This is a genomic window from Pseudomonas fluorescens, from assembly GCF_018614655.1.
Classification (GTDB): Bacteria; Pseudomonadota; Gammaproteobacteria; order Pseudomonadales; family Pseudomonadaceae; genus Aquipseudomonas; species Aquipseudomonas fluorescens_BX.
The window spans coordinates 1-57,671 of record NZ_JAGGOG010000001.1 but is presented as its reverse complement, the minus strand read 5'-3'; the positions used below and the strand labels follow the sequence as shown (position 1 = coordinate 57,671).

The window sequence follows — 57,671 nt, the reverse complement described above, 5'->3', positions numbered from 1 at the left end:
CGTGCGGCAATCTGTTCGGAGAAAGCCTGGTCGTACTGGGCTTGCACCTGTTCGAGCGCGTTGGCGGTGGCGGCGCCGTCGGCCAGCAAACGGCGGCTGCGATCCTGGCTCTTCAGTAGCGTTTGCAACTGTTGCGTGCGGGTATTCAACAGCTCCCGGTTGAGCAGTACATCGAAATAGGCGCGGGCGACGCGCAGCATCAGGTCTTGTCGCGACTGTTCGGTCTGCACTTCACTGGCACTGATTAACAGCTTGCTCTGGTCATGTGCGATTACATTCTGCCAGCGCAGTAGCGGCTGGGTGAGGACCACCGCGTAGGCATTAGTGTTATTGCGATTGCGATGGTAGTCGGACGAATCCTCGGCATCGACCCAGGCCGCGCCGCCGGTGATGGACAGGTTCGGCAGCAGGTTGGCGCGGCTTTGCGGTTCTTTTTCCGCCGTAGCCAATTGTTGGGCCTGTGCGGCGGCGAACTTCATGTCATGGGCCAGCGCTTTCTGGTACAGCTGGTACAAGTCCTCTGCCGACGCCTGTGCCGGGCAGCAGGCGAGTGCCAGCCAGCAAACGGGAGTGAGCAGAGAGTTGGGTTTGAGATGCAGCCCTGGAATACGCAAGGGAGTGTGCTCCACTGAAAAATTTATCGGCTGAGGGTGCTTTTGCGCATCATCAGCACCATGGGAATACCGATGGACATGACCGCCCCCAAGATGCCGAACAGCATGCTGAACGCCAGCATTTGCGCTTGTTCATGCGTTTGCAGGTAAGGCATCAGGGCTAGCGCTTGTTGACGGCTCTCCACGCCCAGGGACAGGAACAGCGGGTTGGATTCCACGCCCCCCCAGCCGCTGGCGATGAGACTCGACTCGGTCACATGTTCGGAGAGCAGGCGATAGCGCTCCCATGAGAAGCGCGTGAGCAGCGTGGCGGCGATGGCAATGCCGACACTGCCGCCCAATTGGCGCATCAGGTTCAATACGCCCGAGGCGCCGGAGATCAGTGTCAGCGGCAGGCGGCGCATGGCCAGGTTGGTCAGTGGCACGAAGATCATGCCCAGGCCCAGACCGCGGATCACCAAGGGCCAATACAGCGTGTCGGGATTGCTGTCGAGGGTAAACTGGGTGTGCAGGTACATGGCGTAGCAGTACATGACGATGCCTGCGGTGACGAACACGCGCTCGTCGATCTTGTTTTCCTGGGACAGCTTGCCGACCAGCAACGTACTGATCGCGCTGGCCACCGCTCCCGGGAAAATCACCAACCCGCTCTGGTAGGCGCTTTGCGCCAACAACGTCTGCAGGAACAGCGGCACCATGAACAAGGTGCTGTACAGCCCGAAGCCCACGCAAAACGCGCAGATGCAACCCATCAGGAACTCGCGGTTCTTGAACAGCGCGAGGTTAACGATAGGGTTGGCCGCACGCCGTTCCCACCAGAGGAAACCCGCCAGGCTGAAGCAACTGAGCAACAGGCAGGCGACGGTCCAATTGGATTCCATCCAGTCCCAATGCTCGCCGCGCTCCAGCAGGATCTGCAGGCTACCGACCCCCAGGGCCAATAGGCAGAAACCGCTGTAATCCACGCTGCTGGGTTTTTGCTCGTTGGGCGAATCAGTGATGCACAGCCAGCACAGCAGCAAGGCCACCGCGCCGATCGGCAGGTTGATCAGGAATATCCAGTGCCATGACAAGGTGTCGATCAGGTACCCACCGACAGTCGGGCCCAAGGTGGGCCCCATCATCACCCCCACGCCGTACAACGCCATACCGCTGCTGACTTTTTCCTTGGGAAAAACGTCGTAGATGATCGCCTGGGAGATCCCCAGCAAACCGCCGCCCGCCAGGCCTTGCAGCACCCGGAACGCGACCAGTTGCCAGAGTTCGGCGGAAAATGCGCAGCCCAGGGACGCCAGCACGAACACCGCCGTGGACACGATGTAGTAAGTGCGCCGCCCGAACCATGCGGACAGCCAGCCACTGACCGGCAGAATCACTACGTTGGCCACCACGTAGCCGGTGGAGACCCAGGAGATTTCATCGACCGACGCACCGTAGGTTCCCATCAGGCTGGGAATAGCCACGTTGACAATGGTGACGTCGAGCAACTCCATCATTGACACCAGCGTGACGGTGAACGCAATCAGGTACGCCGACCTCATAACGTTTGGCTGCCAGTGTGTTGCGTGGCGACTTCGACAAAGGCACTCATGCCGGGACTCAACAACGGCTTGTAGTCATCCGGCACGCCTTTGAGGGCAATGCGCACCTGCACGCGCTGCACCACCTTGGTGAAGTTACCCGTGGCATTCTCCTGGGGCAGCAATGAGAACTTCGCCCCGGTGGCCGGCGCCACACTTTCGACGATGCCCTCAAAGGCATGCTCGGGGAACGCATCCACGGTGACCTTGGCGTTCTGGCCGACGCGCACGCGGCCGACTTGAGTCTCCTTGAAGTTGGCGGTAATCCACAGCGGCTCGGTGGCGATCAGGCTCAAGAGCTTCTGGCCGGCGACCACGAACTGGCCGGGCTCCACCTCTTTTTTCGAGACAATACTGCGCATCGGTGCGGTCTGGCGGGCGTCGTGCAGCTTGATCCTGGCTTGTTCCAGCTCGGCTTGCGCCGCCGCGATCCGATAGTCCTGCACTTTGAGCTCGGCCTTGTTAGCCAAAGTGCTTTGTGCCGCGGCCTGGGCATTACCGCGGGCTACCTCCTGGGCATGGCTCAGGGCGTCGAAACGCGCCTTGGCCAGTTCCAGGTCCTGGGTGCTCAACACCCCTTGAGCGCCCAGTCGACGGGCACGCTGGTAGTCATTGCGCGCCTGCTCAAGGTTGGCGTTCGATTGAGCCATGGCCGCCTGCGCAGCCTGGCGCATGGCAACTGCTCCGAGGATCTGGCTGTCCAGCGCACCTGGGCCACCACCGCGCCCGGCGGCGGCGAGCAATGCTTGCCATTGTGCCTCGCGCTGCTCCAACTGGTATTTGTATTCGCTGTCGCGGAGCTGAAACAACAGATCACCGCTTTGGACCATGACGTTGTCCATCACCGGCACGCTCACCACCACACCCGAAAGCTTGGCTCGCACCGGAATGATCACACCATCGAGTTCCGCATTGTCGGTGCTCACGTATGTGTTCGAATACTGCCAGCGTTGCCAGCCGAGCAGCAGCAACCCCCCGACCACGACGCCGCACAGCGTCAGTTTTATCAGCTTGCCTTTGGTCATGTGGTACTCCCTGTGTTGCGCGTCTGTGTTCAAGCGGGCTTAGAAACTGTGTTCAACCTCACGCACAGTGCGGTCCGGAATGGGCTGGGCCTTTTCCAGCAGGAACTGATGCACGCCATCCCACAGGTCAATCCGTGAGTTGATTGCGGTCTTGGCGCTTTCGACCATGTGCAGGTGTTGCTCGGGTGTGGTGACGATTTCCGCGATGATGCGCTTGGCTGCGGGGCCGTGATCGTCACCATCCATTTCGATGTGTCGCTTGAGGTAATACGTAAGCATCGGCACATCGTTTTCACTGACTGACCATTGCGAAAGCAGGCGGCCAAACATGTCGGGGATGATGTCTTCACGGCCAAAGAAGAAGTACGCCAGTACGGCTTCGGTCGAGCCGTGTTGTGCAACATCGAGGGTCTGGCACATGAACACTTTGGCGGCCAGTGGAATATCTCGGTTGTTGAGGGCCTGGGGCAGGGGGACCTTGGCTTGAATGTCGGCAAGGAAACGGCGGAACACCGTGCTGTCGGCTCCGATTTCATCCATGGCCATGAGGTACAGGTCCAGGTGGCTTATAAAGCCGCCATCAGGGTGCTCGTCGGTTTCTTCACCGACCACGATTTCATTGATCAGACGGGCAGCGGTGATATGTACCGGCGGCACCCAAGGCAACTCCACACAGGTGAGGTCGCGCTGGATGCGCTTGAGCAGTGTCATGAAATCCCATACGGCGAACACATGAAACTCCATCAGTGCGCGTACGTCTTCAACGGTGCGGATGTTCGCGAACAGCGGGTGGCCGAACAGCTGTTCGCGCTCGGTTTCAATGTGGCAATCGATATCAAAAGGCATATGTGCTCCTGCGGCCTGAAGGTTCAAGCGGGAAATCCATTGGGAAATTAAGGATGTGTGTCGTTCACCGTGTTTCCACGGTATGGGTGGTGACTGGAGGCATACCTGAAAGACCTTACGAAGTGCTTTTCCAGTAGGTGTTGCCGGTCCGCATACCACTCCGCGTCCAGCAGTTGGCGGTGCACCTTGGGTAATCTCCAACATGGAACTGCGGGGTAAAAGTGGTGTTCCAGGTGAAAATTCGAACCGGCGTGCAGCCAGGTATTGAGGCACGAGGTTCGCGAACGCGCCGGGGGCTGTTCATGGTCTGCGCTGAAAGCATGTTCCTGATAGGCATTAACCGCGGAGATCAGAAACGCCACCGCCAGGCTCAGGAAAAACCCAAGAAGCAGCCCGTTGACCCACCACATGGCCAGCCCGTAAAGCCCGAGCCAGCCGGCCTGGCAGGCGATATTGCAACGGGCCAGCCGTTGCACCTGCGCCGCGCTTAAAGGCAGCGGCGAGGGACTGCTCAGCGGCCCGAACGCCAGGCGCCAGGTAACCCGCATATAGCTCAGGGTGGCCATTAAACGCGACAGGGTGATGCGGCTCGCCAACGTGTGATAGCGCGAGAAGAGCCGGTAGTCCGGGTCCTTCTCGGTGTTGCTGTAGCGGTGGTGTTGCCAGTGGTCGACGAAGTAACCGGTCACACAGAATCCCGGCAGCAACGAACTGGCGACGATCGCCAGGTAGCAACTGTGCATAGGATCCGCGCTCAAGTTGAAGTGGAACCCTTCATGCCCGAGGATCGCTTGCAGAAACAACCCATATCCCGCCAGCACCACCAGCGGTGAGCACAACAGCACCCACGGCGTGGGCGCCGAGTTCGCCACCCATACAAACAGCGCGAGTGGCAGCAGATAAAGGCTCAAGGCGTAACTGATGATTAGCAATGATTCTCCCGGCCGGGCCTTGAACAAGGCGCGGTCGAGGCGAACCAAGGGCTTGGGGTGCAGTTGTCTGGCCATTCTCAGCCGCTTACTCGATCAGTTCAGGTTTAAGTGCCAGGTGACCGCCACGCGTGAGTGTGCGCAGGCGCAGGGCAATAAAGGCGTCGACTACGCTTGGCACGCTGCGCGCGGTGTACATCGCCAGCGTGCCCATGAAGGTCAGGCCACGGTTGCGCAAGCCATTTTTGTGGCAGGCGCGAACCAGGCCCGCGGCGGCGGCATCCAGTTTTTCTTCCAGGGACAGCAGGGTCTTGTCACCCCACTTGAAGGTCACCAGGCGCTTGACCGACAGCCCCACCCGTTGGGCCGGTAAGTGGATCGCCGTGTCGATGAACCCCGGGTACACCGTGGTCACGTCGAGGTGTCCGCGATATTGCATGCGCAGCACGTCCGAATAAGCGCTCAGTGCACGTTTGCTGGCGGCGTACGCAGCCACGTAGGGCGCATTCACCAAGGCGAACAGTGACGACACGTTGATCACTTTGCCGCGCTTTCGCAGCAGTCCCGGCAAGAACCCTGAAACCAGCTGCCAGGGCGCGAACAGGTTGATATCCACCGCGCGGGTAACCTCATCGGTGACCCCGGTTTCGCCGCGTTCCAGGGTCAGGATGCCGGCGTTATTGACCAGGATATCGATGTCGCCGAAGTCGATGTTGATGGCGTCGATCACTGCCATCAAGGCGCTGCGGTCGCCCAGGTCGACTTGATAAAACGCATCCAGCAAGCCGGGTTCTAGCGGCGCAAGGATATCCAGACCGATCACCGTGGCGCCCTGTTGCTTGAGCTTGCAGGCCGCCGCATAGCCCAGACCGCGTGCGGTGCCGGTGATCACGATGGTTTTTCCAAGCAGGTTCATGAGTTTGCTCCGGTGATGCTGAAGGTTGAGTCAGACAGGTAAGTATTGAGGTTGGTCGCCATTGAGATCTTCGCCGGGGGATGGAACTGCAAGCCGCGACAGGCCATCAATCCGGTGGAACTCTGGTTGCTGGTGATGAACGCCATTCCGCCCAACATGGCGTGGGCCTGGTCCGAGAGCTGAGTAAGCCGTTGTTCGATGCCGTAGCGCACCAGCAGCAGACGAGCCAGCACGTTTGGCAAGTCCTGTGGGTTACGTTCAATATCCAGGGCCGCGCCTTCCAGCGCACTGATCGCCAATTGCAGGTCTGCTGCCAGGTCCACGCGGTGGTGGGCGGTCCAGCGTGCGGCGTCTGTTACCGATTCGACCAAGCCTGCGCAGGCACCCACGTAGGAGGCACAAATCAACAGCTCGAACCAGATAAAACCAACGGTCTGCACGTCGCCTAGCTGGTGTGTATAGCCGGCGGAAAACAGCATGCGTTCAGGAACGAAGACTTCATTGAGGCGCACTTCGATGCTTTCGGCAGCGGCCAAGGCGCTGTTCTGCCAGAACGCGGAGCGGCTGATGCCCGGTGCATTCGCGGGAATCAACGCGACCATCAGCTCTTCGCCCTCTGGGGTTTGGCGAATGTAGCTGGCGGTGAGCAAGTCCATCGACCGCCCGAGGCAGCAGGGCTTTTTGCTGCCGCTGAGCAATACGCCCTCAGGGGTATGTGCCGCCCGCATGGCCGAGTCGAGGATGCCGGCCCCCGAATTGCCCTCGGCGAACCCCGAGGACAGCAGCAAGCGCTTTTGCGCGACGGCGGCCAATAAAAGGCCTTCGGCGCCGCCGCCGTTTTGGGTGAGCGCTAACAGGCTCGCCACGGAAAACTGGTGCATGGTGCTGGCTACCGCCAGCGAGGGTGAGCGGGCACCCAGGGCGATCTGCACATGCACCGCCTCGAGAATACTCGCACCCAGTCCACCGGCTGCGTGGCTGACCAGCAACCCTACCGGGCCGTATTCCTTGAACAGTGCGATGACTTCGCTGTGGGGCCCTTCACGGTCGGCGAGCACGATGGCCGCGAGGCGCTCGTCAAAACCTGGGGCGTACTGGTGGAGCGCGGCACGCGAGCGATTCAACAATGACAGTGACATGGCTCAGGCCTTCAAGTAGCTCGCCGGGAACAAACCGGAGATTATCGAATGAATGTTTTCGCGAATGGCTTGTTCGGCCACAGGGTCGAGCATGTCCGCGAGCATCGGCAGGCCCAGGTCAAAGCGCGATTCAAACGTAATGATCGCGTCCTTGCCGTCCGGCAGGACGTGCCAAGTGCCCGAAAAGTGATCGACATCGCCGGTCATTTGCTCGAAGTGGATTTCCCGGGTGGCGGGGTTGAACATATCGCGCTCTTGCCACTTGAGAATGCCGCTGTGGAAGTTGACTTCCCAAGAGGTGAACGACACCAACTCGCTGACTTTATTGACGGTGATATTGCGCACCGATTTGCAGAGCTCGACGTAGTTGCTGAAGTCACTGATCACGGCAAAAACTTCATCAGCGCAGGCATGGGGAATGTGCGCCTGAACATTGACTGCTTGCATGGGGGTAGTTCCGTTCAAAGGGATGGGATAGAGGTAGCGAGCGCCTGGGCGAAACCCTCGATCAACCGATTGCAATCCTGGGCGGTTAGCAACGGTGAAGGCGTGAGCCTGACGACCCTATGGTCGTTGAGTGAGTGGCACACAATGATTCGCTGCTCGATCAGGGCCATGACCATGTTCGCGGCGATCGAGGCGTCGGTGAATTCAAAGCCCAGCAGCAAGCCCGCACTGCGCAGCTTGACGCGCTCGGCCAAGCCCATTTGCTGCAACAGCGCATTGAAGCGGGCGTGCAGGTCCTGGCCCATCAGCCGGGCACGCTCCACCAGGTTTTCTTGCTCGATCACGTGTAGCGTGGCTTGCACGGCCGCCATGGCCAGCGGGTTGGCACCAAAGGTGGTTGTATGCACCGTGGGGTTGCGGTTGAAGGGGGCGTAGATCGCCGCGCTGGCAACCATGGCGCTGACCGGTACGCAGCCGCCGGACAGGCTTTTGCCGACCAGCATGATGTCGGGCACTACCTGTTCCTGGTCGCAGGCCCACCAGTGGCCGGTGCGACCCAAGCCGGACTGGATCTCATCGATAATCAGCACTGCGTCATATTGATCGCACAGCTCGCGCACGCGCCTGAGGTAGCCCGCAGGCGGCAGGATCACACCGGCTTCGGCCTGGATCGGTTCGAGGATCACACAGGCTTTGTCCGACGATGCGCGCAACTGATGTTCCAGCGCGGCGCTGTCGCCGAATGGTACGAACTCGCTTTCACTGAGCAGCCCGCTGAACGGCTCACGGTAGCTTTCGCGGCCGGTGACGGCGAGGGCGCCGAGGGTCTTGCCGTGGAAGCCGCCGAGGGTCGACAGCGTGCGGCGGCAGCCATTAAGGCGCGCGAGTTTCAAGCCGGCTTCGGTGGCTTCGGCCCCGGAGTTGCAAAAGAATACATAGTCCAGGTTGCCGGGGCAGCGCGCGGCCAGCGCTTGCGCGGCGAAGGCCTGTTGGGGGTTGAGCAATAGTTTGCTGGCCAGAGCGTTTTGCTGCAGCTGCCGGGTCACGGCTTCGACGACCACGGGGTGGCCGTGTCCGAGGAAAAACACACCGTAGCCGCCGGCATCCAGGTACTGGCGCCCTTGGCTGTCATAAATGTAGACGCCACGGCTGGATTGCTCGGTCGGTAGGTTCATCAGCGAGGCGAGGCGTGCGTAGCCCAAATTCACGTGCTGGCGCAAGTATTGGCCGATCTGTTCGACGTCGGTCGCGGGTTCGATGACAATCGGGTTCATGCCGCGTTCGCTTCTGTGGAGGGGGGCGCCGGCTGTTTGAGCATGCGCGTCAATGCACCCAACTTGGGTGCCAGGTGATTGAGCGACAACAACAACTCACGGCTGACATTGCGCGCACTGAACGCCGGCTCGCCGAGCAACTGCGGCAACGACGTGGGCAGCGGCGTGCGCAGGCAGGCATAGCGGCACAGTTGGGTGGCGCGGGTCAGTGCGGCCTGGATATTGCCGGTCAGCGCCGGTAAAAACACTGGGCGGATTAACCGTTCGTAAATATCCGGTGCCATGCAGCGTGGCCGCGTGAACGGTTGTGCCTGGGCCTCCATGGACTGGCACATCAGGTTCAGCAGGTCGGTGAGGTCGAGGGCCTGCGGACCGCTGGTGAGAAAATAGTCTTCGCCGATCAAGCGTTGGCGCAACGCGTTGGCAATGGCCCGCGCCGCGACGTCCCGGGCGATCAAGTCGATGTAGCCGGCAGGCGGGCAGGGCACGATGGGCAACAATCCGGACATCATCAGCCCCATGGTCATATGAAAACCCTGGAAGTTGGGCATATGCCCGCTGTCGGCGTCGCCGATGATGATGGATGGACGAAAGATCGACACGTCAATACCGGCCGATCGCACCAGGGTTTCGGCCTGACGCTTGGCGACCTCGTAAGGCGTTTCGGCTTGTACGCCTTCGTAATAGTCGCAGGGATGGGTGAAGGCGGTGCTGATGTGATAGAGCGGCACCTTGGCTTGCTGCACAAAGGTCACGACGTTTTCGGTGCCCAGGTAGTTCACCGAGAATATCTGGTCGATATCGCCATCCAGGCGGGTCACCGCTGCGGCGTGAATCACCCAGTCAACACGCTTGAGCAGCGCTTCATATGCGTCATCGGCCAATCCCAATTTAGGGCTGCAGATATCGCCCTTGAGCACTTCCACCCGCAAATGGCGGATGCGGCTTTTGCGCGCCAGGCAGACCAGGTGGAAGTCATCCGCCAGGCAGTCGATCAGTGACTCACCCAGTACGCCTGAGCCTCCCGTGAGAAGGATGGTTAATTTTTGCTGTTCTGACATGTAAGACGCTTCCTGCGGACTCATCGAAAGAGTTAACGGTGCGTTTCGCCGAACCACAGGCACGGGGGCGCCGGGCGAACACTTTTGTATTCACTTTCGGTGGCGCTGAGGTGCTCTGGGCAGAGGCAATCAGCGCTTAACGATTTTGCGAATAAGAGGCGATTGATATTGGCGTTTTGATATCACTGCGTCTTGAACGAAACGCTTGTCTTGCGCAAAACCTTGGCTGCGGTGCGCGGCGTCATGCCAATCATGCGGCGCATCATGCGGGCCAGGTGCGCCTGGTCGGAGAAGCCGCCGTCTGCCGCAGCGTCCGATAAGGTGGAACCACCTGCCAGGGATTTGGAGGCGCGCTCCAATTTGTTCCAGATGATCCATTGGGAGAGGGAAACCCCCATCTGGTGAGTCGCGACGCAGCGCAAGCGCGGGCTGGACAAGCCGACTGCATTCGCGGCGCGGCTGACGGAACCGGGTCCGTCGCGGTCCAGGCGCAGAATATTCAAGGCTTTGTAGAGGCGCTGGTCTATAGGAGGTGTAATCGCCAGCAAACGTGAAAGGCCGTCGACAAAGTGCGGGAGGGATGTGGCGCGGCGAAAGCATTCCAGCAATTCTTCACTGGCCAGGGCGACGCCGTTGTCTTGCAGCAATGCATTGAGCGCGCGGCCCAAGGCAGTGTCAGGGCTGACATATACAAACGCCACCGGATGAGTGTCGGCCACCGCACGGTGTTCGACGTTGGGGCCGATAATCACCCCCGCCGCGCGCATCAACTGTCCGGGCAACTCCAGGGTGACCGGCTGATGCACACCGATACACAGTTGAATGGCGACATGGGAGTGGGCAGTATTTTGATCCGCACGGCCAATGTAGCCGGCCCATGAGTCGCCAAAGGTAACGCTACCATCCCACATTTAAGGTCTTCCTGACGCAGAGGGTGATTTTTCCGTGTGCAGGGTAGGCCTGCACAGGTCTTGATTCAAGCACTCTGGCGTTCGTGGCCACCTACGGCGGATGCTGGTTACAGCACCTTCAGCCCGTCGAGATCCGGCAGCGAGACGTCCAGCAGGATCAGTTGCGGCGCGTGTTATGTGGCCAGGGCCAGCCCTCAATAGACGAAAAAAGGTCTTTCAGCCCCTTGGCGCCATCAACTGGCGGGCTCCGAGCACGCTAATTGCTCGCTTGAGGTTGTAAGCGTTCACGCCAATGCCTCGGCCTTGTCCAGTTCATATACACAGAGTCGTTTGCCTATCCCTTTTACCAAAGGATAGCGGTGCTCTGTCTTTCAGGGCGCGCGCGTCCAAGTGGCTTTCATTAACTTGCACGATGAGGAAATTGGGCTAGCGTAGATGGAGTCCAACGTCAATATACATTGATCATGTGATAGATAACTGAGGATGTCATTCGTTCTGTTTTTCCCATAGAACAGGTCAAGAGAACTTATAATATAAAGAGTAATATCAACTATGGTGGTGGGGACGTTGAGAAGCAAGGCTCAAGTTATTATTGCGGTGATGATATTTGGCCTTACCTATGGTCTGAGTGCGCCACTTATTGCCCTTAAGTTGACGAGTGCGGGCTATAGCGAAACCTCAGTAGGCCTTAATGCGGCGATGCATGCTGTAGGGGTGTTTATCATTGCACCTTTCTTGCCCTCGCTCTGCCGAAGAGTTCCCCCTCGAACATTACTATTTGTCTCCCTGATTTCTACCCTGGTGCTCTTGTTATTGTTTCCCTTCACCCCGATTGTTTTCTGGTTTGCTCTACGCCTAGGCTTAGGGATCTTCGCCGAGATCATTCTCGTCGTGACGGAGACTTGGCTGAATCAGGTGACTGTTGAAGTCGCCAGGGCAAAAACCATCGCAATCTACACAGCCAGCCTCTCACTTGGCTTTGCCTTGGGGCCAGTGATTCTTGCTTGGAACTCCAGCTCAGACAGTAATGCCTTTATCGCTGGCGCCCTGATTACCTTGATGGCGGCGGTGATAATCCTGTTCTCCCAATTGGAACATACAGTCTTTGCAGAGGATAAATCACTCTCTCTTTGGCGCTTTTTTCAACTAGCTCCATTAGCTATGGCCGCCACTGCACTGAACGGCGCACTGGAGGCCGCAGGCATGAATTTGCTGGTGCTATATGCAATGAGTCTGGGTTGGGTAGAGCACCAGGCTACACTTTTGATTTCGGTATTGTTGCTGGGGGCTATTTTGTTGCAACTGCCTATAGGTTGGCTGGCGGACAGAGTAAATCGTCAGAATTTATTGGTGGTATTGACGCTACTCTCAACGCTGGGTGCCTTGGTATGGCCATTGGCGCTTACGCAATTTTGGCTGGCCTATACGTTACTTTTTTTCTGGGGTGGCATCTTCGTTGGTATCTACACCGTTATGATTACTCTGGTAGGGCAACAGTTTAAAGGAGGGGAATTGACAGGAGTTTACGCAGCCATGTCAATTGCATGGGGAGTAGGGGCCTTGCTTGGGCCTGCTCTGGGTGGTATGGCGATGTCGCTGTCGACTCACGGTTTACCTTTCCTTGCTGCGCTACTTTGTGGGATGTTTTTATTGTTATTGCTACGGAAAAGTAAAGTTTGGAAGTGAGCGCTGCAGACTTGATAGGTTGATATTAATGGAGAGGGTTGTGTAATGGTCAGGCTGGTCATACTTTTATTAGGTGTGGATTATCTCCGTTCATATTGGCGCACCCTGAAAGTCATTGGGGTTGTCGGTATGCTTTTAGGGGGCGTAGTGTTCATCGATGCGCTTGATGACGCGTTGTATTTTCCGATAAACCCCTTCGCATGGTTGCTGTTGATTGAGGGCAGTGCGACGTTGATCGTCGCTCGCAGCGGGATTGGCGGACAACGAAAACTTCGGTACCTGAAAGGTTTCTCTTTTGTGATCGCAGCATCATTGATTCTGGCTGGCCATCACCACGGAAACTTTATTCTTTCGATGATATTTGGCACTCTGTTTTTAGCGGATGGATTGCTGCAGATTATTTCCGCTTATGTTGTCCGCTACCGTACCTGGCGTATTGCAATATTCGGAGGAGGGGTCGAGATCGCTTTGGCTATCTTTTTCTATCAACCCTACCCGACAAATTATATCGGCACCGTACCCTACTGCCTCGGATTGGGATTATTTTTTGCTGGCTGGAATATGTTACTTGTCTCTGGCCGAGTCCGCCGGCTGGTATCTAATCCTGCGCTAAGTGTTGATATTCATATGCCGCCTCCTCAGCAAAGTGGCAAAGCGCAAACAGAGTGGGAAGGTCCTCCAGAAGAAAATGTTCCGAGCCTTATTGTGCATATATGGACACCGACCGGTGTGGCTAATGCTGAAGTTGTGCACCGTCCATTGATAGAACGTTACATAGCTGCAGTGGATAAGAATGGGGTGATCTCAACGGGGCATGCCGCACTGGAAGCACCGGATGGCCTATATGTTAGCCTATACCCAGCGGAGGATATCGACCACTCACCTGACGAGTTCATGCGCATGTTGCGAGCCACCGAAGATAATAATATGCCGGGAGAGTTCCAGTCCGATTACCTCACGGAATCGCAGAAATGGTGCCCTTCTACCGTTAAAGTACGAATACGTAATTATGACCAACAGCGCTTGCGTAACTTTTGGGAAGAATATAGTAAGGATACGACCTATAATCTCACCAATCGCAATTGCTCCAGTAGCGTAACGCTAGTTCTTGAAGCCGCTCTGGAAGGGGCGGTAGGGCGTATCTGGGGGCATTACGGTCTATATCGTATTCTGGGGAAAATATTCACCACGCCGGAGTTATGGGTTGCCATTCAAATCCGAAAGCGTGCGCAAACCATGGCCTGGACTCCCGGCCTGGCACTGGATTATGCTCGGGCACTCAGTATGTTGGCAGACCCCAGACCCACTGGCTGGATCAATACCACTAAGCGCGCGATTCAGAAAATCCGTTCTTTACGCCGTCAGTGGCGCAATGAAAAAGCATTGGCTGAGTACAGCAGAGAAAAGTTAAAGACGGATAGCAACAAGCCTGCATGAGCGAAAAATACCCTTGTTAACATAGGTGCTCCAGCAGGCCACTGATAAATGAGATAGTTGCCTATACAGGATGTTCATCCTGGGTCTAGCGGGGGGGCATAGACAACGTCATTACACGCACTGCGTATTCGTCTTCTTCCTAAACCCACAATCCATTATCTAGCATAAAGATTACCTGCTCCGCATAAGCCTGCCGTTCCCGGTTTCTGTCGCATATCCCGCCAGCCCGTCTCCTCTTTCGGGTCGACGGGCTTGTTCGCTAGGATTGCATTACTTGGTCTTGGCGTTCTTGATATCGCTTATGATTTTTTGAGAAATAGCCTGGACCTGCTCTTGGGTCATTGCCATATCCACAAAAATAAGGTCAGGCAAGGGTTACAGGCCGTCGCCGCGCCAGTTAACCCAGCCAACAACTTTATGCTAAATCTCGCCATCTGGCAGTACGCTATCGTGATACGCACCTTTTTCAGACATACACTTCCATTTCCATCGTCGCCGCCACAACATCTCCTCGACTCACCTGCGCAGAAAACATATAGCGAGAGAGCAGCTTAGACGCCACGGTACATTCAACACGAAAAATCAGCGGATCTGATGCCGAGATAAGACGCAATGCCTGAACGTCAAAATGAGCAACTCGATAATGGACACGCTCTCCCAGAATATCGTGCAATAACCGACTCATGACCTGCGAAACAGTATCTGCAATGATTGCAACGGGCCAAGTTGGATACTCAACAAAATGGCCGGAGAAACAACCTGGCGTCAAGGGTTGGCTGCGCGCCGTCAAGGTGAGGTCATGAGAGGTTTCGTATTCAAGAGCAATGGGTTGCGTATAAGGCGATACCGTTGGGACGGGAACAGGCGCTGAATGATAGTTTCTGAAAGTCTTTGAAAATAATGCATCGGATAAAATGGTGTATTCACAATCGAGATGAGCGAACGGTACGCCATCCGACGCGACCGCATGCACTTTTAATGTCCGTTTGTCCTGAGCAATGACTTGCGCAGTAGCATGATATTTACCTTCGCCCCTGGGCTGGGGTTTACCAAACAAGCTTAACCGGCCTTTTGACGCTAAATAATAGGTTTTCTCTTCGGTGCCCAGGATGACCGCCGCGCAGGAGCCGAGTATCGCCAAGTGCCGACCGAGTTCGGCCACCGCGACAGGACCCGTTTCATATCCCGTGTCTTGTTCGGGTATGAATTCGCCACGAATCGTCTGGTTCTCGCCTTCCAACGTAGTAAAGGCGAAGTAGGGCGCTTGTACTGCAATGCGATTGCAAATCATCGGAATGCTTAAGGCTTTCATTGTTTGCTCCCTGCAGGGTATGGGCCAATCCCATCTAACCCAACTGACCCTAGCAGATGAATTGTGACAGCCTGGGTCATCATGGCTCAGAGCCCAGCCGTTATTCCCACAATGTCTACGCAATCACATTATGCGTTTACCACGGGTTTACCCGATTGGGGAGGTCATGGTCGATGCCGGGTTTTCGGATGATTTGCATGCAGTTGAAGATTGGGCCGCGGATCATCGGTGTGGTCGGGAGCCAATAACTGAGCGGTTCTTGCCGGTAGTGACGCGCATAATCGGTGAGACGGGGCTTCACCGCGTTCTCTAACGTGTTTCCCGGTAAAGCATTGCCGGTGCCTTACCGGTTTTCACTCAACAATCAGTCAGCGGCTCAGGTCCACCAACGGAGTGTCCCGCACTTCAGTCGTGCGGCCCTGCTGAATCTGTTTGACCTGTGCAATCGCTTGATCGACTCCGGCCTTGTCGACGAGCAAGCTGTAGCTGATGTTGAACTGGCGAGTTTCCTTGGCGCCGATCTTCGGCACCAGATTCAGCGGCCGTTGGTAGCGACGGTTGTAGGAGAAACTGGTGCCCGGTTCCAGGCCGGTGACGTAGCCCTGGCCCTGGGTGTCGGTGTTTTTCCACAACGAGAACACCGGCAAGGTCTGGGTGTTGAAGCCCACCGAGACACCGAGGCTGCCGGCTTTGTTGTGCAGCACCGTTAAAGTCTGGCCCTTGGCGTCGGCGTAGGGCACCACGTTGTAGACGGTTTCGTCGTAGTCGCGGGTCGGACCACGGTAAATATCCCAGGTCTTCAGGTCGCCTTTGGCCTTGTCGTTGAACGGTGAGACCTGTTTGACCGGCGCGACGAAGCGCGCACCTTCTTCCAGGAACGGCGTACTGAAGTTGCTGTGGTACAACGCCTGGTATTCCTTGGTGTAGTCACCGTTGTTGGTCAGTGTATCGTTCAAATCGAAACGGCTGCTGCCCGGCACGGTGACCAGCTCGGTGGCGACGCTGAAGTCGACCTTCTTGAACGCCTGCTCCTTAAGCTCGCCGCGGAGGTGGATGGCATACGGCGGCTTTTCATCGATATGCAGCGTCACTTTGCTGGCCGGGATATTCGCGGCGCGGCCATGCAGGGTAAGCATTTCACCGTTGTCTACACCGGGGTGGCCGACCCACTCATAGCCACAGCGGGCGACCAATTCGTTGAAACCTTCCAGCCAGCCCAGGCCGTCACGCCCATTGAGTTCGATAAACGCCGGGTTGACCACTTCCTGAACCGGTGAATCCCAGCCCATCCGCACGTCCCCAACCGACGCCTTGAGCACGTTCATGCCGCGGGTCGGAACAACCGAGAGTTTGAGCGTACCGTTGTCGATATCAATCACGCTGACGCCTTCCTGGCGACCGCCATGCAAGTTGCGCAGGGACACAGTAAAGGGCTGTTGGGTATCGATTCCCAGCTCGGCGCTGCTGATTTTGAACGCTTGTGCGGCCTTGCCGGTGTCGAGCAATACATAGTCCCAGGCCAGTGCCTGGGTGGTAGCAGCCACACCGCAGAACGCAATAAGGGGGCGCAGTAATTTCATGAGCGATGCCTTTTTTGGAGTTGTTTAGCTTGTATACCGTTGATGAAACGTTTCAGCAACAACAAAAAATCACCTGCTCACGGGTTTGTTCGGGTTTGTCTTCATCGATAGGGTGTGGAATCAGCCCTCGATAAAAACCTTCAACGGTGGTTCGTGCATCAGGAAGTTCTGGTGCGAGATGTTCCAGGCATAGGCGCCTGCGAGGGTGAACACAAGCAGGTCACCAATCGCCAGCTGCGCCACTGGTTGCTGCCTGGCAAGAACGTCCTTTGGCGTGCACAACTGACCCACCAGCGTGACGGACTGATCGCTGATCTGGGCCGGCTGGGAGCCTCGCAGTACCCTGAACGGATGGTCGTGCCCTTGCGCCGCAGGCGTGCGGAAGTGATGAGTACCACCGCGTCCGATGGCAAAAAACTCGCCGTGGCTGCTTTTGATGTCCAGTACCTGCATAACGTAGTAGCCACACGCCGCGCTGATGAAACGGCCGATCTCGAAACGCACGCGGGTCGTGCCCATGTCGTGCTCACGGATCAACGTTTTCAAGCCCTGACAAAACCGTGGCCAGTCGAAGGACTGCGCTTCGTCCTGATAGTTGATGCCCATGCCTCCGCCGACATTCAATAGTGGCAGTTGCAGGTTGTGGTCGGCACACAGCTGGCGGAAGGTCAGGAAGTAGCTGCGAATCAATTCAAGGTGTGCGTCAACATCCAACTGATGCGACAGCAGATGAAAGTGCAGGCCCTTGAGTTCCAGAGACGGCTCTTCACGCAACAACTGCAGGGCGCTTGCGAGACCTTCTTCATCCAGGCCGAACGGTGTGGGTTTGCCGCCCATGACCAATCGGCTTTGCGGGGCCTGGGCCAGCTTCAGATTCAGCCGCAGCATTACCGGAGCCCGCGTACCGCGTTCGCGGGCGATGCGTGCCAGGCTGCGCAGCTCGGTCACGCTCTCCACGTGAAATGCTGAAATCCGGTACTGCAGCGCGATGTCCAGTTCGCGATCGAGCTTGCCGGGACCACCAAAGATCAGCGGCTGGTCGGGGCATTGCTCATGCAGCCACGTCAGTTCGCCGCCAGAGGCCGCCTCGAAACCGTCCACCCACGGTGCCAGGGTTTTCAGCACCAGGGCTTCCGGATTCGCCTTGGCCGCATAGAATAATTCGCAGTTTTCCGGCAACACCTGACGCATCGCCTTTACGTGCCGTTCAAGGGCGGGCAGGTCGTAGACGTAGGCACACAAGGGTGCGTCGTGCTCAGCCTTGAGCTGCTCGATACGTTGGGTGACGGTGACAGGAAGGCTCATGCGTGTTTCCTCTTTTCAATCATCGCCAGCGGGCTGGGCAGTAAGGTGTAACCGGCCTCGCGGTCGGCGCGCATCATCAGGCGCGTCATGAAGTTTTCCTTGCTGGGGAAGGGCGCGCCGGCGCACAGCTCACGCAGTTCTGCCGGATGACCCAGACGTGTGGATTGCGCGTGCAGCAGGTCACCGATTCGCCACCACAATTGTTGTTCCAGCGAGTCACTGCCGTTGGCCAGGTGGAAGATCGCCTCGCCGAGGTTGTTCACCAGTGCGCAGTACCCCACGCGTTGCCATGCCTTCTGCGCGCTGTAGTACACCGAGCTGCGGGTGCGTTCATCCAGCGTACTTAGGCGTTCGGCGGGCCAGACTTCGGGGACCAGCTTGGTGCCTTCCAAGTCACGAATCCAGACCTGGCTGGGCAACCCGTTTTCAGTGAAGCCAATGACGGTGTTCTGTAAATGCGGCTCCAGCGCGACACCTTGACGGAACAGGCAATACAGCACGCCGCCGAGCATCTGGCCGGCATAGGCATCCAGCCAGTTCAGCGTGGCCTCCTCAATGGTCAAACCGCAACTGTCGGCGTAACGCTGTACCTGTGTGCGGCAAACACTGTGCCCTTGTTGATCCCAGGTAAACAGTGCCATTGCCACTTGCGGCTGATACCGCTCGCGGTCAGCGAGGGGGAGATTTTCCCGGTAAACGATACCGAAGCATTCGGTGACTTCTCGGGCCTCCTCCAGCGTACCCAGGGCACTAAGGTCCAGGCTGGTGGCGCTGGGCTCGGGCATCAACATGAAGCCGGGTTGTTGCGTCGCCAACTCGCCCATGATCGGGCGGAGCAGGCGGGTGAGGGCGACGGCGCTGTCCAGTTCATACCAGGCATTCTTGCGCACGCAGTTAGTCAGGCGCACGTGCATCGAGAACTTCATGAAATAGGCCATCTGCGGATGGTAGAGCGTGCGTACCGACGACGTCGGGTACATGGCCTGACCCAGGGGGCCGAGGTATTCGATCAAACCCTGTTGTTGCGCACGCTGTACCAGCGGGTCGGCCAGTACGCGGGCGACTTCCCAGGGGTGACACGGATAGGCATCGTCGCGTCCTGACAGTTGGTGCAGCGTACTGCGCGGATCCTCGCCCTGATGACGAATCAGCGTCGGGTCGACCTTGAACCAGTGCAGTTGAAAGCGTGCTCCGACTTCCGGCGAGCAGGCCAGCAAGTCATCATGGGAAATGCCCTCGCGACTTTTTGGCGTCGGATGCAGGGCGTGGCCCCACAGTTGGTGTTGCTCGGACGCCAGCAAGCTGTCGGCTGTGTCGTTGGCCGGTCGGGAATGACGCAAAAAGATGCGGGTGATCTGCAGGCTGTTGGCGACCTGTTGCAGCATCTCGCCGACGCGCTCGACCTCACTCAGCGGAGTACAGAGCAGGCGTGCCAGTTCGGTGGCACTTAACGGTCGCCAGCTCTGGTTGTTGCCTTTGAAATAGGGGGCGCTGATGTAATGGCAACGACCCAGTAGACTACTGCGGTCGATGCGTACGACCAATCGGCCACTGGGCAGGCGAATGCTGATGCAGCGAACGTTGGCCTGACGCAGGCTCATCGGCAGATCCTGTGCTTGATAGTTCAGGTTCGCTTCGTTGCGTGGCAATGCGTATTCACGCAAATAACAATTGAGCAGGCACTCGATGGCATGTCGCTCGGCCTCACCATCGAGGGCATGGTCATGCAGGGAGACGGTGTTCAGCGAGGCGGTATTCAGGGTGAGCGTCATGCCGAAATCTCTCGAGAAGTCATCAATAAAGGGCGTGCGAGCACCATGGCTGCCATGGCCGCCAGGCACGCAACGAGAAAGGGGGAGGCGATGCCACAGGTCTGGCTGACCAGCGCGGCGGTGACGCCGGCAGCGGTGCCGGCCCATTTTCCGCTGGAGTCGAACCAGCCAAACAGGCGACCGGCGCTGCCTTTGCGACTGCGCTGGCTCAGGCAGCGGTGTAGCCCGACAAAACTGAGCAGCATGCCGGCTCCGCTCAGCAGACGCAGAGCGAACAGCGGCTCGGCCTGCACGCTCCAGAATTGCAGGGCGTTACTGATTGCCAGCAGTGCGAGCCCCGGCAACAGCAGGTTGCCCTGATGTTTTTGAACCCAGGGCAGGGCCAGCAGGTAAACCAGGTGCGGCAGGCTGTAGAGCACGCCGATCAAGGCATCGTTGCCAATGTTCAGTTGCTCGCCGAAAGGCACGAAGTAAGGGAACGTGACAACCATCGCGAAGCTGAACAGAAACTGCACCGCCAGTAGCCGCGGCATGTCTTCTGGCAGCTCGCCCAATGCGTCTGCTTTTTTGTTAACCAAGGCATGTTTGGGGGCGTCCTTGGGCAGCGGCAGGATAAGTACGAAGGCCAGCAGCGGTAACCAGGCCAGATAGCGATACAGGCTTAATCCCAAACCGTGCGCGGTCAGTAGCCCCAGGAGGATTGGGCCGCTGATCATCGCCAGGCGTGCCGAATACTGCGTCCAGTTCAGGGCACGGGACAAATCGCCGCCCTTGAACTGGGTCGATAGGTAGGCGTTGGACGCCGCCATTGCACCGCCGAAGGTGCCCTGGATGATCAACGCCAGGACAAACACCGTTAGATTAGGGCTGAAGCCTGCCAGCAGAAAACCCGCAAACAGTCCGGCATGCGCACGCAGTAACGACAGGCGACAACCGTTGCGATCGGCCCAGCGTCCCCATATCGGCGCTGCCAGTGCGGTGCAGAGGGTCGGCAGTACGAACAGCACACCGATGGCCCAGCCGGGTGTATCAGGCGCGAGGTCGGCGAGGATGCGTGGCAGGTACAACGGAATACCCAGCGCCGTAAAAGCCGACAGGTAATGCCCCAGCAAGACGCTGGTGATCAGACGCCGTTGCATGGAGCGTCCTCCAGCAGGAAGTTCACTGCGCTGTAGCCATAGAACTTATTGATATCGCTGGCGCCGGAATGCGCCTTGCTGAACAGGCTGCCGGCGCTGAGCAGGTATTTGACCGGCAGTTTCGGGCTGTCGAGCAACCATCGGCGAGCGTCGTGACAGTCGATGCCTTCTGCTTCGAGTTGTTGCAGACAGCTCATGAGACGCTGACGCAACGTGCCGTACAGGGTGGATCGAGAGGCCAGGCCTGCGGTCGCTATCGCTTCCAGGACCGCTACGATGTTCAACTGCAAGGTAATGGTGCAGAACATCTCGGCGAGCGGTTGGCTGCTGTCGACGCGAATGCGCTCGTCCCGCAAGGCTGCCGGCAGGTCAGCGAGATCCGGGCAGGTAGCCGAAAAACGCTGAGGCCACAGGCGAGCGGCGTCGTTGTCCTTCATCAGCAAGCGTAATGGTTGACCTTGTTCGAACATCAATACGGCGTTCTGCTGGTTGGCCTCCAGCGCGATGCCGTAATGAAGCCACAGTCGCAGATGGACCTGCAGCAACAGATCGAGATAATCGCCCAGCCAGTGTTGCAGCGAACCTGCATAGAAACGCTCGACCAGTTGTTCGAGGAACAGACGGCCATCGGCAAGTGGGCTGGCCAGTGCGGCGACAGGCACCAGTGTGGTGTTCTCCAGCCCCGTCGGGTAATGACGCACGATATAGGCCAGGTGACGGCTCTCAGCGGCATGACCGCCGTGTTTTTCGTCGACGTGCAGATAACGTGACGTCAATGCCGGGTCGCGCTTGGCCAACGCCTGCAGGGTGGTCTGGAACCAGTGACCGTCGTATAGCGTACTGGGTTTTATCAGGCGCAAATTGCGCGCACCGAGCGTGCTGACCAGCAACGGCAGTTTGATGTGGTATTGAGGTTGATGGGTGCAGATCACCGTGCGCACGGACAGCGTAGGCTCGACCTGCATGGCGGTACGTGGCGCCTTGAATGTGCCTTCAGGCAGGCCGAACTGCTCCAGTTCGCCCCAGGTCAGTGGGTGTACTGGCAGTAATGAATGGCTGTTTTGCAGGGCCGGTGGCAAGCCGACCTCGGCGAAATCCGGCCAGTGCGGTGGCTGCGAGCTGGTCAGGGTCAAGGCGTTGTTGGGTATCGCCAACCAGTTGAGTTCGAAGCGTGGTGCAAACTCCGGCGCGTAGCCTTTGAGCGCAGCGGCATCGAAGCCGCTTTTGGCCCGCGCCGTTGGGTAGAACGGGTGATCCAGGTAACTCGCCAGTTGATCGATCCTCAGCAGCCTTTTCGACCAGTCCGTCAAATCAATCGCGTCGCTCAGTGCGGGCGCATGCTGGTGAAACGCCTGATTGCACAGGGCCCGGTGTTCGGTGGCGCAATCGGCTTCTTTCAGATACGCCGCGAAGAGTGCCAGACTTTCTTCGTCCAGACCGTGGCTCAGGTGACCCAGCCAGAGCCGGTAGCCGTGTTGAACCTCGGCGTGATTTTGCGGCGACACCTTGATCCAGGTATCGCCCGTACCCATCCAGTCCTGCAGGGGATATGCCTTGACCACCGGCAGCCAGAGTTCGTCGGTGCCCAGATGAGCAATTCGCAGCCAGCTTGCATCGGGCTGATGCTGCAGGTGTTGGCTCAGGTCTTCCGTAAGCTGACAAATATTTCCTTTACTGACGATCCCGCGGATGTCCTCGCGCAGGCAGCAGTCGATGATGCGTCGAGTAATGAACGCCTGATCCGTGCCCTCTGAATACAGGCTCATACCACCACCCACTTCAGGTCGTTCAGGCTCGAATTCAGCTGCGCCTTGAGGCTCACGTCATCCGGCGCGATCAATCTCAGTACGCCGATGTAGTCCTTGTTGGAATGGCTGATGGTCACGGTGTCGCCAGTAGTGTGCAGTGCACGGTAATCGCACCAATGGCCCTCGCGTTCGACGTTGAAGCTGGCGCTGGCGTGGTCCAGACGTCCCGAGCGGTCGGCCACAAGGTAATGAACGGTGGCTTCGGCTTGCGCAGGTTGTGGGTCGATCAGGCTGCCACCCAAATGCAACGCGACGATACGATCGAACCAACCCTGCGGCAGCAACCGATCAAGCAGGAACTCGCGACCATCGCCGATGCTGCGATAGTTGATCTCAACCAGTACCGGGCCTTGAGCGGTCAGAATGAACTCACTGTGACATACACCGAAACCGACCCCGAACGCTGCTACTTGAGCCAGCGCGGCGGCACGCTGGGCGCGGCTGAGTTGTCCATCCCAGCGTGCGGCAAGCTCTACGAAATACGGCGGTGGTGACAGGGTGACGTCGAAGCCGCCGATGACTTGCAGGTTGTGCCCGTCGCCCAGGGTTTCGAGGGTGAACAGCGGGCCTTCCATGTACGCCTCCAGCAACAGTGCCCGGCCCGGTTGTTGCTGCCAGAACTGCTCGCAGTAAACGCTCAGTTCGGCGGCGTTGTGACACAGCTTGACGTCCAGGCTGGCGACGCCTTCACGAGGCTTGGCGACCACCGGCCAGGGCGCATCTGTTGGCAGTTTGGCGTTCGATGTGAGCACCTGAAACCACGGGCCGGGCAAGCCTAGACGCTGCATGCGCTCGCGCATGGCCGCCTTGTTCTTCGCCGCATAACACAACCGCCAGTCCTTGCCAGGGCATTCGAATGCCTCGGCCACTATCGCTGTCGCGGTCTGCAGGTGATCGCTGTTGGAAAACACGGCAACGGGTTGCAAGCCCTCACTATTGAGTGTCTCGATGACCGCTAGCGGATTGAACACATCACATTCGATAACGTGCAGCTCTTGCGGCGAAATGTGCGAGGTGGCGAGCAAACGCCGATGTTCCTGAGCGTGGTCGGTGATCACCACGATCGGCAACCCGCATTTGTGCGCGGCGGGCAGGAAACCCTCGAGAATGGCAGGGTGGGCGACATGAGCAAGAATGACGAATGGGCGTTGCATGACAGTTTTCCTGGGGGCGGCAGTTGCCCGTCCCACAGGATCGGGCAACTGGTTTACAGGGGCGCAAGTGCGCGGTTTAGAAGCGGTAGTTGACGCCTAGAGTGAGCGAACGCTCTGGTGCGGGCTGACGCCCCCACGGACTGGTATCGATACCGCGGAAGTAGTACTCGCGGTTGAACAGGTTGCTGACGCCTGCGGACGCGGTCAGGACGCTCTTGTTCTTCAGCTTGAACTCACGCTCAATGGCGGTGTTCCAGACCCAGTAAGCAGGCAGTTTACCCACGCTGGCAGTGGCATCTTCATCGCGGGAGTTGGCGGCATCGGTGTAAGCGCTGCTGACGTACAGGCCATCAAGGTTGTAGGTCCAGTGCTCGGCAAAACGGTAACGACCGTCTACCGTGAACTGATTGCGTGAGGAATACGGTACTTCGTTGTTCTTGAATGTGCCGTTGCGTTGCTTGGCATCGAGGTACGCATAGCTGGCGTGCAGGTCCAGGTCAGGGAGTGCTGCTGGCGTCCAGAAAATCTCGGTTTCGAACCCCTGGTGACGTGTGCTTCCGAGGTTGTCGAAGCGGTCGGTCGTGGCGTTGTAGGCGATCTGGTCATCGAAATCGATGCGGTACAGATTGAAGTCGACGCGCATTCCGTCCCACGGGGTGTAGCGCACGCCGGTCTCGTAGTTCCACGCCAGTTCGGCGCCGACATCGCCTTCCTTGACGATCTGTGTGACTTGCGGTGGACGCAGGGACTTCTGGGCGTTGGCATAGACGTACCAGGTGTCGGTCGCCTGATAACCCACTGTCAGGCCAGGCAGCCATTCTTCCGATTTGTTCTCGCGCGAGAACCCGGTGATGCCATCACCGTAATCCATGCGGGCGTTTTCGTAGCGCACACCGGGGGTGATGGTCAGGCGATGATCAAGCAGACTGATGGCGTTGCTCAAGTAGAACGCGCGGGCGTCGTCATCGAACTTCCAGTCCCGAAATGGCGTCGTCTTGCCGGTAGCGATGCTCTGGCGGTTGACCTTGTAGTCGATGTCTTCGCTGACATAACGAGCGCCCAGCAACCAGGTCTGGCCAACCGTGTCGCCATCGATGGTGGCGCTGATGCGTGGCTCCGTGCCCCAGACTTTAAAGTCGCGTGGGCCATCCTGTTTGGTCGCTGCCGTACCGTCCGGGGTGAACGGCAGGCCCACCACGAAGTTGCGGTAGCTGTCGTGGGCGAAGTTGGTCCAGCTGAACTCTACCGAGTCGAATGGCCCCATGGCGCCCAGACGCTGGGTGTAGGTGCCCCAGACGCGATTGGTGTCGCCCTCGAAGTGGTCCAGCGGACGCGTCGATTGCCGGGAGTCATGCTTGTAATCCTTCACGCTGAGCGCTCCGGCCAGGTCCATGTCGGCCTTGTAGCGCTGGATACCGAAGCTCAGATCGCGATCATCATCGATGTTCCATTGGCCACGCAGACGGTAGTTCTGCACATCGGTGTCGGAGTGCTCACGACCGTATTCGCCACTCAGGGTGTTGATGTCCAGTTGCAGGCCGAAGTTGTCGGTCAGGTAGCCGCCGGTGCCCAGGTAGCTGTCCCACAACTGACGCCCGCCAGCATTGAATGTCATCTTCTCCTGCAGCGTGGTTTCCCACTCGCGGGGAATCGGCTTGCTGATGAAGTTGATCACGCCGCCAACGTTGTTCGGACCGTATTGCACTGCGGCGCCCCCGCGCACGATATCAATACGGTCGACCGTGGCCATGGTCATTGGAAACAGCGACAGGCCCGTCTGGCCGTAGGGTGCCAGTGCCAGTGGAATGCCGTCCGACAAGGCTTGAATCCGGCCGCTACGACTTTCATACAGCCCGCGTACCGAAATCTGTGGCAAGGCGCCGGTACCGGTTTCGTCAAAGATCTTGACGCCCGGTACCCGTTGCAGAGCATCGTCCAGACCGCGGGCGCTGGCTTTTTCCAGGTCGCTGGAATCGATCACGCTACGGCTGCCGGCGTAAGTACGCACTTCCTGATCGCTGGCCGTGCCGAGAACGTCCCCCTGAATCGTCACGGGCGCCAGTATTACGCTACCGGTGGGGCCGGTGGACAGTTCGACAGGTTGATCGGCGGCCATGGCACTGTGGCAAATGCCCAATGTGATCAGGCTGAGTGAAAAATGCAGTGAGATTGTTGTTTTCATTTGGACTACGTTGGCTCGTTTTTACTGCTGGAGAGAATGCAGGCGGGCTTTCAATGCGTTATGCAACAAGCCTCGGTCTTCACCGGCCAGAAAGCTTCGGATCCCGCGAGCGCGCCATAGCGCATTCTGTTCGGGCGTGCGGGGATTGGCGCAGAACGGTATGCCGCTGCCAAGGCAGGCATCGGCCATGGATTGCAGTGTTTGCCAGACTTGAGGATTGAGCGGGTCGGGCCCCAGATTGAGATCGAGCGCTAGATCCAACGCGCCTTCCATGATCATACCGACCCCCGGCAGCTGTAGAATCTCGCCGAGAGCGTCGACCCCGGCGCTGCTTTCGATCATCGGAACAATCGGGGTCTGGCGATTGGCCAGATCAATGTATTCGGGTAAGGGTAGGCGACCGAATCCGGTGATACGGCCGCCGGTTATTCCACGTTTTCCCAGGGGTGGGAAGAAGGCCGCCTCGATGGCACGCTGAACTTGCGCAGCACTTTCGGTCCGTGAAAGCACAATGGCTTCGATGCCGGCATCCAGTGCCCGACCGATCAGTTTTTCGTCCACTTGCGGTATGCGCAGCCAAGGCGAAATGCCGGCAGCCTCACAAGCGCGGACGCAATGCATGATGTCTTCTTCGGAGCGCAGCAAGTGTTCAAGGTCGAGAATTACGAAGTCATAGCCCGCAAACGCGAGCATCTCGCAAAGCAGGGGTGAAGGCAGAGAGTTGAGCATGCCGTAGACGTTTTTTCCTTCGTGTAGCCGGGAAAATACCTGAGAGGTTCGTATCACTGGCGCAGGCCCTGTCGGCTCGAATGAGTGAATTAATAATAATCATTCCCAAACGTAAGTAAACATTTTTAAGTGGCCGAGCAGTGATATTTGTGATGACCCTCATAAAAATCCCGACTTGGGTATTGAAAGTATTGTCCAACAAGGGGGAATACCGACCGATCATGGTCAGCAGATATTCAGTTGAAAGGTTGAGGATGTTTTAGGGCCGTCATGACATGGCATGATGCTGATGATCGGCTTCCGGTTTTATCGGAAATGGCAGTCGAGCCACTGAGGGAGATAACGTTTGGCTACCACATCAACTGTTCACACGCTGTGTGCACTGTCTGATCTTGATTACTATGACAGTCGGGCGGTCCCGCTCCCTTTTGAAATCACTACGCTTGAAGCCTGGAACATCATAACGGCCGATTCTGGGCTGCTCATGCGACTTGCCTTCCGAGCGAGGGATACGATTTCCTCGTTATTTGGTGTGCGGCGGATCGGCGGGTTTTCGGGCGATTGCGCAGAGACAGTGTGTGCGGGCGAGCGACTGGACTTCTTTTTGGTAGAGCATAGCGCCCCCGACATGCTGGTTCTGACCGAACGCGACAGGCACCTGGACGTCATGATTTGCCTCTCGATCATAGATCGTGTGTTCACGATCACATCATCTGTCGTAACGCATAACGTTTTTGGGCGCATCTACATGTTGCCGGTAGGACCAGCCCACAAGCTGATCGTCAATAGTCATCTCAGGCGACTGAAACGAACGCTTGAAGGGCGGTAGAGTGTTCATTGTCGCAGGAGGCTTCTGAACCTGATCAAACGGGCAGGTCGTTTACTGGGTAAGCGTGGCGCTCTCAAGTTAGTCACCGGGTAGCAAGCAGGGCAAGGCCAAGCAGCAGAATCACGCGAGATGCATGTTGTCGTACAACTGCTTGAGCTATTATGAGTCCTCATTCGCAAACCGAGATAAATGCTCCCAATGGACTACCACAACGTCCAACCCGGTGCTCGAAAGCACCGTAGCATGGCTGAGGAGTTGGTCGCCGATCTTTCGCGACGCATATACGAGGGCGAATTTGCGCGTGCGACCAAGCTGCCCACCGAGTCTCAGGTCATGCAAACGCATGGTGTCAGCCGGACCGTGGTGCGCGAGGCTATTTCCCGCTTGCAGGCTGCTGGCCTGGTGGAAACGCGCCATGGCATCGGCACTTTTGTCTGTGACATACCGAGCCCGAGCGGCTTTCGAATCGACCCGGCCAGTATTGTCACGTTGAGCGATGTTTTGGCGGTGCTTGAGTTGCGCATAAGTCTGGAGGTGGAGGCTGCCGGCCTGGCCAGCCACCGACGTACGAATGAGCAACTGCAACTGATGCGTGACTCCCTCGACATTCTCAAATCCAATGCCATCAGTGCCGAGTATGCAGTGGCCGCTGACTTTCAGTTTCACCAGCAGATTGCCCTGGCCACTGGCAACCGCTACTTCACTGACATCATGCTGCACCTTGAAGTGAGTATTCTCCCGCGCGCTCGGGTGCACTCCACGCGCCAGGCCAACAACGGTAAAGAGCCTTATGTGGAGCGATTGAGTCGCGAGCATGAAGCGATCTACCAGGCGATCGCTCGAGGAGACTCTGATGCGGCGCGCGCGGCCATGCGCTTGCATTTGTCCAACAGCCGCGAGCGTATGCGCCGGTCTTATGAAGCGGCAACGCCCGCTGACTGAGCAAGGTTCAATCGTTTTCAAATGGCCCGGCCGCCGTGAAAGCTCCACCCTGGAACAGGCGGTCGGGATCACTTGCTCCGGGCTCAGGTTGTCGTTCGATTTTTTCGCGAAACGCTTCCGAACTGTCCTGCGGGATAAAGCCCAGGTGCGCAGCGTGACGATTGTTCCACCAAGTATTGCGGTTGGCAGAAACGCCGTACACCACGGTATGCCCCACATCGCGAGCCAGCAGTGCGCGCTCCATCAGTTGCCCCAGGTCCCGGTAGCTCAACCAGGTGGACATCATCCGTCGATTGCGCGGCTCTGCAAATGAAGAACCGATACGCAAGCTGACTGTTTCAATGCCGTAGCGCTCGAAATAAAAGGTGGCCATGTCTTCGCCATAGGATTTGGACAAGGCGTAATAGCCATCCGGTCGGCGCTCGCTGTGAGTATCCAGCTCCTGATCCTGACGATGAAAGCCGGTGACGTGATTGGAGCTGGCGAACACCACACGCTTGATCCGATGTTTGCGCGCCGCCTCATAAATATGAAACGTGCCGCGAATGTTAGCGTCGAGAATCTCTTCAAAAGCCCGCTCAACAGATATCCCGCCCAGGTGGATGATGGCGTCGACATCCTCTGCCAGGGTATGAACCTCTGCTTTGTCGGCCAGGTTGCAATGAATGACTTCCTCATGATCGCCGGCACTGGGTGTCATGGGGCTGATGTCGGACGCGCGCACGATATTGGCGTGGGCCTGCAAGGTTTCTCGCAGGATTTGCCCCAGGCCACCGGCGGCACCGGTCAGCAGAATGCGGTTGAAGGGTTTGGCTGTAGTCACACTGAATCTTCCGTATCGGTGGAAAGTAAGCCTGCGCGGCAATCCCTCAAGCAGTGCCACGCAGGGGTGGGCGTTACATAAAGTTGTACTGGACCCCCAGGCGCCAGCGTGCCTGGCGATCTTCGCTGGTGGAGTTGACTTTGACGTCACCGATCTCCATGAACGGTGCCCATTCCTTGGTCAGCTTGTATTTGACGATCATGTTCTGTTCGTAGTCGCTCTTCTTGTTGTCGTAGCGGATGTAGTCGGTCTTGAAGTAGATGTACTGGTACTCAAAGGCCCATTTGCTGGCCGGGGTATAGCCCAGCCAACCTTCGAAGCGATTGGTGTTCTGGTTGTCCTTGATCCGATCAGGCAAGTCCTCATTGATCTGATCACGGTCGAGCTTCTTCGCGTCCAGCCGGTAGCGAGTGGCGACGTAGAAAGCATCGTTGATCTTGTAGTGGTACTTGAGGCCGAACTTGTAGGTCGTTGAGTCCTTCGAGCTGTCCATCTGGAAGGCAGGCGTCAACGTCGATTGCGGGCTGAGCTTGTAGTTGTAGCTGACTGTGAACTCGTGGCCGTTGTTGATCATGTTGTCGTAGGCGACATCTTTGCGATCGCCGGCCGTGCGGTATTTCAATTCCCCCTCGAACCCTAAACCGTTATCCATGCGGTAGCCGAGCTTGATTCGATCAGCGTGGGCGCTGTCGTCTTCGGTGAATTGATGGCGGTAGTTGATGCTGGCGGAATCGGCACTGACGCAGAAGGGCAGGCTGAGGGTGGCGAGAGTCAAAAGCGTGCGTAGGGTGGTGTTCATACGGTCTTCTTTTATTGTTTTTGTTGGGGTTTCCGCCGGTCTATCGACCGCGAGTTGTTACGACCTTGTTACATTTTGCGCGCCGACATACGTTATCGTATGACTTGATCGTGGTCTACGTGTTATCAGTCATTTTGAAATACTTAGTTACAATTACATCCAGTGAATAGGGGGTATTTGGTAAATCAAGTTATTTGGAATTGTCTCTTTGAGTGAGGTTTTTAGGGGGTTTGTACGGGCGTGTTGAGGATTTGCGAGGAGTTTTAGGTGTCTTTTCAAATGTTGTACGATGACATATGATCGATCTCAGCAGACGACGCTCCTGTCACAAATCAATAAGAAGGCTAAAGACGTCCATGAGAATTACCGCAGTCAATGTCCAGGTATTTTCCTACCCGACTCGCCGCGCAGTAGACAGTGCCGGCCACGCCCATCCCGGCGAAGTCGCCCCGGCCAAGATGGCCCTGTTGCGCATTCAGACCGAGGAGGGCGGCGAGGGTTATGCCTTTGGGGCGCCGGAATTGATCCGTCCTTATGTGCTCGATGGTTTTGTGCGCAAGGTGCTGGTGGGGCAGAACGCTTTTGATCGGGAAAAGATCTGGCACGACTTGGTGCACTGGCAGCGTGGCAGCGCCAGTCAGTTGACTGACCGCGCCCTGGCCCTGGTGGAGCAGGCATTGTGGGATTGGGCCGGGCGCAAGCTGGGCGTGCCGGTGCACAAACTGATCGGCGGTTTTCGCGACAAGGTGCCGGCTTACGGTTCAACCATGTGCGGTGATGAATTGCCGGGTGGCCTGGCAACACCCGAAGACTACGGGCGCTTTGCCGAAACCCTGGTCAAGCGCGGCTACAAGGCGATCAAGTTGCACACCTGGATGCCGCCCGTGTCATTCGCGCCGAGCCCGCGCATTGACGTTAAAGCCTGTGCCGCGGTGCGCGAGGCGGTCGGTCCGGACATCGCGCTGATGCTTGACGGCTATCACTGGTACAGCCGCACGGACGCCTTGTTTATCGGTCGCGAGTTGCAAAAGCTCGATTTCGCCTGGTTCGAAGAGCCCATGATGGAAGACTCGGCTGAGTCCTATGCATGGCTGGCGGGCCAGTTGGACATCCCGGTGCTGGGGCCGGAAACCCTGGCCGGCAAACACTTGAGCCGTGCCAGCTGGGTGAAGAATGATGTCTGTGACATCTTGCGTGCCGGTGTGGCCGGCGTCGGCGGTATTGCACCCTGCCTGAAGGTGGCGCATATGGCTGAATCCTTCGGTATGGATTGCGAAATCCATGGCAACGGCGCGGCCAATCTGGCCGTGGTCGGTGCGATCAAAAACTGCACCTGGTACGAGCGTGGATTGCTGCACCCGTACCTGGACTACGACGAAGTTCCGGCTTACCTCAAGCGCCTGGTGGATCCGATGGACAGTGATGGGTTTGTTCATCTGTCTGACCTGCCGGGCTTGGGCGAGGACATCGATTTCGAGTTTGTCGAGGCCAACACACTCAACCGCTTTTGATATGAACACAGGGTTCCCGACGCTCGTCGGGAAGCCCAAGAGCCCTATAAATATAAGAAAGGCGTTTTTACTATGAGCATTCTTCCTTCGCTGTGGGCGCGGGTGCTGGCGGCGACCCTGGTGGTTGGTGCAGTGTCTGTTGCGCATGCCAAGACTCCGGCCGATCAGTTGATTGTCGGCATGAGCATGATCAATCTGTTGTCTTTGGATCCCGCGGCGGCCACCGGGCTGGATGTGTCGGAGATCAATGCCAACCTCTACGACATGTTGCTGGTGCAGGACGTGGCCAAGCCGGACCAACTGGTACCCGCTCTGGCCGAACGTTGGCAGGTCAGTGATGACCGCAAGACCCTGACCTTCAATCTGCGCACTGATGTGAAATTCCAGTCCGGCAACCTGTTGAGCGCTGAAGACGTTGCCTGGTCGCTGCATCGGGTGCTCAAACTGAACCTGGCGCTGGCCTCCACATGGAAGGCTTATGGGTTCAGTGCTGAAAATGTCGAGCGCTACATGCGTGCCACTGACCCCAACACGTTTGTCATCGAGCTGCCACGGCCGACTGACCCGCTGCTGGTGCTCAATACCTTGGCGACTTCGCCCAGCGCATTTATCCTCGACCGTAAAACCGTGCTCGAACATCAGAAGAACAACGATATGGGCGCCGCCTGGCTGGTGACTCACGCCGCCGGCAGCGGCGCTTTTGTGCTCAACGACTGGCGTGCCAACGACGTGATCCTGATGACCCGCTTCGACGGTTACTGGGGTGGTCCGGCCAAGCTCAAGCGTATCGTTATGCGCAACATGACCGAGTCTCAGTCGTTGCGGCTGATGATCGAGCGCGGGGACCTGGACATTGCCAAAGGCATGTCTGCGCCCGACATCCAGGCCCTGCAAGGCAACGCCAAGGTACGCACCCAGACCTTGCAGCGCGGCACCTTGTATTACGTCGCTCTGAGCGTGAAGCAGCCAATGTTCGCGGATGTTCGGGTGCGTAAAGCGGTGCGTTCGCTGATCGATTACCAGGGCATCAACCAGACGGTGATGCCGCACTACGGCCTGATCAACCAGCGCCCTCTGCCTCTGGGCCTGGCGGCGCGCCTGCCGGACCCGGGCTATCGCCTGAACGTCGAGGAGGCCAAAAAACTCTTGGCCGAAGCCGGCTACCCCAACGGTTTTAAAACCACCATTCGTGTCCTAGCCGAGCCGCCGTTCATCAATATTGCGTCCAACCTGCAGTCGACCCTGGCCCAGGCCGGGATCGAGGCCAGCATCATCACCGGCACCGGCAACCAGATATACGGCGCCATGCGTGAGCGCAGCTTCGACATCATTGTCGGTCGCGGCGGCGGTGGGGCGGAGCGCCATCCCCACTCCAGCCTGCGCACGCTGGTATACAACCCGGACAACCGCGACGAAGCCAAGTTGAGCAACTTTCAGGGCTGGCGTACCTCGTTCTACAGCCCGGAGCTGAATCAGTTGATCGAAAGTGCCGAGGTCGAGCCTGATGCGGGCAAGCAAGTGGCTCAGTATCGCCAGATTCAGCAGCAACTCGATGAGCAAGTGGGCGCGATCCTGCCGGTGTCGCAGATGACCGACACGGTGCTGGTCTACAGCGACGTGACTGATTTCCAGGGACATACGGCGGCCACCACTCGCTACAAAGACGTTTACAAGAAGCGCTGAAAGCGGCGCGGGGTAAAGCCTCGCGTCCTCGTGACCGACTGATCAGGAGCTCACCATGTTTGTTTTGACTGCCTCTGTATTGGGGGCTCGTGCTTCCAATACCGCTCGACGTGCCGGTACGGTCCTGGTGACCTTGCTCGGCCTGCTGGCATTGACCTTCATTATTGGCCGGGTCATGCCGCTGGATCCTGTGCTGGCCGTGGTCGGGCCGGATGCCGACAGTTCCACCTACGACCAGGTGTACAGGGCCATGGGCCTGGACAAGCCGATCTGGACTCAATTCGGCCTCTATCTCAACGACCTGCTGCATGGCAATTTTGGCAACGCACTGCTGACCGGTCATCCAGTGCTTGATGACATTCGCCGAGTGTTTCCCGCGACGATAGAACTGGCCACCCTGGCGATCCTGTTCGGCATCGTCATCGGCCTGCCGCTGGGTGTGTGTGCCGCCAGCAATCAAGGCCGCCTGGGTGATCACGTGGCCCGGGTCATTACCTTGTTTGGCTACTCAACGCCGATTTTCTGGCTGGGCATGATGGGCTTGCTGGTGTTCTATGCCTGGCTGGGCTGGGCCGGTGGTGCCGGGCGCATTGACCTGGCCTACGACGGCATGGTGCCCGACGTGACCGGTCTGTTGCTGGTTGACTCGGCGTTGGCACGGGACTGGGATGCCTTTGCCAGCGCCTTGCGCCATATCGTGCTGCCGGCGCTGATCCTGGGGCTGAACTCGGTGGCGTATATCAGCCGCATGACCCGCAGCTTCATGCTGGAGCAGCTGTCCCAGGAGTACATCATCACCGCCCGCGTCAAGGGCTTGTCCCGCCGCCAGGTGGTGTGGGGCCATGCTTTTCGCAACATTCTTGTGCAACTGCTGACCGTGGTGGCCCTGGCCTACGGTTCTCTGCTCGAAGGTGCGGTACTCATCGAGACGGTGTTCGCCTGGCCCGGATTTGGCCAGTATCTGACCAGTAGCCTGATGCTCGGCGACATGAACGCCGTAATGGGGTGCGTGTTGGTGATCGGCCTGATTTTCGTTGCGCTCAACCTGATCAGCGACGCGCTCTACAAAGTGTTCGACCCACGCACCCGTTAAGCCTTGTGCCGTGGCGGTACCGATAAAACTATAAGAAGAGGGATCCTTGAGTGAAGACTGAATTTTCCAAACTGCGTATGGGTTTGTTAGCGGCCGCCCTGGCCCTTGGTCCGATGACGCTGGCCAACGCCAAGACGCCGGCCGATCAACTGATCGTGGGTATGAGCCTGGTCAACCTGTTCTCCATCGACCCGGCCAATGCGCCCGGTCTCGACGCCTCGGGCGTCAACGCCAACCTCTACGACACGCTGATCAAGCGTGACCACGGCAACCCGGAAAAGCACTTGCCGCAATTGGCCGAACGCTGGGAGATCAGCGAGGACGGTAAGCAGGTAACCTTCCATTTGCGCCAGGACGTGAAGTTCCACTCCGGCAACCCACTGACTGCCGAGGATGTGGCCTGGTCGCTGTACCGCGTGATGAAACTCAACTTTGGCCTGGCCACCACCTGGAAGGCCTACGGTTACAGCGTTGAGAATATCCAGTCGCTGATTCGTGCCAGCGACGCCCATACCCTGGTCATCGATCTGCCTCAAGTAATGGACCCGTTGTTGTTGGTGGACTCCCTGGCCATTTCGCCAAGCGCCGTGGTGGTAGACCGCAAGACCGCTTTGGCGCATGAAAAAAACGATGACCTGGGCGCCGCCTGGCTGGTAACCAATGAAGCGGGCAGCGGGCCTTTCGTGTTGACCCGATGGAGTGCCAATGATTCGCTGTTGCTGACCCGTTTCGACGGTTACTGGGGTGGGGCAGCCAAGCTCAAGCGCGTGGTGGTGCGGCACATGACCGAGTCGCAGTCCCTGCGCCTGATGCTGGAGCGCGGTGACCTGGACCTGGTTTACGGCATGGCGGCGCCGGACATCCGAGCCATTGACGGCTCGGATAAACTCCAGGTGCAGTCTCTGCCACGAGGCACCCTGTACTACGTGGCCATGAGCATGAAACAGCCGCAGTTCGCCAAGCCCAAGGTGCGTGAAGCGGTGCGCAACCTGATTGACTACAAGGGCCTGGATGCACAGGTGATGCCGTACTACGGCACGCTCAACCAGCGGCCGATGCAACTGAGCCTGGAGGCGCGCCTGCCGGACCCCGGCTATCACATGGACGTGGCCAAGGCCAAGCAATTGCTGGCTGAAGCCGGCTACCCCGAGGGGTTCAGTACCACCATCCGCACCTTGTCCGAGCCACCCTTTATCGACATCGCCGCACGCCTGCAATCGACCCTGGCCGAAGGCGGGATCAAGGCCAGCATCGTCACGGGCACCGGCAACCAGGTATACGGCGCGATGCGTGCGCGCAATTTCGAGATGATCGTCGCCCGTGGCGCCGAGCGTTACCCGCATCCGTACTTCAGCCTGCGCACCTTTGCCTATAACCCCAACAACAGTGATGACGCAGGCTTGCCGAATTTCCAGGGTTGGCGCGCGTCATTCTTCAGCCCGCCACTCAACAACCTGATTGATCAGGCAGGCGTGGAGCGCGACGCCGCCCGGCGCCTGAGCCTGTACCACCAGGCGCAGACGCTCTACGACCAGCAAGTCGGCCCGATCATGATGATTTCGCAGATGACCGACACCGTGGTCAGCGCTGCTGACGTCAAGGGGTTTACCGGCGATGACGCCGAGGCCACCCGTTACCTGGGTGTCTACAAGCAGCGCTGAGTCAGGCCGGGTATGCCTGGCCATTCTGATTTCACACAGAGAACTTGCTGATGAATGCCAATCTGTCTTCCATTGATTCCACGGTGAAGCAGCGGGTGGATCGTACGCCCGGCTCGAGCTTCGATGCCTTTTGCAAAAGCGGCGCGCGGGTTTTGCGTCACCTGTTGCGTAACCCCATGACTTTGGCCGGCCTACTGGTGGCGCTGCTGTTGATCGTCGTGGCGGCGTTCGCCCCGTGGATCGCCACCCATGATCCTGTCGTGCAGAACCTCGCCAATGCCTTGCAGGCGCCGGGTGCGGCGCATTGGTTCGGGACCGATGAATATGGCCGCGACATCTTCAGTCGCCTGGTCTACGGCTCCAGGATCACCCTGTACATCATCGCCCTGGTGACTGTGATTGTCGGGCCCATCGGGTTGTTTATCGGCACCGTGTCGGGCTACTTCGGCGGCGCCGTCGATACCGTGTTTATGCGCTTGACTGACATCTTTATTTCTTTCCCGAGTCTCGTACTGGCCCTGGCGTTTATCGCAGCCCTGGGCCCCGGCCTGGAGCATGCCGTGGTGGCGATTGCCTTGACCTCCTGGCCCCCCATTGCCCGGCTGGCGCGGGCAGAAACCCTGTCGCTGCGCAACGCGGATTTTGTGGTGGCGGTGGAGCTGCAAGGGGCAACACCGGCGCGGATTATCCTGCGCCATATCGTGCCGATGTGCCTGTCATCGGTGATCATTCGCCTGACGATGAACATGGCCGGAATCATCCTGACCGCCGCGGCCCTGGGCTTCCTCGGGTTGGGTGCACAGGCGCCGTTACCGGAGTGGGGCGCGATGATTTCCACGGGACGGCGCTACATGCTCGAGTGCTGGTGGCTGGTCGCCGTGCCTGGTGCGGCGATCATGTTGGTCAGCCTGGCATTCAACCTGTTGGGCGACGGCCTGCGGGACATTCTTGATCCGCGTAGCGAATAACGGAGGTACACCTGATGTCCGCCATCAAATTGAACGTTGAAGGGCTCAATGTGCGCTTCGTCAACGGTGGAAAAGAAACTCACGCCGTGCGTAATGTGTCGTTCGCCCTGGGTCAGGAAAAGCTGGCCATTGTCGGCGAGTCCGGCTCGGGCAAATCCACCGTCGGGCGCAGCCTGCTCAAGCTGCACCCGGCCAGTGCCAGGATCAGCGCAAAGGCCATGACATTTGGCGAGATCGATCTGCTCTCGGCCAGCGAAAAGGCCATGCAGAAGATTCGTGGCCGGCGAATCTCGATGATCATGCAAGACCCCAAGTATTCGCTGAACCCGGTGGTCAAGGTAGGCGACCAGATAGCCGAAGCCTACCTGGCCCACCACAAGGCCAGCCGCAGCGATGCCCGTGAGCGGGTCCTGCAGATGTTGGAGCAGGTGCATATCCGCGACCCGAAACGGGTCTACAACCTGTATCCCCATGAAGTCTCCGGTGGCATGGGGCAGCGCATCATGATCGCGATGATGGTCATCACGCGCCCGGAAGTCATCATTGCCGACGAGCCCACTTCGGCCCTTGACGTCTCGGTGCGCCAGCAGGTGCTCGGCGTACTGGAAGAGTTGGTGGAACAACAACAGATGGGGCTGATCTTTGTCAGCCACGACCTCAACCTGGTGCGCAACTATTGCGATCGCGTGCTGGTGATGTACGCCGGACGGGTAGTGGAATCCCTGGCCGCCTGCGACCTGCAATACGCCGAACATCCCTATACCCGTGGCCTGCTGGCTGCGTTACCGAGCATGGATAACCGCCGTGTGCACCTGCCGGTGCTCAAGCGCGATCCGCTCTGGCTGACTCACTGAGGAACTTGACCATGCCCATGATCCAAGCCCACGCGCTGAACCTGAGTTTCGGCACCGGCCTTGCCCTTAACCAGGTGCTGCACGATGTCAGCCTCAGTGTCGCCGACGGCGAATCCTTTGGCCTGGTGGGGGAGTCCGGCTCGGGCAAAACCACCGTGCTGCGCTGCCTGGCCGGGCAATACCTGCACTGGCAGGGCGAGCTAAGCATTGCTGGCGTGCCGCTGCAGCACAAGATTCCCAAGGAGCATTTTCGCCAGGTGCAGATGGTCTTCCAGGACCCTTACGGCTCCCTGCACCCGCGGCATACCATCGATACCGCCCTGCGTGAGCCGCTGATTATTCACGGGGTAGGGGACAAGGACGACCGGATCAACGAGATCCTGCTCAAGGTTGGCCTGAACGACAGTTTCCGTTTCCGCTACCCGCACCAATTGTCCGGCGGCCAGCGTCAGCGGGTGGCCATCGCACGGGCACTGATTCTTCAGCCACGGGTGCTGTTGCTGGATGAGCCGACCTCGGCCCTGGATGTTTCGGTCCAGGCGGAGATTCTCAATCTGCTTACCGACCTGCGTCAGCAGGAGAAGCTGACCTACCTGATGGTGACTCATGATCTAGGGGTCGTGACGCACTTGTGCGACCGCGTCGCGGTGATGCAGCAGGGCAGGATTGTCGAGCTGCTCGACAGCCGGGGCCTGAGCCAGGACCTTGCAGCGCACGACTACACGCGGATGCTGGTGCAGGCCAGTCGTGATTTCAGCCAGGACTCGGAGCGCAAGCTCGCGGGTTAAGCGGATCAATTGTGGAGAGCGCGACATGCCCCATTGCCTTATCGATTGCCCTGAGACCCTGGCGAAACGCGTCGGCGAGTCAACGCTGCTCGCTGCCGTACACGATGCCCTTGACGCCTTCGGCCTGTTCAAACCGGGGGATATCAAGGTGCGACTCAATAGTTTTGTTCATTATCGTTGCGACGCTACCCAGGACGACTTTGTCCATGTGGCGCTGTACCTCTTGGCCGGCCGTAGCGCCGAACAGCAGCGTCACCTGGCTTCGGCGACGTTGGCTGCGCTGGTGACGTTGCTGCCGGACGTCGAGACGTTATCCATGGATGTCCGGGAAATGTCGCGGCAGACGTTCGTCACCCGCAGCCAATACCTCCAGGAAACCGGGTTGTCGGTCTGAACAAGGAAAGAACATGCCTTATCAACATTTTGCTTCAGCCCAGCGCAAGCATGCTCTGGCGTTGCCATTAGCCGCCACTTTGGCTCTCAGTTGCAGCCTGCCGTCGTGGGCGCTGGACGCACCGTCAAAACTACAAGTGCCAACCCTGGCCTTCGATGATCAGCAAATCATTCTGGTTTGGGAAAAGCCCGCTGATCATGCCGATATCAGGGACTACCGGGTCTACGCCAATGGCACCCTGTTGGGCAGCAGCAACGCCAACAATGACCGGGTATCGCCGGCCAAGGCTTACATCGACCGATTCTACGAGCAGGACACCGCGAACTTTCACTACCGCATCGGCATTCACAGCTACACCGCTCAGGGCCTGAAACCTGACACTCAATACCGCTTCACCGTGCGTTCGGTGGGTGCCGATGGCAAGGAGTCGACTGACAGCCCGGCGCTCGTGCAACGCACGACCAAGGTTGCGTCGGTATTCGACGTGAGAACGTATGGCGCCAAGGGCGACGGCAGTAATCTCGATACCCAGGCCATCCAGAACACCATCGACGCCTGTACCGCTGGCTGCAAAGTGCTGTTGCCCAAAGGCATCTACAGAAGTGGTGCGCTGTATCTCAAAAGCAACATGACCCTGGAAATCGCCGAGGGCGCGACGTTGCTCGGTTCGGAACGTGCCGAAGACTATCCGCTGGCGGGCTACATTCAGTACCCGTACTCGAGCACGGTACGTCCGGCCTCGTTGATCAACGCCTTGCCGCGTGACCCACGCCAGCACCAGTCGTTCGAAAACATCCGTATCACCGGCAAGGGCACGATTGACGGTAACGGCTGGAAGCGCCGCGCAGATGTCACCGATGAGCGCGGTCAGCCATTGCCGTTCTACCTGCCCAGCGATAACACGCGCTATATGCAGGACGGCGTCCTCGCCAAAGCGCAGGTCGAGCAAGCGGTGGCGCGGGGAATGAACATCAAGGATGCGTACGGGCAGATGCGCTCATCGTTGATTACCCTGCGCAATGTGAAAAACGTCTTCTACGGTGGTTTCACCGTGGTGAACCCTGCGTTCCACGGGATCATGAACCTGGAGACCGAGAACGTGGTGCTGGCCAATACCACGCACAAAACCTACGACGCCAACAACGGCGACGGCATCGAGTTCGCCAACAGCCACGGCGCGATGGTCTTCAACAACTTCTTTGACACCGGTGATGACTGCGTCAATTTTGCCGCGGGTACCGGTGCCGATGCGGTGCATCAAGCGCCACAGGAGGATGCGTGGATCTTCAACAACTACTTCCGCAAAGGTCACGGCATGGTGGTTGCCGGCAGCCATACCGGGGCGTGGATTCAGAACATACTGGCTGAAGACAACGTCTCGGACGGCACCGATGCCGGTTTGCGGATGAAGAGTACAAACTTCATGGGCGGCGGGGCGCGTAACGTGATTTTTCGCGATTCAGCGATCCGCAACACCGTCAAACAGGCTTTCATTTTCACCCTCGACTACAACGATCCGAACGCCAAGCTGGACTACCAGCGTTCAACTGTCCCGGGGCAATTCAAGGATATTCGGGTCAGTGATGTGAGTGTTGAAAATGCACAAGGCAAGGCGATCGAGGTCAAGGGCGATAGCGCGAGCAACGCCTGGCATCAGGGCCTGGTGTTTGAACGCGTGCGCTTGCGGGGCCCGGCCAAGGTGCAGATCGATGGCTTGAAGGATTCGCAGTTCAACAGCGTTGTTTTCAGCGAGACCGGCGGGACGAACCCGTGGCGGGTGAGTAACAGCCAGGGGCTGATTTTCAAAGAAGTGGACCCTGCACCGCTATAGATCTCCAGCACGGTGGAGTCGGTAGGCATCCACCGCCACCGCCACGCCAACGCCGGGTCGGCGATGGTTCAGATGCGCCCCGCAAAGATCCCTCTCGCTGTTTCTCGGCAACCAATCCTCTCCGACACAAATGTATCTCTGTGTATCCAGGCCGCATCCCGATACGAACTGTTTCTTTTGTGGGCTGTTGGTGACACATCCGAGATACCGGATCGACCTTTAATAAGCCCCATAGACCCGCAAGTCAGATCTAAGTATCGACCGCCGCGCCTATAGGCCACTTACTCAAAAGGAGATTCATCATGCGTGCAGTTTCTGCCGTTTCTGTCTGGCACCGTTGCCTGGCTTCATCCGCCAGGGTTCAGGTGTTCGGCCTCGCACTGCTGGCTGGCAGCAGTGGTGTATGGGCAGCCACCACGGTTGCCGACAATGCGTCTGCCAGCGTGGCATCGGCTAAATCGGAGGCCATTCGCCCCTACCGCATTCATGTTGATGAAGCGCGCCTGACCGACTTGCGCAAACGCATCGCAGACACCCGCTGGCCTGATAAGGAGACCGTCAACGACATTTCCCAAGGCGTGCAACGGGCGCAGGTGCAGGCGTTGGTGACGTACTGGGGCAACGGTTACGACTGGCGCAAGGCCGAGGCCAAGCTCAATGCTTTGCCGGAATACATCACCACCATCGATGGCGTCGACATCCAGTTCATCCATGTGCGCTCGCGCAATCCCAACGCCATGCCGTTGATCCTCACTCACGGCTGGCCGGGTTCTCAATTCGAATTCCTTAAAACTATCGGCCCGCTGACCGATCCGACCGCTTATGGCGGGCGGGCAGAAGATGCTTTCGATGTCGTGATTCCGTCGATTCCCGGCCATGGTTTTTCCGGCAAACCGACCGAATTGGGCTGGGGGCCTGACCGGGTGGCCAAAGCTTGGGATGTGCTGATGAAGCGCCTGGGCTACACCCATTACGTGTCCCAGGGCGGCGATCATGGTTCGGTGATCTCGGACGCATTGGGCCGCCTGGCACCTCAAGGTTTACTGGGCATCCACCTGAACATGCCGGCTACCGTACCGCCGGAGCTGGTGAAGCCGATCAACAGCGGCGATCCGGCACCGGCCGGGCTGACCGACCCGGAACGCACGGCCTATAACTCGCTGAGTACGTTCTTCGGTCGCAATGCTGCTTACGGCGCGATGATGGTCACTCGGCCGCAGACTATCGGCTACCTGCTGGCCGATTCGCCCTCCGGTACGGCGGCGTGGATGTACGAAAAATTCGCGGCCTGGACCGACAGTGACGGCAAGCCTGAACGTGTGCTTGGCCGTGATGAGATGCTCGACGACATCAGCCTGTACTGGCTGACTAACACCGGCGCGTCGTCCTCCCGTTTCTATTGGGAAAACAACAACAATAACTTCAGCGCCGCGGCGCAAAAGACAGCGGACATCAAGGTCCCAGTGGCGATCACCGTGTTCCCGCACGAGATCTACCGTGCGCCGAAAGTCTGGGCACAGCGTGCCTATCCATCGCTGTCCTACTTCAGCGAAGTCAGCAAGGGCGGCCACTTCGCTGCCTGGGAGCAGCCTCGATTGTTCAGCGAAGAATTGCGTGAGGCATTCCGGCCGTTGCGTGCGGCTGCAAAAAACACGGGTATTCAGGCTAACAGGCAGTGATCGACGCCTGAAGGGGAGAGCAACGATGAAACTCAAGTACCTGGCCGTATTGTCCGCTGCCATGGCGTCGGTGGCACTGACCGCTACCAGTATCGCCCTGGGCGACGTCACTGGTGGCGACGCTTCACCGATCTATGGCGTGAAACTTCCCGACGGTTATCGCAAATGGGAGCTGATAGCGCCGGCACAGGAAGCGGCGCCCCTGGACGAACTTCGAGCTGTTCTGGGCAATGATCTGGCAATCAAGGCCTATCAGGATTCAACACTGCCGTTCCCCGACGGAACGGTGCTGGTGAAGCTCGCCTGGAAACACGCTCAGTCCCCAGAGTTCGAGCCGGCCTCCATCCCCGGTGCGGCCACCACCGTTCAGGTGATGGTCAAGGACTCAATGAAATATGCATCAACCGGCGGCTGGGGGTTTGGTCGCTTTATCAATGGCAAACCCGCCGATGAGGCACAGCACCAGACCTGCTTCGCCTGCCACCAGGCGCGAGTGCAGAACCACGACTTCGTCTTCACGCGATTCGCCCAATAGCCCAATCGGTCAAGGAGTTCTCAATGAAAAAAGTAATTGCCGCACTGGCCTGCACCGCCAGCCTGATCATAGGCGCCAATGCTTGCGCGCACGTTGAAAAGCCCACTGTCGTTCTCGTGCACGGCGCTTTTGCCGACGCTTCGAGCTGGAATGGTGTGGTGAAAATCCTCGAGAAAGATGGCTACACGGTGGTTGCCGCAGCCAATCCCTTACGCAGTGTGAAAAGCGATGGCGCGGCTGTTTCCGCATTGCTGGCCAGCATCAAGTCGCCCGTTGTGCTGGTTGGCCATTCCTACGGCGGCAATGTCATCAGCGAAGCGGCCAACGACCGTGCCAATGTAAAGGCACTCGTTTACGTCAGCGCATTCGCACCCGAGGCGGGCGAGACCGTCGCCGGGCTTGCCGGCAAATTCCCGGGGAGTACCCTCGGGCCGACTCTTGCTGCACCTGTCGCACTGGCTGAAGGTGGCAACGATCTGTACATCCAGCAGGATAAGTTCCACGACCAATTCGCCGCTGACGTCCCCGCCGCGCAGGCGGCATTGATGGCGGCGACTCAGCGTCCGGTCACCGAGGCGGCGTTGAACGAGCAGTCAGGCGTACCCGCCTGGAAGCATATTCCGTCCTGGTACATCTATGGCGATAAGGACAAGAATATTCCACCGCAAACCATGGCGTTCATGGCCAAGCGGGCCGAGGCCAGGGACGTGGAAGTTGTTAAAGGGGCTTCCCATGTAGTGATGGTTTCACATCCGGAGCCGGTAGCCCGACTGATTGAAAAGGCGGCTATGGCGAAGTAATCCCGACGTTTGTGACGGGCAGGTAGACAGGCGGCCCGTCGTAGATCAATCAACTCTCAAGGGGCGGGCTTGAAATCAGGTGGCAGGCCCCTGGCGCGCCACCGTATTTCGGGTCAAAAGCTTCCTGTTGTTGCTCAGCGCCGGCTACTGCGGGTGCTGACGTCCACCCAGACAGCAAGCACCAAAATGCTGCCCTTGACGATCATCTGCCAGTAGCTGTCGACGTCGAGCATCGACATGCCGTTGTCCAGGCTACTGATCACCAGCGCACCGAGCAGTGCGCCGTAGACAGTGCCCGAGCCCCCGCGCATGGAGGTGCCGCCGATGAAGCAGGCTGCGATGGCGTCCAGTTCGCCCATGTTGCCGGCGGAGGGTGAGCCGGCAGCCAGGCGTGCGGTATTGACCAGGCCGGCGAGGGCGCACATCACACCCATGATGCCGAAGATCCACAGTTTGACCGCCTGCACGTTGATCCCGGACAGGCGCGTGGCCTCCATGTTGCTGCCCACCGAGTAGATGCGTCGGCCGAACACGGTTTGGCTGGTCACGTAGCTGAAGACACCCAGCAGCACCAGCAGAAGCAGTACGGGCACGGGAATGCCATCGTAGCTGTTGAGGGTGTAGACGAAGCCCGCCAGCACGAGGCCGATCAACACCACGCGTACGGTGTCGCGCAGCATCGACGCAACCGCCAAGCCATGTAAGGCGCGGTTGCGGCGTTGGCGCCAGGTCAAAAACAAGGTGAGCCCGAACAGCAACACACCCAGAATCACCCCGACCAGCGTCGGCAGGTAGCCTTGGCCGATGTAAACCAGCTCGGCCGACACTGGCGCAATCGTGGTGCCGCCGGTGATGCCCAACAGCACGCCGCGAAACGCTAACATCCCGCCCAGGCCCACGATGAACGAAGGGATGCGCAGGTACGCAGTCATGTAGCCGTTGCTCAGGCCAATCAGCAAGCCGCAGAGCGCGACAATGGCGAGGTTGAGCGGCAGCGGCACGTGGTAGACCACATCGAGAATCGCCGCGACGCCGCCGAGCAAGCCCAACATCGAGCCCACCGAGAGGTCGATTTCGCCACTGATGATCACCAACACCATGCCGCAGGCGAGAATGCCGGTGATGGACATCTGCCGCAGCAGGTTCGACAGGTTGCGTGGCGTGAGGAAGCCACCTTCGGTCTGCCAACTGAAAAACAGCCAGATGAGGGCAACGGCGAGAAACAGGGCGAGTATTTTGTAGCGCGTGAATAGCTGTTTGACCTGCTTCATTTACGCGGACTTCCGATCATTGTGGTCATGCCCATTCGACTGGCCAAGTGCGGCGGCGAGCACTTGCTCCTGGGTCAGCTCCTGGTTGATGAAATCGCCGCGCAGTTGCCCTTCGCCGATCACCAGTACCCGGTCAGAGACGCCCAGGACCTCGGCCAACTCCGATGACACCATGATGATTGACACGCCCTCGGCGGCCAGTGCCCCCATCAATTTATAGATCTCGTATTTGGCGCCTACATCCACACCGCGAGTGGGTTCGTCGAGGATCAGCACGCGAGGTTTGGTCAGCAGCATTTTGGCCAGGACCGCTTTCTGCTGGTTGCCTCCGGAGAGGCTGGTGATCGGCAGGAAGGGGTTCGCCGCCTTCAGGTGCATGCGCTGGATTTGCTGCTCGATACTGCCCAGTTCCGCTTCGGCGTCGATACGTGTGAGGTGGGAAAAGTTGTCCAATACCGCAAGCGTGATGTTCTGCCCGACGCCCAGGTCCGGGACGATGCCCTGGCGTTTGCGGTCTTCGGGAACCATGCACAATCCGGCGCGAATGGACTTCAGCGGTGTGCGGGTGTCGATGGGTTTGCCGTCCAGCCAGACCTCGCCGTCGTAGCGGCCGGGGTAGGCGCCAAACAGCGCTGACACCAGCTCCGTGCGGCCGGCGCCGACCAGCCCGGCGATACCAAGGATTTCACCACGCCGCAGGGAGAACGAGATATCGTCCACCCGCTTGCGGCTCGGGTTGTCGACATCGTAGCAAGTGATGTGACGCGCCTCGAACAGCACCTCGCCGATCTCATGGGGTTCGGTGGGGTACAAATTGCTCATCTCACGGCCGACCATCTGGGTGATGATGCGGGGCACATCCATGTCGGCCATGGCGGTGGTGGCGATGTGTTTGCCGTCGCGGATCACCGAAATGGTGTCGCAGATCGCCGACACTTCATCGAGTTTGTGTGAGATGTAGACGCAGGCGACGCCCTTGGCTTTGAGCGCGCGGATGATGTCCAGCAGCACGTCGATTTCCGAGCGGGTCAGCGCCGAGGAGGGTTCGTCGAGGATGAGCAGGCGTGCCTTCTTGTTCAGTGCCTTGGCGATTTCCACCAGTTGCTGGTAGCCGCCGCCGTATTGCGAGACGGGCAGGGCGACATTCATGTCCGGCACGTTCAGTTCGCGCATCAGCGCTTCGGCGCGGTGCATCATGGCGGGGTAGTTCATGCGTGCGCCGGGCAGCGTCAATTCGTGCCCCATGAAGATGTTTTCCGCAACGCTGAGGTCGGGCACCAGCGTCAATTCCTGATGGATGATGACGATGCCGGCGGCTTCGGTTTCGGCGATCGAGTTTGCCCGCAGCGGCTTGCCGTCCCAGAGGATCTCGCCCTCCCAGGTACCACACGGATAGACGGCCGACAGTACTTTCATCAGGGTCGATTTACCGGCCCCGTTCTCCCCACACAGGCCAACGCATTCCCCAGGCTTGATCCTGATGTCGATGCCATTGAGCGCTTTGACGCCATCGAAGGTTTTGACGATGTTGTTCATTTCAAGCAAATAATCGGACATGACGAGTACTCATTCCACAGCGAAAAGGCGAGGTGACAGGCACGCTCCTTGCGGGTGCCGCCTTCGGCAACGCCCGCAAGGAACCGTACGGTTACTGCCCGTCGATTTGCGCTTTGGTATAGAACCCGTCTTCTTCCAGCACGTTGATGTTGTCTTTAGTCAGTGGAGTTGGCTTGAGCAGGATGCTTTCGACCTGTTTGCTGCCGTTGTCGTACTGGGAGTTGTAGGCAGGTTTCTCGTTACGCACCAGTTGCACCGACAGCTTGGCGGCCTCGGAGGCGAGCAACTTCAGTGGTTTGTAGACCGTCATGGTCTGGGTGCCGGCGATGACGCGCTTGATCGCCGCGAGGTCGGCGTCTTGCCCTGAGACCGGTACCTTGCCCGCGAGCTTTTGCGCGGCGAGGGCCTGAATCGCGCCGCCTGCAGTCGCGTCGTTGGAGGCAACGATGCCGTCGATTTTGTTGTTGTTAGCGGTCAAGGCGTTCTCGACGATGCTCAGCGCTTCGGTCGGGTTCCATTCCTTGACCCATTGCTGGCCGACGATTTTGATGTCGCCTTTGTCGATAGAAGGCTGCAGCACCTTCATCTGGCCTTGACGCAGGATCTTCGCGTTGTTGTCAGTCGGTGCACCGCCGAGCAGGAAGTAGTTACCTTTAGGCTGGGCATTCAACACACCTTGGGCCTGCATCTCGCCGACCTTTTCGTTATCGAAGGAGATGTAGGCATCGATATCGGCGTTCAGGATCAGCCGGTCGTAGGACAGCACTTTGACGCCCGCTTTTTTCGCCTCGGCAACGACGTTATTCAATACCGTGGCATTGAACGGCACGATGACAATCACATCGACGCCACGGGAGATCAGGTTTTCGATCTGGGAAATCTGCCGTTGTTCGTTGGCATCAGCCGATTGCACATAGACCTTGGCGCCCAATTGTTCGGCTGCCGCAGTGAAGTAGTCACGATCACGAGCCCAGCGTTCGAGACGCAAGTCGTCGATGGAAAAGCCGATTTTCGGATGGGCCGCATCGGCCATGACCGAGTTGGACAGCAGTGCCAGAACGCTGGTGAGCACAACGGTTTTCAGGTGTTTCATGATGGTGAGTCCCTTTTATTGTTGTTTAGACGCACTTCTGGACTTGGAACGTATTGCGCATGGAACTGTAGAGCGTTCTTGAGGGGCGGCGCGTAGAGGTTTGTCGCGAGAATGTAACCGAGCAGTCACGTCTGCACCTTGAGCCGGGCAGACGTGACGCGTGGCCTGTACTCCCTCGACGATCAGCCCCCGCATTTATGGGTAGATGAAGCGGTTCACCACGCCTTCGAGCATCTCTTGGCGGCCACTCACCGCTTGCGGGTTCAGCTCGTGGCTGAAGGCATGTTCGGCCAGCGACTCCAGGCTGAAATCGCCTCCGAGCACGGCACGTCCCAGCGACTGGTCCCAACCGGCATAACGCTGGGTCTTGAAGCGCTCGAGGGCGTCGTCCTGGAGCATGGTCGCCGCGCGTTCCAGTGACAGCGCGAGTACATCCATCGCCGCAACGTGGCCGTAGAACAGGTCCACTTCGTCGAGGCTTTGGCGGCGCACTTTGGAGTCAAAGTTGTAGCCACCCCCTTTGAATCCACCCGCCTTGAGCACCTCGTAGGTAATCAGCGTCAGCTCTTCGACGCTGTTGGGAAATTGGTCGGTGTCCCAGCCGTTCTGTGGATCGCCGCGGTTGGCGTCGATGCTGCCGAAGATGCCGAGCGAAGCGGCGGTGGCGATTTCGTGGTGAAAGCTGTGGCCGGCCAGTGTGGCGTGGTTGGCTTCTATATTGACCTTGATTTCTTTCTCCAGGCCGAACTGGTGGAGGAAGCCATACACGGTGGCGCTGTCGTAGTCATATTGGTGCTTGGTCGGCTCCTGTGGCTTGGGCTCGATAAACAGCTCGCCAGTGAAGCCGATTTTGTATTTGTGCTCGACCACCATGCGCATGAAACGCCCGAGTTGCTCGCGCTCGCGCTTGAGATCGGTATTGAGCAGGGTCTCGTAACCTTCGCGACCGCCCCACAGTACATAGCTGGAACCCTTGAGGCGCCGGGTGGCGTTCATTGCGCTGAACACTTGCGCTGCCGCATAGGCAAACACTTCCGGGTTCGGATTGCTGGCGGCGCCCGCGGCAAAGCGCGGGTTGCTGAAGCAGTTGGCCGTGCCCCACAACAACTGGATGCCGGTCTCTTCCTGATGGCGTTCAAGTTGATCGACCATTTGCGCGAAGTTATTGCGGTACTCCTTCAGGCTTGAGCCTTCCGGGGCGACATCGGTGTCGTGAAAACTGTAGTAGTCGATACCCAGCTTGGAGAAGAACTCGAACGCCGCTTCAGCCTTGCCTCGCGCCATTTGCATCGCATCCCCGGGTTGTTGCCACGGACGCTGGAAGGTGCCTGAGCCGAACATGTCGCTGCCGGGCCAGACAAAGTTGTGCCAGTAACAGGCGGCCATTCGCAGGTGTTCGCGCATTGGCTTGCCGAGGATGATCTTGTTGGCATCGTAATGACGAAAGGCCAGGGCAGAGTCGCTATTGGGACCTTCATAGCGGATTTTATCGACAGCGGGAAAGTAGGGCATCGCGAGATCCTTGTTGTTATGAGCGCAGGTGAGCCTTGCCCCGATACTAGCAACGGCCCTGCGCCAAACGATTATGAAAATCACCAAACCTGGGTTCGTTTTTGAGTAGTGGGCCGGGCGTTTTGCGTGCATAGTTTGCCGATATCTTGCAAGGAGACGCCCCGTGAAAACCGTCCCGCCCGTGCACCGGATCGCTCTGCTGTTCAACGGCAACAAGATTTACGATCGCGGCATCATCAGCGGGATCGGCAACTACTTGAGCAGCACGCGGGTGTCGTGGGATTTGTTTCTTGAAGAAGATTTCGTTTACCGGCTGAAGGGGATCGAGCGCTGGCACGGCGACGGCATCATTGCCGACTTCGACGACCCGGCGATGGGCCCGGCGCTGGCGGGTATCCATGTACCGGTGGTGGCGGTGGGCGGGTCTTATGAAGATGAACGCGCTTACCCACAGCATATTCCTTACGTGGCCACCGATAATTTCGCCCTGATCAAGCTGGCGTATGAACACTTGATCGAGGCGGGGCTGACGCGTTTTGCCTGTTTCAGCCTGCCCGAAGCGGATATCAATCGCTGGGCCCAGGAACGGGAAAAAGCCTTTCGCCGGCTGCTCCAGCGCGATGGCCTGCCCGTGGAGGTCTATCGGGGACTGGGCACCAGCGCACCGCTATGGGACACGGCGGTTGAGCAGCAGATCGCCTGGTTGCACAGCCTGCCCAAACCGATCGGCATCATTGCGGTCAGTGATGCCCGCGCACGTCAGTTGCTGCAAGCCTGCCTGACGGCGGGCATCCCGGTGCCGGAACAAGTCGCCCTGATTGGTATCGATAACGACCCACTGACCCGCACCTTGACCCGTGTGCCGCTCAGTTCCGTGATGCAGGGCACCGAAAAAATGGGGCGCACCGCTGCACGTTTGCTCCATCAAATGTTGCACGGCATGCCCTCGGCAGGCAGTCAGATCCTGGTGCCGCCGGAAGCGGTCAACGTGCAGACCTCAAGCCTGCATCAACCCTTGGGTCATCCCTACGTCATGCAAGCGCTGCACTTCATTCGCCAATACGCCTGCCAAGGCATCAAAACCGCCCAGGTCGCCAGCTATGTCGGCGTCTCGCGTTCCTCGCTTGAGGCCCATTTTCGCGCTGAACTCAACCGCAGCGTCCACGACGAAATCCTGCGCTTCAAACTTACCGCGGCGGTTGCCTGCCTGACAAATAGCGGGTCAGGCATTGCCGATATCGCTTATGACTGCGGGTTTAAGTCGGCGCAGTACCTGCATACGGTGTTCAAGCGCGAGTTTGGGTGTACGCCGAGGGAGTATCAGGTGGGGAGAGGGGGAACGTTCAAAATTCGTTAATGAGACACAGTATCAACTGCGAGTAAGTTGCTTTAACATGCGCCGAAAATATTGGGCACCCACGCCCTTCGATTGGCTCATCCCCTAGGTTTCGAACCCATGCGTCGTACTCTGGTTTCTCTCTGCGTGCTTCAGGCGTTTTCACCGTACTCGTGGGCTGAAGAAGCCCCGCCTGAAAAAGCCAGTATTGAGCTGCAGGCTACCGCCATCACCGGCACCTCTGATTACGAAACGGCACAGGGACCGGTCATCGGGTACCACGCCACACGATCCGCGAGTGCAACGCGAACCGATACCTCGATTCATGAAACGCCGCAATCTATCAGCGTGGTCTCCAAGGATGTCGTCGAGGATATCGGCGCCACCCGCTTACAAGACGCTCTTGATTATGCCGGTGGCGTCGGGCGGGCAAATAACTTCGGCGGCCAGGGGCTCACGACCTTCACCGTACGCGGCTTTACCACCGGCGAGTTTTACCGCAATGGTTTCCCGATCAACCGTGGCTACCCGAACATGCCGGACGCCAACACCATCGAGCGCCTGGAAGTGCTGCGCGGGCCGGCGACCATGCTTTACGGCCGTGGCGATCCCGGCGGCACCTTCAACGTGGTCTCCAAGCAACCGCTGGCCGAGCCGACGGTTACCCTCGGTAGCCAACTCGATGACCAGGGCATGCAGCGCGCCACCCTCGACACCTCCGGCCCGCTGGACGAGCAAGGTCGCCTGGCCTATCGCCTGAACGTGGTGGGCGAGGGCGGCGGCACCTTCCGTGACCATGTCGAAACCGAACGCTACGGCGTGACACCGGTTATCACCTGGCAAGCCAGCGATGACACCACGGTGATCTTCGAAGGCGACTTCATGCGCAACAACCACCCGCTGGACCGTGGCCTGACGCGCTATCCCAATCAAAAAGGCACCGCATCACGCGACACCTTCTGGGGTGAAAAAGACATCGGCAAGTTGCACAACGACAACAACATGGCCCAGTTGCGTTTCGAGCACGTGCTCAACGACAACTGGACCCTGGGCGGTGGCTTCCAATGGCTCGACGGCACTTTGCAAGGCAATGCCATTGAAGCCAACAGCCTGGCCGCCGACGGACGCACCCTTAGCCGCAACTTCAACTACCGCAAGCTGGAGTGGACCGACAAAGACACTCAGCTCAACCTCACCGGCCGTTTCTCCACCGGCGGTTTCGATCACACGTTGCTCACCGGCGTCGAATTCGAGGACTACGACTACAAGTCGATTATCCAGCGCTCCAGCGGCACAGCGGGCACTTACGCCATCGACATCTTCAACCCGGTGTATGGCCAGCCGCGTCCGGCGCTGACCCGCACGCCGACCCACGATAAGGAAAACCTCAAGACCTACGCCGCCTTTGTCCAGGACCAGGTGGCCCTGACCGAGCGCCTGAAAGTACTTGCCGGTGTACGCATGGAGCGCTTCGAACACGACTACCACACCTACGTGCCAGGCGGTAAAAGCTGGGAAGCCAGCGACAATGCGGTCACTCCGCGCGTGGGTGTGATCTACGACCTGACCGAGACCGTCGCGGTGTACGCCGATGCGGCACGTTCGTTCAAGCCCAACACCGGCGCCAGCCGCCAGGGGGGTGGTTTTGAGCCAGAGAAAGGCAAGTCCTATGAGGTGGGCGTCAAGTGGGAAGCCCTTGATCGACAGCTGAGTGTCGATGCGGCGATCTACCAGATCGAGAAGAAAAACGTCCTCACCACCGACCCCGAAGACTCAGCCTTCAGTGTCGCCGCCGGCCAGGTGCGCAGCCGTGGTCTGGACCTCAACGTCGCCGGCAATATCACTGCGCAGTGGCGGGTGATCGGCGGCTATGCCTACGTGGACGCCGAAGTCATCAAGGACAACACCCTTCGCGTCGGCTCCCGTTTGGCTAACATCCCACGCAACAGCTTCAGCCTGCTCAACGTCTACGAGTTCCAGGATGGCGCTCTCAAAGGTCTGGGCCTCGGTGCCGGTGGCAAGTACGTCGCCGAGCGGGTGGGGCAGACCTCCAACACGCCATTCGCCATGGACGCCTACACCGTGGTGGATTTGCTCAGTTACTACAAGGTCAACGAAAAAGTCCGGCTGAACCTCGATGTGAAGAACCTGTTCAACCGGGACTATGAGGAAGGCGCGTTCGGCAATGTGTATGCATATCCCGGCGAGCCAAGGACGGTCCAGGTCGGGATTGCTTACACGTTATAGGCCTTCTCGGAACGGCGCGCGTCATCGTGTTTCGCTTTCAATCTGCGTCCGGATTGGCCGCTGTATCCCCAAAAAAACACAGGCCTGTCACTACTAATACTGATCGGTTAAGCGAATAGTGACCACTGTAGGAGCGAGCAAGCTCGCTCCTACGCCTGTCCTATTTCGAATGGATTCCCTCCCATGCGCCTGAAACTCTACCAAATCGACGCCTTCACCGACGAAGTCTTCTCCGGCAGCCCTGCGGCCGTAGTGCCCCTTGAATCCTGGCTTCCCGTCGAAGTCATGCAATCAATTGCGATTGAAAATTCACTCCCGGAAACTGCATTTTTTGTCCTTAACGCGCAGGGGCAGTACGAGATTCGCTGGTTCTCTCCACTGACGGAGATCGACTTCTGCGGCCACGCAACCTTGGCAAGCGCCTTTGTCCTGTTCAACCAACCTGGCGCTTCCAAGTCCATCACGTTCTGGGCCAAGGCCGTTGGAGAGATCCCCGTCACGCAGTTACCGAACGGTGAGATAGAGTTGAATTTCCCTGAACTCGCTCCTCTCCCGCTGGTTGATGTGCCTGTCCAGTTGCTGGAAGGCCTGTCGATCACGCCCAGCGAATATTGGGTCAACCGACAAGCCTACTTTGCTGTTTATACCGATCAACAGCAGGTTGAGGCGGTGGTGCCACGGCTCGATAAGTTGAAAGCGTTGGGCCCGCGTGATGTGGTCGTGACGGCGCCCGGCAAGCAGTACGATTTTGTCTCGCGCTACTTCTGGCCGGCCAACGGGGGTGACGAGGACCCGGTTACCGGTTCCATTCATGCGGGGTTGGCACCGTTCTGGGCAAAGCGCTTGAATAAGTCGCACTTGTTAGCGTTGCAGGCATCACATCGTCGCGGCGTGTTGAACTGCCGCGTTGATGCGGGCCGGGTGTTTGTATCAGGGCGAGGGGTGCAATATCTGGAAGGGGTGATTAGCGTGTAAAGAGGTTGGCAATGGGGCTGCGATTGACGAAAGCAGCCCTTTTTGAATGCCAGCACCGTGTGCCTCTGTCTTGGCGAGGCGAGGTCGTTTCGACACCTCTCGGGTTATAGATTGTTGTCGAAGCGAAATGAGGCTCCGTAAGCCGAGTCGGGTAAATAGTTGCTGCCATCGGCCCTCAGCCTGGACCTGAAAGTCCCACTCTGCGGTTGGGTTCTGTAGAGGCCGCGTTTTTGTAGTTCGGGAATGATCAACTCCACGAAATCTTCAAGTGTGCCGGGACTGATCAAGGGATTGATCATGTAACCGCTGGTGCCGGAAATGCGCGCGTGCTCTTCGATCTTGTCGGCGACCTGTTGCGGGGTGCCCACTAGAATCAAGTCGCTCCCACGGGTGACGTTGGCAAAGCGCTGTTTCACGTCGCCGGCCGTCAGCGGCTTGCCACTGCCATCGGGGCGCATGACATAGGACGTCAGTCCTTCGGTATGGGTCGACAGTGCATCGCTGTCGGCGTAGCGGCTGATGTCGATACCGGTGTCGCCCGCATAACTGACGAGTTGTGCCTGAAGATGGTAGTTGCTTTGCAACGCATCATATTTGCGCTGAGCTTCAATCTCGGTTTTGGCGGTGACGATACGCAGCACGGTCAGGGACTTTACATCCTCACGCTGACGGTCTCGTGCCTGGGCCTGGGTCCAGATGTCCTCCAGGCCCTGACGGATTTCCTGGGGGTTGGATTTGGCGATGAAAATCAGCTCGGCGTGCTTCGCCGCAAACGCGCGACCACGACCGACCAGCCGGCCTGGATCAGTAAAGGTGTGCGCTGTGGTGACGGGGAGGTCAAGTGCGGCCCGGCTACCCGGTAATGTTCCCCAGCGTGGTTGATTGGCCGTACCCGATCACCCCGCGCGTAGAGTTGGCGCGCCTTGTCCGCGACCACGGCATCATCGGCCCAACTGCCCTCCCAGAGCTTGTACACCACGTCGAGAAATTCTTCGGCACGCTCATAGCGATCATCGTGTTTGATCATCTGCTCCAGGCCGAAATTACGCGCGGCGCTGGACAGATAAGAGGTCACGATGTTCCAGCCCACGCGGCCATTGGTCAGGTGATCCAGGGTGCTGAAACGCCGGGCATGGGTAAAGGGGTGTTCGTAGCTGGTGGTGACCGTGACACCGAATGCAAGATTCTCCGTTACCGCGGCCAGGGCCGGAATGATCATCAACGGGTCGTTGGCCGGTGCTTCCACGGCCCATTTCATCGCGGCATCGGCATTGCCGCCAAAGACGTCGTAGAAACCCAGCACGTCGCCGAAGAACAGCATGTCGAGGTTGGCTTGATCGGCAATGCGCGCCAGGTTCGTCCAGTACCCCAGAGAATTGATCGCCAGCCGCTCGTCGGCCGGGTGCGTCCAGAGGCTCGGCGCACCGCCGCAGCCCACACTGGCTTGCTCGTAGAGTGCAAACAACAAAGGTTTTGGATCAGCCATCATGGCTCCTGAAGAAGTAGTCGAAGGGAAAGGGGGTCACCGTGGATTCTTGAACCCTTTGCCGAAATGTCGCTCAAGGCGCACCTGTATCAATTCCAGGCCAATGGAGAGCAGCCAATAGATGACGGCCGCGGTGGTGAGCATTTCGATATAGCGATATGACGACCGACCATAGGACTGCGCCAGAAACATCACTTCCCAGACACCCATGACTGAAATCAATGACGAGTCCTTGAGCATTGAAATGAATTGACTGGTTGTCGGTGGAATGATCGTGCGCATCGCTTGCGGCAGAACGATGTGTAGAAACGTCGCTGTCGGCCCAAGACCCAGAGCCATCGCCGCCTCGCGTTGGCCGGGCGCTACGGCCATGATGCCGGCGCGAAAGATCTCGCTCAGGTAGGCCCCATAGTTCAGTGACAGGGCAATGATGCCCGCGCTGATTGCACCGGGAACCACACCCAGTTGCGGCAGCCCCAGATAAATCAGCAGTATCTGAATCAGCAGCGGCGTACCGCGAAAAAAAGAGGCATAGAAACTGGCAATACCGAACGCCACTGCGCTGGATGACAAGCGTGCCAGCGCCGTCACGAAGCCAAGAAGCAGCGACAGCCAGATCGAGCAAAAGCACAGAAACAGCGTCAGTGCGGCGCCCTGCATAAAACCGTTGGGCCCCAGATGCAGGCCAACAAGGTTCGGCCATTTGTCCAGGATGATCGAGAACTTCAGATCGAAGCTCATGAAAAACAGGGCACACACTCCAAGCAGTGCCGCCCACGTCAGATACAGGCGCGTGCGAAAGCCAAAAAACTGGCTCAAACGGCGCGGCTCGGCTTCGGGTATCACATTCGTCTTGGTTGGGTGTGGATTAAGGGCAGTCATTGGCTGATATCGGCGCCGATCCACTTCCGGGAAATCTTGCTGAGCGTCCCGTCGGCTTTAAGCTGAGTCACAACCTGACTGACTTTGGCATCCCATTCGGCATCGCCTTTTTCGATGGCCACTACGTTGGGTTCTGCATACAGCGTGTCGCCGGCAATTTTGAAACGAGGGTCCTGGGCAATACGTTCGCGGGCAGTGATGAGGTTGGTGACCATGGCATCCAGACGAACCCCAGCGCCGAGCGCCAGGTCTTGGAACGCCACGGTTTCATTGTCGTAGGGCGCCACCTGGACCTGATCGAACGGGTAGATCAAGGGCTTGTCCTCGGCCCCCTCGATCACCAGGTCCTTGTTCAAATACGCTTCGTACGTGGAGGCGCTGATTACGCCGACTTTTTTACCCGAGAGATCCTTCGCCGAGGCGATGCCATTGTCCTTGGCATTCACTACGATGACTGCCGGAGATTGGTAATACTCGACCGGAAAATCGAACACTTCAGCGCGGGCTTTGCTTGGGGTCATCGAGCAAACGCAGATGTCATAACGTCCACTCCAGCGGCCAGCAGCGATCACATCCCAGGACGGGGTCTCCAACTTGAGTTTTACCCCAAGCCGTTGCGCGACAGCCTTGGCGACATCCACGTCAAACCCATCCAACTGGTTCTGCTCATTGAGGAAAGAGAACGGTGGATAGTTTTCCATCAAGACACCGGTGAGCTCGCCTTTTTTCGTCACACGATCAAGCGTGGAACCAGCGAGCGCTACAGAGCAGGTAGCAAGCAGGGCAAGGCCAAGCGGCAGAAGGGCTTTTGTTTTCAAGGCGAGTACTCAGACGGTGATATAAAAAACACCGTTAGATTTAAACGCACTATAAAATCTATGTGTAATTATTTAATGGAATAAGAAACTTGTATCGGGCTATAACGAGTGGCTGATCTTAAAGGCGTTTTGTAGCCGCTGCCGAGGCACGAGGCTGCGATGGGCAAGACGGTATCTGCAGGGCCGCGGCCGATCACCTGTAGCCGCTGGCGCAGCCTGCGATCGGCTGCGCAGCAGTCGCCAGGGTCTTGAAACCGCCGAAGGTCCTGCGGCCCTTATCGCAGCCTCGTGCCTCGGCAGCGGCTACAACGGGCCATGTCGATCACCTGTAGCCGCTGGCGCAGCATGCGATCGGCTGCGCAGCAGTCGCGAGGTTCTTGAAGACGCTGAAGGTCCTGCGGCCCTTATCGCAGCCTCGTACCTCGGCAGCGACTACAGATTAAATGCAGCCATCCTGT

The 57,671-nt window shown here is 58.5% G+C and carries 47 protein-coding genes and 1 pseudogene (1 of these 48 running past the window's edge); 19 read left to right on the top strand and 29 right to left on the bottom strand.

Going from position 1 to position 57,671, the window contains the following annotated elements:
• The 11 genes from J7E41_RS00240 to J7E41_RS00190 form a co-directional block, all read right to left on the bottom strand.
• Positions 1-614: the 5' end (the start) of a TolC family outer membrane protein gene (locus tag J7E41_RS00240; protein ID WP_214989416.1), read on the bottom strand. The gene continues 730 nt to the left of window position 1, outside the view; only the first 614 of its 1,344 coding nucleotides appear in the window; the start codon lies at positions 612-614; the stop codon falls past the left edge of the window.
• Between the two features lie 23 nt (positions 615-637).
• The gene (locus J7E41_RS00235) at positions 638-2,155 is read right to left on the bottom strand and encodes a DHA2 family efflux MFS transporter permease subunit (RefSeq protein ID WP_214989415.1); all 1,518 of its coding nucleotides are present in this window, start codon (positions 2,153-2,155) and stop codon (positions 638-640) included.
• Entirely contained in the window at positions 2,152-3,219 is a 1,068-nt protein-coding gene (locus tag J7E41_RS00230; protein ID WP_214989414.1) for an HlyD family secretion protein, read from the bottom strand. The genes J7E41_RS00235 and J7E41_RS00230 overlap by 4 nt, the downstream gene beginning before the upstream one ends.
• A 39-nt stretch (positions 3,220-3,258) precedes the next feature.
• A complete protein-coding gene (locus tag J7E41_RS00225) occupies positions 3,259-4,065 on the bottom strand; it encodes a DUF3050 domain-containing protein (RefSeq protein WP_214989413.1) in 807 nt (268 codons plus the stop codon).
• Between the two features lie 47 nt (positions 4,066-4,112).
• On the bottom strand, positions 4,113-5,072 hold the full coding sequence (locus tag J7E41_RS00220; RefSeq protein WP_214989412.1) for a fatty acid desaturase family protein: 960 nt from the start codon (positions 5,070-5,072) through the stop codon (positions 4,113-4,115).
• A gap of 10 nt (positions 5,073-5,082) precedes the next feature.
• Positions 5,083-5,910: an SDR family NAD(P)-dependent oxidoreductase gene (locus J7E41_RS00215; RefSeq protein WP_214989411.1), complete on the bottom strand. Its 828-nt coding sequence runs from the start codon at positions 5,908-5,910 to the stop codon at positions 5,083-5,085.
• Entirely contained in the window at positions 5,907-7,049 is a 1,143-nt protein-coding gene (locus J7E41_RS00210) for an acyl-CoA dehydrogenase family protein (RefSeq protein WP_214989410.1), read from the bottom strand. The genes J7E41_RS00215 and J7E41_RS00210 overlap by 4 nt, the downstream gene beginning before the upstream one ends.
• A gap of 3 nt (positions 7,050-7,052) precedes the next feature.
• Positions 7,053-7,496, bottom strand: a complete 444-nt coding sequence (locus tag J7E41_RS00205; protein WP_214989409.1) for a type II toxin-antitoxin system RatA family toxin — start codon at positions 7,494-7,496, stop codon at positions 7,053-7,055.
• A gap of 14 nt (positions 7,497-7,510) precedes the next feature.
• Positions 7,511-8,770 carry an aspartate aminotransferase family protein gene (locus tag J7E41_RS00200; protein ID WP_214989408.1) on the bottom strand — a complete coding sequence of 420 codons (1,260 nt, stop codon included), beginning with the start codon at positions 8,768-8,770 and terminating at the stop codon, positions 7,511-7,513.
• Positions 8,767-9,831 carry an SDR family oxidoreductase gene (locus J7E41_RS00195; protein WP_214989407.1) on the bottom strand — a complete coding sequence of 355 codons (1,065 nt, stop codon included), beginning with the start codon at positions 9,829-9,831 and terminating at the stop codon, positions 8,767-8,769. Before J7E41_RS00195 ends, J7E41_RS00200 begins: the two co-directional genes overlap by 4 nt.
• 182 nt (positions 9,832-10,013) lie before the next feature.
• Entirely contained in the window at positions 10,014-10,742 is a 729-nt protein-coding gene (locus J7E41_RS00190) for a helix-turn-helix domain-containing protein (protein WP_214989406.1), read from the bottom strand.
• Between the two features lie 552 nt (positions 10,743-11,294).
• Here J7E41_RS00190 and J7E41_RS00185 point away from each other — a divergent pair.
• Positions 11,295-12,428, top strand: a complete 1,134-nt coding sequence (locus J7E41_RS00185) for an MFS transporter (RefSeq protein ID WP_214989405.1) — start codon at positions 11,295-11,297, stop codon at positions 12,426-12,428.
• Between the two features lie 45 nt (positions 12,429-12,473).
• Positions 12,474-13,865: an HdeD family acid-resistance protein gene (locus J7E41_RS00180; protein ID WP_214989404.1), complete on the top strand. Its 1,392-nt coding sequence runs from the start codon at positions 12,474-12,476 to the stop codon at positions 13,863-13,865.
• A 466-nt stretch (positions 13,866-14,331) separates the two neighbouring features.
• Here J7E41_RS00180 and J7E41_RS00175 read toward each other — a convergent pair whose 3' ends face one another.
• The 9 genes from J7E41_RS00175 to J7E41_RS00135 all read right to left on the bottom strand — a co-directional run bounded on the left by J7E41_RS00175 (position 14,332) and on the right by J7E41_RS00135 (position 26,846).
• On the bottom strand, positions 14,332-15,177 hold the full coding sequence (locus J7E41_RS00175; protein ID WP_214989403.1) for a hypothetical protein: 846 nt from the start codon (positions 15,175-15,177) through the stop codon (positions 14,332-14,334).
• A 368-nt stretch (positions 15,178-15,545) separates the two neighbouring features.
• A complete protein-coding gene (locus tag J7E41_RS00170; protein ID WP_214989402.1) occupies positions 15,546-16,757 on the bottom strand; it encodes an aldose 1-epimerase family protein in 1,212 nt (403 codons plus the stop codon).
• Positions 16,758-16,877: 120 nt separating this feature from the next.
• A complete protein-coding gene (locus J7E41_RS00165) occupies positions 16,878-18,062 on the bottom strand; it encodes a type III PLP-dependent enzyme (RefSeq protein ID WP_214989401.1) in 1,185 nt (394 codons plus the stop codon).
• Positions 18,059-19,834: an IucA/IucC family protein gene (locus tag J7E41_RS00160; protein WP_214989400.1), complete on the bottom strand. Its 1,776-nt coding sequence runs from the start codon at positions 19,832-19,834 to the stop codon at positions 18,059-18,061. Before J7E41_RS00160 ends, J7E41_RS00165 begins: the two co-directional genes overlap by 4 nt.
• Positions 19,831-20,973, bottom strand: coding sequence for an MFS transporter (locus tag J7E41_RS00155; protein WP_214989399.1), 1,143 nt, complete (start codon positions 20,971-20,973; stop codon positions 19,831-19,833). The genes J7E41_RS00160 and J7E41_RS00155 overlap by 4 nt, the downstream gene beginning before the upstream one ends.
• Positions 20,958-22,739: an IucA/IucC family protein gene (locus J7E41_RS00150; RefSeq protein ID WP_214989398.1), complete on the bottom strand. Its 1,782-nt coding sequence runs from the start codon at positions 22,737-22,739 to the stop codon at positions 20,958-20,960. Before J7E41_RS00150 ends, J7E41_RS00155 begins: the two co-directional genes overlap by 16 nt.
• A complete protein-coding gene (locus J7E41_RS00145) occupies positions 22,736-23,935 on the bottom strand; it encodes an ATP-grasp domain-containing protein (protein WP_214989397.1) in 1,200 nt (399 codons plus the stop codon). The genes J7E41_RS00150 and J7E41_RS00145 overlap by 4 nt, the downstream gene beginning before the upstream one ends.
• Before the next feature lie 76 nt (positions 23,936-24,011).
• On the bottom strand, positions 24,012-26,117 hold the full coding sequence (locus J7E41_RS00140; protein ID WP_214989396.1) for a TonB-dependent receptor family protein: 2,106 nt from the start codon (positions 26,115-26,117) through the stop codon (positions 24,012-24,014).
• Positions 26,118-26,138: 21 nt separating this feature from the next.
• A complete protein-coding gene (locus J7E41_RS00135) occupies positions 26,139-26,846 on the bottom strand; it encodes an HpcH/HpaI aldolase family protein (protein ID WP_214989395.1) in 708 nt (235 codons plus the stop codon).
• 346 nt (positions 26,847-27,192) lie between these two features.
• Here J7E41_RS00135 and J7E41_RS00130 point away from each other — a divergent pair, with 346 nt between their 5' ends.
• Complete coding sequence (locus tag J7E41_RS00130; protein WP_214989394.1) at positions 27,193-27,675, top strand: DUF2867 domain-containing protein; 483 nt, start codon at positions 27,193-27,195, stop codon at positions 27,673-27,675.
• A 198-nt stretch (positions 27,676-27,873) separates the two neighbouring features.
• Positions 27,874-28,617, top strand: coding sequence for a FadR/GntR family transcriptional regulator (locus J7E41_RS00125; RefSeq protein WP_214989534.1), 744 nt, complete (start codon positions 27,874-27,876; stop codon positions 28,615-28,617).
• Between the two features lie 7 nt (positions 28,618-28,624).
• Here J7E41_RS00125 and J7E41_RS00120 read toward each other — a convergent pair whose 3' ends face one another.
• Together J7E41_RS00120 and J7E41_RS00115 are read right to left on the bottom strand one after the other, a co-directional pair.
• Positions 28,625-29,440 (bottom strand): NAD-dependent epimerase/dehydratase family protein, encoded by an 816-nt coding sequence (locus J7E41_RS00120; RefSeq protein WP_214989393.1) that lies wholly within the window; start codon positions 29,438-29,440, stop codon positions 28,625-28,627.
• A gap of 73 nt (positions 29,441-29,513) precedes the next feature.
• Entirely contained in the window at positions 29,514-30,239 is a 726-nt protein-coding gene (locus J7E41_RS00115) for an oligogalacturonate-specific porin KdgM family protein (RefSeq protein WP_214989392.1), read from the bottom strand.
• Positions 30,240-30,595: 356 nt separating this feature from the next.
• On the opposite strand from J7E41_RS00115, the gene J7E41_RS00110 reads away from it, so the two are divergent.
• From J7E41_RS00110 to J7E41_RS00055, 12 genes are all read left to right on the top strand, one after another.
• On the top strand, positions 30,596-31,750 hold the full coding sequence (locus tag J7E41_RS00110) for a mandelate racemase family protein (RefSeq protein ID WP_214989391.1): 1,155 nt from the start codon (positions 30,596-30,598) through the stop codon (positions 31,748-31,750).
• A gap of 72 nt (positions 31,751-31,822) precedes the next feature.
• Positions 31,823-33,433, top strand: a complete 1,611-nt coding sequence (locus J7E41_RS00105; protein ID WP_214989390.1) for an ABC transporter substrate-binding protein — start codon at positions 31,823-31,825, stop codon at positions 33,431-33,433.
• Between the two features lie 55 nt (positions 33,434-33,488).
• Complete coding sequence (locus J7E41_RS00100; RefSeq protein WP_214989389.1) at positions 33,489-34,526, top strand: ABC transporter permease; 1,038 nt, start codon at positions 33,489-33,491, stop codon at positions 34,524-34,526.
• 50 nt (positions 34,527-34,576) lie between these two features.
• Complete coding sequence (locus J7E41_RS00095) at positions 34,577-36,187, top strand: ABC transporter substrate-binding protein (protein WP_214989388.1); 1,611 nt, start codon at positions 34,577-34,579, stop codon at positions 36,185-36,187.
• Between the two features lie 50 nt (positions 36,188-36,237).
• Positions 36,238-37,155, top strand: coding sequence for an ABC transporter permease (locus tag J7E41_RS00090; protein ID WP_214989387.1), 918 nt, complete (start codon positions 36,238-36,240; stop codon positions 37,153-37,155).
• 14 nt (positions 37,156-37,169) lie between these two features.
• A complete protein-coding gene (locus tag J7E41_RS00085; RefSeq protein WP_214989386.1) occupies positions 37,170-38,009 on the top strand; it encodes an ABC transporter ATP-binding protein in 840 nt (279 codons plus the stop codon).
• Positions 38,010-38,020: 11 nt separating this feature from the next.
• Positions 38,021-38,797 (top strand): ABC transporter ATP-binding protein, encoded by a 777-nt coding sequence (locus J7E41_RS00080; protein WP_214989385.1) that lies wholly within the window; start codon positions 38,021-38,023, stop codon positions 38,795-38,797.
• A gap of 25 nt (positions 38,798-38,822) precedes the next feature.
• Positions 38,823-39,191 (top strand): 5-carboxymethyl-2-hydroxymuconate Delta-isomerase, encoded by a 369-nt coding sequence (locus tag J7E41_RS00075; protein WP_214989384.1) that lies wholly within the window; start codon positions 38,823-38,825, stop codon positions 39,189-39,191.
• 13 nt (positions 39,192-39,204) lie between these two features.
• The gene (locus tag J7E41_RS00070) at positions 39,205-41,022 is read left to right on the top strand and encodes a glycosyl hydrolase family 28 protein (RefSeq protein ID WP_214989383.1); all 1,818 of its coding nucleotides are present in this window, start codon (positions 39,205-39,207) and stop codon (positions 41,020-41,022) included.
• Positions 41,023-41,324: 302 nt separating this feature from the next.
• The gene (locus tag J7E41_RS00065; protein ID WP_214989382.1) at positions 41,325-42,701 is read left to right on the top strand and encodes an epoxide hydrolase family protein; all 1,377 of its coding nucleotides are present in this window, start codon (positions 41,325-41,327) and stop codon (positions 42,699-42,701) included.
• Positions 42,702-42,726: 25 nt separating this feature from the next.
• A complete protein-coding gene (locus J7E41_RS00060) occupies positions 42,727-43,236 on the top strand; it encodes a cytochrome P460 family protein (RefSeq protein ID WP_214989381.1) in 510 nt (169 codons plus the stop codon).
• 23 nt (positions 43,237-43,259) lie between these two features.
• Entirely contained in the window at positions 43,260-44,036 is a 777-nt protein-coding gene (locus J7E41_RS00055; RefSeq protein WP_214989380.1) for an alpha/beta fold hydrolase, read from the top strand.
• Positions 44,037-44,170: 134 nt separating this feature from the next.
• Here J7E41_RS00055 and J7E41_RS00050 read toward each other — a convergent pair whose 3' ends face one another.
• The 4 genes from J7E41_RS00050 to xylA all read right to left on the bottom strand — a co-directional run bounded on the left by J7E41_RS00050 (position 44,171) and on the right by xylA (position 49,469).
• Positions 44,171-45,307: a sugar ABC transporter permease gene (locus tag J7E41_RS00050; protein WP_214989379.1), complete on the bottom strand. Its 1,137-nt coding sequence runs from the start codon at positions 45,305-45,307 to the stop codon at positions 44,171-44,173.
• Positions 45,308-46,864: a D-xylose ABC transporter ATP-binding protein gene (gene xylG, locus J7E41_RS00045; RefSeq protein ID WP_214989378.1), complete on the bottom strand. Its 1,557-nt coding sequence runs from the start codon at positions 46,862-46,864 to the stop codon at positions 45,308-45,310. It abuts the gene before it with no gap.
• 91 nt (positions 46,865-46,955) lie between these two features.
• The gene (gene xylF / locus J7E41_RS00040; RefSeq protein WP_214989377.1) at positions 46,956-47,957 is read right to left on the bottom strand and encodes a D-xylose ABC transporter substrate-binding protein; all 1,002 of its coding nucleotides are present in this window, start codon (positions 47,955-47,957) and stop codon (positions 46,956-46,958) included.
• Positions 47,958-48,152: 195 nt separating this feature from the next.
• On the bottom strand, positions 48,153-49,469 hold the full coding sequence (gene xylA, locus J7E41_RS00035; RefSeq protein WP_214989376.1) for a xylose isomerase: 1,317 nt from the start codon (positions 49,467-49,469) through the stop codon (positions 48,153-48,155).
• Between the two features lie 163 nt (positions 49,470-49,632).
• Between xylA and J7E41_RS00030 the strand changes: the two genes are divergently transcribed.
• From J7E41_RS00030 to J7E41_RS00020, 3 genes are all read left to right on the top strand, one after another.
• On the top strand, positions 49,633-50,826 hold the full coding sequence (locus tag J7E41_RS00030) for a XylR family transcriptional regulator (protein WP_214989375.1): 1,194 nt from the start codon (positions 49,633-49,635) through the stop codon (positions 50,824-50,826).
• A 99-nt stretch (positions 50,827-50,925) separates the two neighbouring features.
• Entirely contained in the window at positions 50,926-53,052 is a 2,127-nt protein-coding gene (locus J7E41_RS00025; protein ID WP_214989374.1) for a TonB-dependent siderophore receptor, read from the top strand.
• A 183-nt stretch (positions 53,053-53,235) separates the two neighbouring features.
• Positions 53,236-54,027 (top strand): PhzF family phenazine biosynthesis protein, encoded by a 792-nt coding sequence (locus J7E41_RS00020; protein WP_214989373.1) that lies wholly within the window; start codon positions 53,236-53,238, stop codon positions 54,025-54,027.
• Positions 54,028-54,131: 104 nt separating this feature from the next.
• Here J7E41_RS00020 and J7E41_RS00015 read toward each other — a convergent pair.
• From J7E41_RS00015 to J7E41_RS00005, 3 genes and pseudogenes are all read right to left on the bottom strand, one after another.
• Positions 54,132-55,513: pseudogene (locus J7E41_RS00015) on the bottom strand (LLM class flavin-dependent oxidoreductase).
• A 36-nt stretch (positions 55,514-55,549) separates the two neighbouring features.
• On the bottom strand, positions 55,550-56,395 hold the full coding sequence (locus J7E41_RS00010) for an amino acid ABC transporter permease (protein WP_214989372.1): 846 nt from the start codon (positions 56,393-56,395) through the stop codon (positions 55,550-55,552).
• Entirely contained in the window at positions 56,392-57,213 is an 822-nt protein-coding gene (locus J7E41_RS00005) for an ABC transporter substrate-binding protein (protein ID WP_214989371.1), read from the bottom strand. The genes J7E41_RS00010 and J7E41_RS00005 overlap by 4 nt, the downstream gene beginning before the upstream one ends.
• Positions 57,214-57,671 lie beyond the last annotated feature (458 nt).

Excerpts from the sequence above, each read along its gene's own strand:
- J7E41_RS00235 (WP_214989415.1), bottom strand. The coding sequence starts at position 2,155 with ATGAGGTCGGCGTACCTGATTGCGTTCACCGTCACGCTGGTGTCAATG.
- J7E41_RS00230 (WP_214989414.1), bottom strand. The coding sequence starts at position 3,219 with ATGACCAAAGGCAAGCTGATAAAACTGACGCTGTGCGGCGTCGTGGTC.
- J7E41_RS00225 (WP_214989413.1), bottom strand. The coding sequence starts at position 4,065 with ATGCCTTTTGATATCGATTGCCACATTGAAACCGAGCGCGAACAGCTG.
- J7E41_RS00220 (WP_214989412.1), bottom strand. The coding sequence starts at position 5,072 with ATGGCCAGACAACTGCACCCCAAGCCCTTGGTTCGCCTCGACCGCGCC.
- J7E41_RS00215 (WP_214989411.1), bottom strand. The coding sequence starts at position 5,910 with ATGAACCTGCTTGGAAAAACCATCGTGATCACCGGCACCGCACGCGGT.
- J7E41_RS00210 (WP_214989410.1), bottom strand. The coding sequence starts at position 7,049 with ATGTCACTGTCATTGTTGAATCGCTCGCGTGCCGCGCTCCACCAGTAC.
- J7E41_RS00205 (WP_214989409.1), bottom strand. The coding sequence starts at position 7,496 with ATGCAAGCAGTCAATGTTCAGGCGCACATTCCCCATGCCTGCGCTGAT.
- J7E41_RS00200 (WP_214989408.1), bottom strand. The coding sequence starts at position 8,770 with ATGAACCCGATTGTCATCGAACCCGCGACCGACGTCGAACAGATCGGC.
- J7E41_RS00195 (WP_214989407.1), bottom strand. The coding sequence starts at position 9,831 with ATGTCAGAACAGCAAAAATTAACCATCCTTCTCACGGGAGGCTCAGGC.
- J7E41_RS00190 (WP_214989406.1), bottom strand. The coding sequence starts at position 10,742 with ATGTGGGATGGTAGCGTTACCTTTGGCGACTCATGGGCCGGCTACATT.
- J7E41_RS00185 (WP_214989405.1), top strand. The coding sequence starts at position 11,295 with ATGGTGGTGGGGACGTTGAGAAGCAAGGCTCAAGTTATTATTGCGGTG.
- J7E41_RS00180 (WP_214989404.1), top strand. The coding sequence starts at position 12,474 with ATGGTCAGGCTGGTCATACTTTTATTAGGTGTGGATTATCTCCGTTCA.
- J7E41_RS00175 (WP_214989403.1), bottom strand. The coding sequence starts at position 15,177 with ATGAAAGCCTTAAGCATTCCGATGATTTGCAATCGCATTGCAGTACAA.
- J7E41_RS00170 (WP_214989402.1), bottom strand. The coding sequence starts at position 16,757 with ATGAAATTACTGCGCCCCCTTATTGCGTTCTGCGGTGTGGCTGCTACC.
- J7E41_RS00165 (WP_214989401.1), bottom strand. The coding sequence starts at position 18,062 with ATGAGCCTTCCTGTCACCGTCACCCAACGTATCGAGCAGCTCAAGGCT.
- J7E41_RS00160 (WP_214989400.1), bottom strand. The coding sequence starts at position 19,834 with ATGACGCTCACCCTGAATACCGCCTCGCTGAACACCGTCTCCCTGCAT.
- J7E41_RS00155 (WP_214989399.1), bottom strand. The coding sequence starts at position 20,973 with ATGCAACGGCGTCTGATCACCAGCGTCTTGCTGGGGCATTACCTGTCG.
- J7E41_RS00150 (WP_214989398.1), bottom strand. The coding sequence starts at position 22,739 with ATGAGCCTGTATTCAGAGGGCACGGATCAGGCGTTCATTACTCGACGC.
- J7E41_RS00145 (WP_214989397.1), bottom strand. The coding sequence starts at position 23,935 with ATGCAACGCCCATTCGTCATTCTTGCTCATGTCGCCCACCCTGCCATT.
- J7E41_RS00140 (WP_214989396.1), bottom strand. The coding sequence starts at position 26,117 with ATGAAAACAACAATCTCACTGCATTTTTCACTCAGCCTGATCACATTG.
- J7E41_RS00135 (WP_214989395.1), bottom strand. The coding sequence starts at position 26,846 with ATGCTCAACTCTCTGCCTTCACCCCTGCTTTGCGAGATGCTCGCGTTT.
- J7E41_RS00125 (WP_214989534.1), top strand. The coding sequence starts at position 27,874 with ATGGACTACCACAACGTCCAACCCGGTGCTCGAAAGCACCGTAGCATG.
- J7E41_RS00115 (WP_214989392.1), bottom strand. The coding sequence starts at position 30,239 with ATGAACACCACCCTACGCACGCTTTTGACTCTCGCCACCCTCAGCCTG.
- J7E41_RS00110 (WP_214989391.1), top strand. The coding sequence starts at position 30,596 with ATGAGAATTACCGCAGTCAATGTCCAGGTATTTTCCTACCCGACTCGC.
- J7E41_RS00105 (WP_214989390.1), top strand. The coding sequence starts at position 31,823 with ATGAGCATTCTTCCTTCGCTGTGGGCGCGGGTGCTGGCGGCGACCCTG.
- J7E41_RS00100 (WP_214989389.1), top strand. The coding sequence starts at position 33,489 with ATGTTTGTTTTGACTGCCTCTGTATTGGGGGCTCGTGCTTCCAATACC.
- J7E41_RS00090 (WP_214989387.1), top strand. The coding sequence starts at position 36,238 with ATGAATGCCAATCTGTCTTCCATTGATTCCACGGTGAAGCAGCGGGTG.
- J7E41_RS00085 (WP_214989386.1), top strand. The coding sequence starts at position 37,170 with ATGTCCGCCATCAAATTGAACGTTGAAGGGCTCAATGTGCGCTTCGTC.
- J7E41_RS00080 (WP_214989385.1), top strand. The coding sequence starts at position 38,021 with ATGCCCATGATCCAAGCCCACGCGCTGAACCTGAGTTTCGGCACCGGC.
- J7E41_RS00075 (WP_214989384.1), top strand. The coding sequence starts at position 38,823 with ATGCCCCATTGCCTTATCGATTGCCCTGAGACCCTGGCGAAACGCGTC.
- J7E41_RS00070 (WP_214989383.1), top strand. The coding sequence starts at position 39,205 with ATGCCTTATCAACATTTTGCTTCAGCCCAGCGCAAGCATGCTCTGGCG.
- J7E41_RS00065 (WP_214989382.1), top strand. The coding sequence starts at position 41,325 with ATGCGTGCAGTTTCTGCCGTTTCTGTCTGGCACCGTTGCCTGGCTTCA.
- J7E41_RS00060 (WP_214989381.1), top strand. The coding sequence starts at position 42,727 with ATGAAACTCAAGTACCTGGCCGTATTGTCCGCTGCCATGGCGTCGGTG.
- J7E41_RS00055 (WP_214989380.1), top strand. The coding sequence starts at position 43,260 with ATGAAAAAAGTAATTGCCGCACTGGCCTGCACCGCCAGCCTGATCATA.
- J7E41_RS00050 (WP_214989379.1), bottom strand. The coding sequence starts at position 45,307 with ATGAAGCAGGTCAAACAGCTATTCACGCGCTACAAAATACTCGCCCTG.
- xylG (WP_214989378.1), bottom strand. The coding sequence starts at position 46,864 with ATGTCCGATTATTTGCTTGAAATGAACAACATCGTCAAAACCTTCGAT.
- xylF (WP_214989377.1), bottom strand. The coding sequence starts at position 47,957 with ATGAAACACCTGAAAACCGTTGTGCTCACCAGCGTTCTGGCACTGCTG.
- xylA (WP_214989376.1), bottom strand. The coding sequence starts at position 49,469 with ATGCCCTACTTTCCCGCTGTCGATAAAATCCGCTATGAAGGTCCCAAT.
- J7E41_RS00025 (WP_214989374.1), top strand. The coding sequence starts at position 50,926 with ATGCGTCGTACTCTGGTTTCTCTCTGCGTGCTTCAGGCGTTTTCACCG.
- J7E41_RS00020 (WP_214989373.1), top strand. The coding sequence starts at position 53,236 with ATGCGCCTGAAACTCTACCAAATCGACGCCTTCACCGACGAAGTCTTC.
- J7E41_RS00010 (WP_214989372.1), bottom strand. The coding sequence starts at position 56,395 with ATGACTGCCCTTAATCCACACCCAACCAAGACGAATGTGATACCCGAA.